This is a genomic window from Streptomyces sp. BRA346, from assembly GCF_052851135.1.
The window spans coordinates 57,672-114,862 of record NZ_JAIWIH010000018.1 but is presented as its reverse complement, the minus strand read 5'-3'; the positions used below and the strand labels follow the sequence as shown (position 1 = coordinate 114,862).

General features: G+C 70.6%; 49 protein-coding genes and 1 riboswitch (2 of these 50 cut by a window edge). Of the genes, 31 read left to right on the top strand and 18 right to left on the bottom strand.

Annotated features, from left to right (window positions below; all coding sequences use genetic code 11):
• Positions 1-1,610 carry the 5' portion of a rhamnogalacturonan lyase gene (locus LCH29_RS21715; protein WP_446463404.1) on the bottom strand. The gene continues 343 nt to the left of window position 1, outside the view, so 1,610 of the gene's 1,953 nt are visible here — the first part of the coding sequence; its start codon is at positions 1,608-1,610; its stop codon lies off the left edge, out of view.
• Positions 1,611-1,749: 139 nt separating this feature from the next.
• On the opposite strand from LCH29_RS21715, the gene glgP reads away from it, so the two are divergent.
• The 3 genes from glgP to LCH29_RS21700 all read left to right on the top strand — a co-directional run bounded on the left by glgP (position 1,750) and on the right by LCH29_RS21700 (position 5,822).
• Entirely contained in the window at positions 1,750-4,479 is a 2,730-nt protein-coding gene (glgP, locus tag LCH29_RS21710) for an alpha-glucan family phosphorylase (RefSeq protein WP_446463403.1), read from the top strand.
• A 124-nt stretch (positions 4,480-4,603) separates the two neighbouring features.
• Positions 4,604-5,179: a hypothetical protein gene (locus LCH29_RS21705; RefSeq protein WP_446463402.1), complete on the top strand. Its 576-nt coding sequence runs from the start codon at positions 4,604-4,606 to the stop codon at positions 5,177-5,179.
• A gap of 106 nt (positions 5,180-5,285) precedes the next feature.
• A complete protein-coding gene (locus tag LCH29_RS21700) occupies positions 5,286-5,822 on the top strand; it encodes a suppressor of fused domain protein (protein ID WP_446463401.1) in 537 nt (178 codons plus the stop codon).
• Positions 5,823-5,883: 61 nt separating this feature from the next.
• On the opposite strand, the gene LCH29_RS21695 is transcribed toward LCH29_RS21700, so the two are convergent.
• The 3 genes from LCH29_RS21695 to LCH29_RS21685 all read right to left on the bottom strand — a co-directional run bounded on the left by LCH29_RS21695 (position 5,884) and on the right by LCH29_RS21685 (position 11,861).
• Complete coding sequence (locus tag LCH29_RS21695; protein ID WP_446463400.1) at positions 5,884-7,551, bottom strand: M4 family metallopeptidase; 1,668 nt, start codon at positions 7,549-7,551, stop codon at positions 5,884-5,886.
• A gap of 152 nt (positions 7,552-7,703) precedes the next feature.
• A complete protein-coding gene (locus tag LCH29_RS21690) occupies positions 7,704-9,344 on the bottom strand; it encodes a M4 family metallopeptidase (protein ID WP_446463446.1) in 1,641 nt (546 codons plus the stop codon).
• 291 nt (positions 9,345-9,635) lie between these two features.
• Positions 9,636-11,861 carry a M4 family metallopeptidase gene (locus LCH29_RS21685; protein WP_446463445.1) on the bottom strand — a complete coding sequence of 742 codons (2,226 nt, stop codon included), beginning with the start codon at positions 11,859-11,861 and terminating at the stop codon, positions 9,636-9,638.
• Positions 11,862-12,335: 474 nt separating this feature from the next.
• Between LCH29_RS21685 and LCH29_RS21680 the strand changes: the two genes are divergently transcribed.
• A complete protein-coding gene (locus LCH29_RS21680; protein WP_446463399.1) occupies positions 12,336-12,860 on the top strand; it encodes a DinB family protein in 525 nt (174 codons plus the stop codon).
• Between the two features lie 21 nt (positions 12,861-12,881).
• On the opposite strand, the gene LCH29_RS21675 is transcribed toward LCH29_RS21680, so the two are convergent.
• From LCH29_RS21675 to glgX, 3 genes are all read right to left on the bottom strand, one after another.
• Positions 12,882-14,741 carry an ABC transporter ATP-binding protein gene (locus LCH29_RS21675; protein WP_446463398.1) on the bottom strand — a complete coding sequence of 620 codons (1,860 nt, stop codon included), beginning with the start codon at positions 14,739-14,741 and terminating at the stop codon, positions 12,882-12,884.
• The gene (locus tag LCH29_RS21670; protein WP_446463397.1) at positions 14,738-16,552 is read right to left on the bottom strand and encodes an ABC transporter ATP-binding protein; all 1,815 of its coding nucleotides are present in this window, start codon (positions 16,550-16,552) and stop codon (positions 14,738-14,740) included. Before LCH29_RS21670 ends, LCH29_RS21675 begins: the two co-directional genes overlap by 4 nt.
• 288 nt (positions 16,553-16,840) lie before the next feature.
• Positions 16,841-19,057, bottom strand: coding sequence for a glycogen debranching protein GlgX (gene glgX / locus LCH29_RS21665; RefSeq protein ID WP_446463444.1), 2,217 nt, complete (start codon positions 19,055-19,057; stop codon positions 16,841-16,843).
• 552 nt (positions 19,058-19,609) lie between these two features.
• On the opposite strand from glgX, the gene LCH29_RS21660 reads away from it, so the two are divergent.
• From LCH29_RS21660 to LCH29_RS21640, 5 genes are all read left to right on the top strand, one after another.
• Positions 19,610-20,833: a L,D-transpeptidase gene (locus LCH29_RS21660; protein ID WP_446463443.1), complete on the top strand. Its 1,224-nt coding sequence runs from the start codon at positions 19,610-19,612 to the stop codon at positions 20,831-20,833.
• 44 nt (positions 20,834-20,877) lie between these two features.
• Entirely contained in the window at positions 20,878-21,645 is a 768-nt protein-coding gene (locus LCH29_RS21655) for an enoyl-CoA hydratase/isomerase family protein (RefSeq protein ID WP_009714891.1), read from the top strand.
• Between the two features lie 256 nt (positions 21,646-21,901).
• A complete protein-coding gene (locus tag LCH29_RS21650; protein WP_123102261.1) occupies positions 21,902-22,408 on the top strand; it encodes an ATP-binding protein in 507 nt (168 codons plus the stop codon).
• Positions 22,409-22,782: 374 nt separating this feature from the next.
• Positions 22,783-23,400 carry an N-acetylmuramoyl-L-alanine amidase gene (locus LCH29_RS21645; RefSeq protein WP_446463396.1) on the top strand — a complete coding sequence of 206 codons (618 nt, stop codon included), beginning with the start codon at positions 22,783-22,785 and terminating at the stop codon, positions 23,398-23,400.
• A 77-nt stretch (positions 23,401-23,477) separates the two neighbouring features.
• Positions 23,478-23,693 (top strand): EF-hand domain-containing protein, encoded by a 216-nt coding sequence (locus LCH29_RS21640; RefSeq protein WP_009714888.1) that lies wholly within the window; start codon positions 23,478-23,480, stop codon positions 23,691-23,693.
• Between the two features lie 43 nt (positions 23,694-23,736).
• On the opposite strand, the gene LCH29_RS21635 is transcribed toward LCH29_RS21640, so the two are convergent.
• The 3 genes from LCH29_RS21635 to LCH29_RS21625 form a co-directional block, all read right to left on the bottom strand.
• The gene (locus LCH29_RS21635; protein ID WP_446463395.1) at positions 23,737-24,045 is read right to left on the bottom strand and encodes a hypothetical protein; all 309 of its coding nucleotides are present in this window, start codon (positions 24,043-24,045) and stop codon (positions 23,737-23,739) included.
• Positions 24,046-24,103: 58 nt separating this feature from the next.
• Positions 24,104-24,730, bottom strand: a complete 627-nt coding sequence (locus LCH29_RS21630; protein ID WP_446463394.1) for a glycoside hydrolase family 25 protein — start codon at positions 24,728-24,730, stop codon at positions 24,104-24,106.
• Positions 24,731-24,904: 174 nt separating this feature from the next.
• Complete coding sequence (locus tag LCH29_RS21625; protein WP_446463393.1) at positions 24,905-26,107, bottom strand: aromatic acid exporter family protein; 1,203 nt, start codon at positions 26,105-26,107, stop codon at positions 24,905-24,907.
• Between the two features lie 321 nt (positions 26,108-26,428).
• Between LCH29_RS21625 and LCH29_RS21620 the strand changes: the two genes are divergently transcribed.
• The 5 genes from LCH29_RS21620 to LCH29_RS21600 all read left to right on the top strand — a co-directional run bounded on the left by LCH29_RS21620 (position 26,429) and on the right by LCH29_RS21600 (position 30,117).
• Complete coding sequence (locus LCH29_RS21620) at positions 26,429-27,121, top strand: PrsW family glutamic-type intramembrane protease (protein ID WP_446463392.1); 693 nt, start codon at positions 26,429-26,431, stop codon at positions 27,119-27,121.
• The gene (locus tag LCH29_RS21615) at positions 27,031-28,398 is read left to right on the top strand and encodes an RNase A-like domain-containing protein (RefSeq protein WP_446463391.1); all 1,368 of its coding nucleotides are present in this window, start codon (positions 27,031-27,033) and stop codon (positions 28,396-28,398) included. Before LCH29_RS21620 ends, LCH29_RS21615 begins: the two co-directional genes overlap by 91 nt.
• A 25-nt stretch (positions 28,399-28,423) precedes the next feature.
• Positions 28,424-29,113 carry a contact-dependent growth inhibition system immunity protein gene (locus LCH29_RS21610; protein WP_446463390.1) on the top strand — a complete coding sequence of 230 codons (690 nt, stop codon included), beginning with the start codon at positions 28,424-28,426 and terminating at the stop codon, positions 29,111-29,113.
• An 80-nt stretch (positions 29,114-29,193) separates the two neighbouring features.
• Positions 29,194-29,760: a Uma2 family endonuclease gene (locus tag LCH29_RS21605; protein ID WP_446463389.1), complete on the top strand. Its 567-nt coding sequence runs from the start codon at positions 29,194-29,196 to the stop codon at positions 29,758-29,760.
• A gap of 48 nt (positions 29,761-29,808) precedes the next feature.
• A complete protein-coding gene (locus LCH29_RS21600) occupies positions 29,809-30,117 on the top strand; it encodes a hypothetical protein (RefSeq protein WP_446463388.1) in 309 nt (102 codons plus the stop codon).
• A 336-nt stretch (positions 30,118-30,453) separates the two neighbouring features.
• On the opposite strand, the gene LCH29_RS21595 is transcribed toward LCH29_RS21600, so the two are convergent.
• The 4 genes from LCH29_RS21595 to gcvT all read right to left on the bottom strand — a co-directional run bounded on the left by LCH29_RS21595 (position 30,454) and on the right by gcvT (position 34,887).
• Complete coding sequence (locus LCH29_RS21595) at positions 30,454-31,836, bottom strand: L-serine ammonia-lyase (RefSeq protein ID WP_446463387.1); 1,383 nt, start codon at positions 31,834-31,836, stop codon at positions 30,454-30,456.
• A 104-nt stretch (positions 31,837-31,940) separates the two neighbouring features.
• Positions 31,941-33,206, bottom strand: a complete 1,266-nt coding sequence (gene glyA / locus LCH29_RS21590) for a serine hydroxymethyltransferase (RefSeq protein WP_123099661.1) — start codon at positions 33,204-33,206, stop codon at positions 31,941-31,943.
• A gap of 25 nt (positions 33,207-33,231) precedes the next feature.
• A complete protein-coding gene (gene gcvH, locus LCH29_RS21585; protein WP_446463386.1) occupies positions 33,232-33,612 on the bottom strand; it encodes a glycine cleavage system protein GcvH in 381 nt (126 codons plus the stop codon).
• A 147-nt stretch (positions 33,613-33,759) separates the two neighbouring features.
• Positions 33,760-34,887, bottom strand: a complete 1,128-nt coding sequence (gene gcvT, locus LCH29_RS21580; protein ID WP_446463385.1) for a glycine cleavage system aminomethyltransferase GcvT — start codon at positions 34,885-34,887, stop codon at positions 33,760-33,762.
• A gap of 195 nt (positions 34,888-35,082) precedes the next feature.
• Positions 35,083-35,191: riboswitch (glycine riboswitch) on the bottom strand.
• Positions 35,192-35,379: 188 nt separating this feature from the next.
• On the opposite strand from gcvT, the gene LCH29_RS21575 reads away from it, so the two are divergent.
• The 11 genes from LCH29_RS21575 to LCH29_RS21525 all read left to right on the top strand — a co-directional run bounded on the left by LCH29_RS21575 (position 35,380) and on the right by LCH29_RS21525 (position 46,483).
• Positions 35,380-36,075, top strand: a complete 696-nt coding sequence (locus tag LCH29_RS21575) for an AAA family ATPase (protein WP_446463384.1) — start codon at positions 35,380-35,382, stop codon at positions 36,073-36,075.
• Positions 36,076-36,322: 247 nt separating this feature from the next.
• Positions 36,323-37,120: an enhanced serine sensitivity protein SseB gene (locus tag LCH29_RS21570; protein ID WP_446463383.1), complete on the top strand. Its 798-nt coding sequence runs from the start codon at positions 36,323-36,325 to the stop codon at positions 37,118-37,120.
• 106 nt (positions 37,121-37,226) lie between these two features.
• Entirely contained in the window at positions 37,227-38,027 is an 801-nt protein-coding gene (locus LCH29_RS21565; protein WP_446463382.1) for an enhanced serine sensitivity protein SseB C-terminal domain-containing protein, read from the top strand.
• A gap of 307 nt (positions 38,028-38,334) precedes the next feature.
• The gene (locus tag LCH29_RS21560; RefSeq protein ID WP_446463381.1) at positions 38,335-39,339 is read left to right on the top strand and encodes an ABC transporter permease; all 1,005 of its coding nucleotides are present in this window, start codon (positions 38,335-38,337) and stop codon (positions 39,337-39,339) included.
• An 86-nt stretch (positions 39,340-39,425) separates the two neighbouring features.
• The gene (locus LCH29_RS21555; protein ID WP_446463380.1) at positions 39,426-41,186 is read left to right on the top strand and encodes an ABC transporter substrate-binding protein; all 1,761 of its coding nucleotides are present in this window, start codon (positions 39,426-39,428) and stop codon (positions 41,184-41,186) included.
• Between the two features lie 131 nt (positions 41,187-41,317).
• The gene (locus LCH29_RS21550; RefSeq protein ID WP_446463379.1) at positions 41,318-42,316 is read left to right on the top strand and encodes an ABC transporter permease; all 999 of its coding nucleotides are present in this window, start codon (positions 41,318-41,320) and stop codon (positions 42,314-42,316) included.
• Positions 42,313-43,422 (top strand): ABC transporter ATP-binding protein, encoded by a 1,110-nt coding sequence (locus LCH29_RS21545; RefSeq protein ID WP_446463378.1) that lies wholly within the window; start codon positions 42,313-42,315, stop codon positions 43,420-43,422. The genes LCH29_RS21550 and LCH29_RS21545 overlap by 4 nt, the downstream gene beginning before the upstream one ends.
• 20 nt (positions 43,423-43,442) lie before the next feature.
• Positions 43,443-44,513, top strand: coding sequence for an ABC transporter ATP-binding protein (locus LCH29_RS21540; protein WP_446463377.1), 1,071 nt, complete (start codon positions 43,443-43,445; stop codon positions 44,511-44,513).
• 41 nt (positions 44,514-44,554) lie between these two features.
• The gene (locus LCH29_RS21535; protein ID WP_446463376.1) at positions 44,555-45,214 is read left to right on the top strand and encodes a trimeric intracellular cation channel family protein; all 660 of its coding nucleotides are present in this window, start codon (positions 44,555-44,557) and stop codon (positions 45,212-45,214) included.
• 49 nt (positions 45,215-45,263) lie between these two features.
• Complete coding sequence (locus LCH29_RS21530; RefSeq protein ID WP_446463375.1) at positions 45,264-45,611, top strand: ArsR/SmtB family transcription factor; 348 nt, start codon at positions 45,264-45,266, stop codon at positions 45,609-45,611.
• Positions 45,608-46,483 (top strand): SRPBCC family protein, encoded by an 876-nt coding sequence (locus tag LCH29_RS21525; protein WP_446463374.1) that lies wholly within the window; start codon positions 45,608-45,610, stop codon positions 46,481-46,483. The genes LCH29_RS21530 and LCH29_RS21525 overlap by 4 nt, the downstream gene beginning before the upstream one ends.
• Before the next feature lie 500 nt (positions 46,484-46,983).
• Here LCH29_RS21525 and LCH29_RS21520 read toward each other — a convergent pair whose 3' ends face one another.
• The gene (locus LCH29_RS21520; RefSeq protein WP_446463442.1) at positions 46,984-47,838 is read right to left on the bottom strand and encodes an alpha/beta fold hydrolase; all 855 of its coding nucleotides are present in this window, start codon (positions 47,836-47,838) and stop codon (positions 46,984-46,986) included.
• A 120-nt stretch (positions 47,839-47,958) separates the two neighbouring features.
• Here LCH29_RS21520 and LCH29_RS21515 point away from each other — a divergent pair, with 120 nt between their 5' ends.
• A complete protein-coding gene (locus LCH29_RS21515) occupies positions 47,959-49,128 on the top strand; it encodes a cysteine desulfurase family protein (RefSeq protein WP_446463373.1) in 1,170 nt (389 codons plus the stop codon).
• A gap of 192 nt (positions 49,129-49,320) precedes the next feature.
• Complete coding sequence (locus tag LCH29_RS21510) at positions 49,321-50,673, top strand: hypothetical protein (protein WP_446463372.1); 1,353 nt, start codon at positions 49,321-49,323, stop codon at positions 50,671-50,673.
• An 18-nt stretch (positions 50,674-50,691) separates the two neighbouring features.
• Here LCH29_RS21510 and LCH29_RS21505 read toward each other — a convergent pair whose 3' ends face one another.
• Positions 50,692-51,360: an N-acetylmuramoyl-L-alanine amidase gene (locus LCH29_RS21505; RefSeq protein ID WP_446463371.1), complete on the bottom strand. Its 669-nt coding sequence runs from the start codon at positions 51,358-51,360 to the stop codon at positions 50,692-50,694.
• A gap of 159 nt (positions 51,361-51,519) precedes the next feature.
• Here LCH29_RS21505 and LCH29_RS21500 point away from each other — a divergent pair, with 159 nt between their 5' ends.
• The 4 genes from LCH29_RS21500 to LCH29_RS21485 all read left to right on the top strand — a co-directional run bounded on the left by LCH29_RS21500 (position 51,520) and on the right by LCH29_RS21485 (position 55,924).
• Positions 51,520-52,431 (top strand): TIGR03619 family F420-dependent LLM class oxidoreductase, encoded by a 912-nt coding sequence (locus tag LCH29_RS21500; RefSeq protein WP_446463370.1) that lies wholly within the window; start codon positions 51,520-51,522, stop codon positions 52,429-52,431.
• A 51-nt stretch (positions 52,432-52,482) separates the two neighbouring features.
• Entirely contained in the window at positions 52,483-53,637 is a 1,155-nt protein-coding gene (mnmA, locus tag LCH29_RS21495) for a tRNA 2-thiouridine(34) synthase MnmA (RefSeq protein WP_446463369.1), read from the top strand.
• 10 nt (positions 53,638-53,647) lie between these two features.
• On the top strand, positions 53,648-53,935 hold the full coding sequence (locus tag LCH29_RS21490) for a hypothetical protein (protein ID WP_446463368.1): 288 nt from the start codon (positions 53,648-53,650) through the stop codon (positions 53,933-53,935).
• Positions 53,936-54,199: 264 nt separating this feature from the next.
• Positions 54,200-55,924, top strand: a complete 1,725-nt coding sequence (locus tag LCH29_RS21485; RefSeq protein ID WP_446463441.1) for a glycine/sarcosine N-methyltransferase — start codon at positions 54,200-54,202, stop codon at positions 55,922-55,924.
• A 246-nt stretch (positions 55,925-56,170) separates the two neighbouring features.
• Here the strand turns inward: LCH29_RS21485 and LCH29_RS21480 are convergent, their stop codons facing one another.
• Together LCH29_RS21480 and LCH29_RS21475 are read right to left on the bottom strand one after the other, a co-directional pair.
• The gene (locus tag LCH29_RS21480; RefSeq protein ID WP_446463367.1) at positions 56,171-56,707 is read right to left on the bottom strand and encodes a Uma2 family endonuclease; all 537 of its coding nucleotides are present in this window, start codon (positions 56,705-56,707) and stop codon (positions 56,171-56,173) included.
• A 158-nt stretch (positions 56,708-56,865) separates the two neighbouring features.
• Positions 56,866-57,191: the end of a hypothetical protein gene (locus LCH29_RS21475; protein WP_446463366.1), read on the bottom strand. The gene runs 493 nt beyond the window's last position; the window shows 326 of its 819 coding nt (coding positions 494-819); its start codon lies beyond the right edge, outside the window; it ends in the stop codon at positions 56,866-56,868.

Sequence of the window (57,191 nt, the reverse complement as noted above, 5' to 3'; positions counted from 1 at the left end):
TCGAGCAGCTCGCGCACCGGGTCGCCGTCCCACCAGGACAGGAAGTTCATGGACGACGGCTTGCGGCCCTTGGCGGCACCGGAGGCCGAGCGGATCTGGTCGTCCTTCGCGGACCACATCTCGGCGCCGTCGTTGCCCGCCCAGATGTCACCGGCCACTCCGCGCCCGTTGTCGCCGTTGGCCGGGGTCGTCCAGAGCACCTGGCCGGTCTTGGCGTCGGCGAGGTACGAGGACGGCTTGGACGAGTCCTCGTCCACCTTGAAGTACTCCAGGCCCGCCCGGGACGGGTCGAGGTCGCCGAGGTGGGCGGCGTCGCCGTGGCCGTTCTTCGTCGTCCACAGCCCGGAGCCGTTGTCGTCCACGGCCATCGAGCCGTAGACGATCTCGTCCTTGCTGTCGCCGTCCACGTCGCCGATGGCCAGCGCGTGGTTGCCCTGGCCGTCGTAGCCCTTGCCGCTGTTGGTGGAGCTGTTCGTGTCGAACGTCCACTTGCGGGTCAGCTTGCCGCCCTTGAAGTCCCAGGCGGCGATGACGGTGCGGGTGTAGTAGCCGCGCGCCGAGACCAGGGAGGGCGTGGAGCCGTTCAGGTACGCCGTCCCGGCCAGGAAGCGGTCCACCCGGTTGCCGTACGCATCGCCCCACGAGGAGACCGTGCCGCGCGCCGGGACGTAGTCCACGGTGTCCAGCGCGGCGCCGGTGCTGCCGTTGAACATCGTCAGGAACTCGGGCCCGCTCAGCACGTAGCCGCTCGAGTTGCGGTGGTCGGCGGAGGCACTGCCGATCGTCTTGCCCGCGCCGTCGACCGTGCCGTCCGCGGTCTTCATCGCGACCTCGGCCTTGCCGTCGCCGTCGTAGTCGTACACCTGGAACTGGGTGTAGTGCGCGCCGGAGCGGATGTTGCGGCCCAGGTCGATGCGCCACAGCCGCTTGCCCTCGACGGTGTAGCCGTCCACGATCGTGTTGCCGGTGACGCCGGACTGCGAGTTGTCCTTCGCGTTCGTCGGCTGCCACTTGAGCACGAGGTCGAGGTCGCCGTCGCCGTCCAGGTCGCCGACCGAGGCGTCGTTGGCCTCGTACGTGTAATCCGAACCGGCGGCCGGGGGCGAGATCGGGACATCGAGGTAGCCCGAGCGGAACTGAAGGGCGGCGGACGAGGCGGGCTGCTCGGTGCCGTTCACCACCGCACGCACCGTGTACGTGTCCGAGGCCGCCGCGCCCTTGTCCAGGTAGTTGGTCGACCCCGTGATGGGGGACGCGTTGACCCTGGTGGAGCCGCGGTAGACGTTGAAGGCGACATTGGCCGGGTCGGTGGCGAGCCAGCGCCAGCTGACCAGGTTGTCGCTGCCGGAGCGGACGCTGACCAGGCCCCGGTCCAGCTTCTCCAGCTGGGCGGCCGCGGCCTTCGCCTTGGTGGTCGCGCCCTTCGCCGCCGTCGACCCCTCGGCCTCGGCCGCCGTCTCGGCCGCTCCCGAGATGCTCGCCAGACCGGTGACGGACAGCGCGCCCACCGCGAGCGCCGCGACCAGCGTCCGGGGGCGGCCGAGCCGCTCGCGGGCGGCGTGTCTGGGTGGGTGACCGGGTGCGGGCTGCGATCTGTCCCGGATACGCACGGGGCCTCCAAGGCATGGGGGGAAGTGAACGCCTCCTAGTCGTCGCTCTGGCCGGAAAGGTTGCCGCCTCCGGACCGAACTTCACGGGGCTCGGGCGAAACAGCCGAAACGGGGCGCGTCGGCCGCTACCGTCGAAGGCGTGAAGGCCATCCGTCGCTTCAGCGTCCGTCCCGTGCTCCCGGAACCCCTACGACCGCTCCACCGGCTGGCGCGCAATCTGCGCTGGTCGTGGCATCCCGAGACCCGCGAGCTGTTCGAGGCCGTGGACCCCGAGCGCTGGCGGGAGTCCGGCGGCGACCCGGTGCGGCTGCTGAGCGCCGTACCCGTCGCCCGGCTGGCGGAACTCGCCGCGGACCGCGGCTTCCTGCGGCGGCTCGGGGCGGTCGCCGACGATCTGGACGACTATCTGACCGGCCCCCGCTGGTACCAGGGCCGCACCGCGGCCGCGCCCGACCGGACGGACCGGTCGGACGACGCGGACCCGGCCGAGGACGCGGCCCGTTCGGGCGACGCGGCCCCGGCGGACGGGGCGGTCCCGGACCGTACGGACGGGGGCGCGGGGCCCGGAGGGACGCCCGCCCTCCCCGCCGCCATCGCCTACTTCTCGCCCGAGTTCGGCATCACCGCCGCCCTGCCCCAGTACTCCGGCGGCCTCGGCATCCTCGCCGGTGACCACCTCAAGGCCGCCAGCGACCTCGGCGTCCCCCTCATCGGCGTCGGGCTGCTCTACCGCCACGGCTACTTCCGGCAGTCGCTCTCCCGCGAGGGCTGGCAGCAGGAGCAGTACCCCGTCCTCGACCCCAACGAGCTGCCGCTCACCCTGCTCCACGAGCACACGCCCGGCGCGGGCATGGGCAAGCCCGCCAGGGTCACCCTCGCCCTCCCCGGCGGCCGTCCGCTGCACGCGCAGATCTGGCAGGCCCAGGTCGGCCGGGTGCCGCTGCTGCTCCTCGACTCGGACGTCGAGGGCAACGGCCCCGGCGAGCGCGACGTCACCGACCGGCTCTACGGCGGCGGCAGCGAACACCGGCTGCTCCAGGAGATGCTGCTCGGCATCGGCGGCGTGCGCGCGGTGCGGGCCTACTGCCGTATCACCGGGCACACCGAGCCCGAGGTGTTCCACACCAACGAGGGACACGCCGGGTTCCTCGGCCTGGAGCGCATCCGCGAGCTCATGGCCGAGGCCGGTCCGGGCGTGAACTTCGACGCCGCCCACGAGACGGTGCGCGCCGGGACCGTCTTCACCACCCACACCCCGGTCCCCGCCGGGATCGACCGGTTCGACCGCGACCTCGTAGCCCGCCACTTCGGGGACGACGGCGAACTGCCCGGCATCGGCGTCGAGCGCATCCTCGCGCTCGGCCGGGAAACCTCCCCCGGCGGCGACCCCGGCGTCTTCAACATGGCCGTCATGGGGCTGCGGCTGGCCCAGCGCGCCAACGGGGTCTCCACCCTCCACGGCCGGGTCAGCCGCGAGATGTTCGCCGGGCTCTGGCCCGGCTTCGACGCCGAGGAGGTGCCCATCACCTCCGTCACCAACGGCGTCCACGCACCCACCTGGCGCGCCCCCGAGGTCACCCGGCTCGGCGCCCGCCAGTTCGGCCACCTCCCCGCCGGTGAACTGTGGGAACTGCGCCGCACCCTGCGCAAGCAGCTCGTCGCCGAGGTGCGCCGGCGGCTGTACGCATCCTGGCGGCAGCGCGGCGCGGGCACCGCCGAACTGGGCTGGATCGACTCCGTCCTCGACCCCGACGTCCTCACCATCGGCTTCGCCCGCCGCGTCCCCTCGTACAAGCGGCTCACCCTCATGCTGCGCGACCGCGACCGGCTCACCGAGCTGCTGCTGCACCCCGAGCGGCCCGTCCAGATCGTCGTCGCGGGCAAGGCGCACCCGGCCGACGACGGCGGCAAGCGCCTCGTCCAGGAGCTCGTCCGGTTCGCCGACGACGCCCGGGTGCGGCACCGCCTCGTCTTCCTGCCCGACTACGGCATGGGCATGGCCCAGAAGCTCTACCCCGGCTGCGACGTCTGGCTCAACAACCCGCTGCGCCCGCTGGAGGCGTGCGGCACCAGCGGCATGAAGGCCGCCCTCAACGGCTGCCTCAACCTCTCCGTCCTCGACGGCTGGTGGGACGAGTGGTACGAGCCCGACTTCGGCTGGGCCATCCCCACCGCCGACGGCTCCGCCGTGGACGAGGACCGCCGCGACGACCTGGAAGCGGCCGCCCTCTACGAGCTGCTGGAGAACCGGGTCGCACCGCAGTTCTACGAGCGCGGCCCCGACGGACTCCCCGGCCACTGGATCGACATGGTGCGCCAGACCCTCACCACCCTCGCCCCCAAGGTGCTCGCGGGACGCATGGTGCGGGAGTACGTCGAGCGGCTCTACGCCCCGGCCGCCCGCGCCCACCGCGCGCTGGACCCCGCCACATCCCGTGACCTGTCCGCCTGGAAGGCCCGGGTCCGCGCGGCCTGGCCGCAGGTGGCCGTCGACCACGTGGAAACCCGGATCACCCCGCCCGCCCCCGGCGGCGCCGCCGAACTCGGCTCCGCCCTCTCCCTCCGCGTCGAGGTCCGCCTCGGCGGCCTCGACCCCGCGGACGTCGAGGTCCAGGCCGTCGCGGGCCGCGTGGACGAGTCCGACCAGCTCACGGACACCGCCCACATCCCCCTCAAGCCCACCGCGGGCCCCGACGACCAGGGCCGCCACCTCTACGAAGGCCCCCTCGCCCTCGACCGCACGGGCCCCTTCGGCTACACCGTCCGCATCCTCCCCACCCACCCCCTCCTGGCCTCCCCGGCCGAACTCGGCCTCACCGCCCTCCCGTCGGAATCCACCTCCGAGGCGGCGGGAGTCCTGATGCGCTGATCTGCTCCGCTGAACGGACGACGAACAGTGCGGGATGTTTCGGCCATGGCCGCCCGATGTCCGTTGTGGGCTCGTACATTCACCCCCCAACACATGCGTCCGACGGGGGAAAGGCATGGGGTGGATGGAACAGCTGCTGGCTCCGGAGAACTTGCTGGCGCTCCTCGGTGTCGTCGTCACGCTCGGAGGACTGTCGTACGAGCGGCTGATCCCGGGGCGGAAGCGCATCGGGTACCGCGTGCAGATGGACACGCTGATAGACGACAGCGCCGAGGACGGGCAGATGCACCAGCGGCTGCGGATGCTGGAGAACACCCCGGATCTCGCCGGGGCCTCCCTGGTGCTGCTGCGCATCGAGAACGACGGCTTCCGCAGCATCGACGCGGACGACTACATCACCGCGCCGTCCACGGAGCACCGCGGGCTCACCGCGACCTTCCCGAACCGCATCGTCCGGGACGTGGCGGTGACCGAGCCCAGCCACCCGGATCTGCTGCGCCATCTGCCGCAGCACGGCACCGCGGAGAGACCCGGGCTGATCTGCCAGGGCCATCGGCCGCCCGCGAACTCCCTGACCTCGAAGTTCCTCGACTATCTGGCGGGGGACACCGGGCGGAACATCATCGAGAAACACGGCCATCTGCCGTGTTCCGTCCCGGAGAACCAGGGGGCGTGCCAACTGGCCGCCGGGCACCGCTGAAGCCCCGCCGAACCCGAATGCACGTGCAAAAGGTCGTGCAACCGCACGGTCGCGCCGTATCGTCGTGCACATCGACACGCGACACGTGCGACGAAAGCGAAGAGGGATGACAGCGGACGACGGGTTCCTGGGCCACCTCGAACAGCACCTCGGGGAGATCCGGCACATCGCATCGGGCCACTACGACCTGGTCGAGTTCCATCAGCCGGACCCCGGGATCAGCACGGTGATCACCAATGGGCTGCGCTTCCAATCCCTCACCGCGACGCGCCCGCAGGAACTGGTGTGCAGTCTGTGGGAGGGGCAGCGGGACATCGCCCGCTACTTCGTCGACAGCATGGCCGGTGTGCTGCTGAAGCAGGGGCGCGGACTGGAGTACGGGGCGGTCGTGGTGAACGACCGGCCGGTCCTGGAGGGCACGGAGATGCACGGGGTGCTCGCGCATCCGAGCCCGTACTTCGGAAGCGACTTCGACCTGTTCCTCGACGCGTCGGGGGATCCCGTGGTGCAGATCATCACGCTGATGCCGGTGACGGCGCCCGAGGCCGCCCTGGTCGAGGCGGAGGACGCCGACGAGCTGTTCGAACGTTTCTGGGCGAAGCGCCCCAACCTGCTGGACGTCACCCGCCCCTCTGCCGTCTGAGGGGGCGGGTTCCGGCCGGGCGGGTCACGGGGCCCGCCCGGCCGGAGGCCATCTCAGGGCGTTACTTCACGTTGACGCCGCCCCAGGCGTTGTTGACCGCCTTGTACTCGGTGCTGTTCGCGCCGTACAGCTTCTTCGCTGCGTTGAGCGTCGCGGTGCGGGCCTTGGCGTAGTTGGTGGTCGAGGTCATGTACGTGGACAGGGCCTTGTACCAGATCTTCTCGGCCTTGGCGCGGCCGATGCCCTTGACGACCCGGCCGTCCTTGGTCGGGCTGTCGTACGTGACGCCACCGATCACCTTGCGGCCACTGCCCTCGGCCAGCAGGTAGAAGAAGTGGTTGGCGATGCCCGAGGTGAAGTGCGGGTCGTCCTCGCCGACGCCGCGCTTCCAGTAGTCGTAGGACAGGCCGTCCTTGCTGGGCTTGTCCATGTAGCGCAGCGGGGTGCCGTCGCCGTTGATGTCGATCTTCTCGCCGATGAGGTAGTCGCCCGGGTCCTTGGCGTTCTTGGCGTAGAACTCGACGGCGGTGCCGAAGATGTCGGAGGTGGCCTCGTTGAGACCGCCCGACTCGCCGCTGTACTCGAGGTTGGCGGTGGCCGAGGTGAGGCCGTGGCTCATCTCGTGGCCCGCGACGTCGAGCGAGGTGAGCGGCTTCTTGTCGCCCTCGCCGTCGCCGTAGGTCATGCAGAAGCAGTCGTCGTCCCAGAAGGCGTTGACGTACGCCTTGCCGTAGTGGACGCGGGAGTAGGCCGCCTTGCCGTTGTTCTTGATGCCGTTACGGCCGAGGACCTTCTTGTAGTAGTCCCAGGTCATGGCGGCGCCGTAGTGGGCGTCGACGGCGGCGGTCTGGGCGATGGTGGGCTTGCCGTTGCCCCACACGTTGTCGGCGTCGTAGAACGCCGACCCCTTGCCGCTCTCCTTGTGCTTGAGGTTGTACGTCTGGTGGCCACCGCGCGCGGTGTCCTTCAGCAGCCACTGGCTGCCGCTCTTGACCGACCCGACGGTGACCTTGCCGTTGTGCTGGCCGGTGCCGGTGCCGTTCTCGATGGCCTGGTACTCGTACAGCTTCTTGCCGGTGTCGGCGTCCGTGATGACGTGCAGCCGGTTCGGCGTGCCGTCCTTCTGGACGCCGCCGATGACGGTCTCGTACGCGAGGACGGGCTTGCCGGTGGCGGCCCAGATCACCTTGCGCGGGGCGCGCTCGGTGGCGGCGCCGGAGACGTCGGCGGCCTTCGCGGCGGCCAGGGCGGTCCGCTGGGCGCCGGCGGCGGCGAGGGAGGCGCGGGTGTCGGCGACCTTGATGTCCGCGTCGGTCGCCTTGGTGACGCCCTCCTTGGCGCCGCTCGGCGTCTCGTGGACGACCAGGTCGCCGCCGAGGACCGGCAGTCCGTCGTAGGTGCGCTCGTAGCGGAAGTGGGTGGAGCCGTCGGCGTCCTTGACGACATCACGGACGATCAGCTTCTCCTTGCCGCCGAGCCCGAGGGACTTGGCGGCGGAGACGGTGGTCGTCCCGGCCTCGCGCAGCAGCTCGGCGCGCGCCGAGGGCGAGAGGCTGACGGTCTGGGCGCCGGCGGAGCCGGACGTCGGAGTCGCCGCGCCCGCGGGGCCGGCGGTGGCACCGGCGGCGAGCAGGGAGGCGGCCAGGGTGGCCGCTCCGGCGGCGAGGGCGGTACGCGAGCGTCTGTGACGGGATATGCCAGATATGGCAGACGTCGAGCGTGAATCCACGCGTATCTCCTGTTGTCATGGGAAGTTGGCCGACGTATCGGTCAACCCGGCAAAGATGTGTCTTTGCTGTGAAGAAAACATACCGGTGCCCGGGGACAAACCCCGGGCACCGGCCGCATGTTGTGCGTTACGCATCGGTAACGCCATTGGGGCTACTTGACGTTGACCCCGGCCCAGGCGGCTTCCACGCCCTTGGACTCGGCGCTGTCCTTCCCATAGATGTCGTTCGCGGCCTTCAGGGTTGCCTCACGCGCCGCCTTGTAGTCCGTGGTGGACGTCATGTACGTGGTCAGGGCCTTGAACCAGATCTTCTCGGCCTTGTCCCGCCCGATGCCCTCGACCTTCTTGCCGTCCGAGGTCGGGCTGTCGTACTTGACGCCGCCGATCTCCTTCGCGCCGCTGCCCTCGGACAGCAGGTAGAAGAAGTGGTTGGCGACACCGGAGGAGTAGTGGACGTCGAGGTCGCCGACCTTCTCGGACCACTCGTCGGCGGACTGGCCGTCCTTGCTGGGCTTGTCCATGTAGCGCAGCGGGGTGCCGTCGCCGTTGATGTCGATCTTCTCGCCGATGAGGTAGTCACCTGCGTCGGTGGAGTTCTTGGCGTTGAACTCCACGGAGGTGCCGAAGATGTCCGAGGTGGCCTCGTTGAGGCCGCCGGACTCGCCGGTGTACTCCAGGCCCGCGGTCTTGGAGGTGACGCCGTGGGTCATCTCGTGCGCCGCGACGTCGAGGGCGGTCAGCGGGGCCTTGTTGCCCTCGCCGTCGCCGTACGTCATGCAGAAGCAGGAGTCTTCCCAGAAGGCGTTGACGTAGCTGTCGCCGTAGTGGACGCGGGACGTGGCGGCCTTGCCGTCGCCGCCGATGCCGTCGCGGCCGTGGACCTTCTTGTAGTAGTCCCAGGTCGCGGCGGCGCCGTAGTGGGCGTCCACGGCGGCGGTCTGCGGGTCGTCGCCCTTGCCGTTGCCCCAGGCGTCGTCCTCGTCGGTGAACGCCTTGCCCTCGCCCTCCTCCTTGTTCTCCAGGTTGACGGTCTTGTGGCCGCCGCGGTCGGCGTCGGTCAGGGTGAAGCCGCTGCCTTCCTTGGCGGTGCCCAGCTCCACCTTGCCGCTGTACTGGCTCTGGCCGCTGCCGGTTTCGATGCCCTGGCGCTCGTAGAGCTTCTTGCCGGTGGCCGCGTCGGTGATGACGTGCAGTTCGTTCGGGGTGCCGTCCTTCTGGACGCCGCCCACGACGGTTTCGTACGCGAGGACCGGCTTGCCGGTGGCGGCCCAGATCACCTTGTGCGGGGTCTGCGCCTTGGCGCCCTTGCTGTCGTCCGCCTGAGCGGCCTTCACCGCGGTCTTCGCGGCGCTGCTGGGTGCGGCCTCGGCCTGGGTGGTGGCGACCTTGACGGCGGCCTTCGTGGCCTTGTCGACGCCCCGAACCTTGCCGCCAGCGGCCTGGTGGACCACCAGGTCGCCGCCGAGGACGGGGAGTCCGTCGTAGGTGCGGTCGTAGCGGGTGTGGGTGGTGCCGTCGGCGTCCTTGATGACGTCCTTGACGACCAGCTTTTCCTTCGCGCCGAGGCCGAGGGTCTTCGCCGTCTCGGCCTTGGTGGCGTTCGCGTCGCGCAGCAGTTCCGCGCGGGCGGACGCGGTGAGCTTGGCGGGCTGGGCACCCGCCCTGGCGTCCGCGTCGGCCGGTGCGGCACCGGCCGATCCGGTGGTGAGGCCGGTGGCTAGCAGCGCCGCGGTGGCGACCGCGGCACCGGCGGCGATCGCCGAACGGCGCCTGCCGCCCCCGGATATGGGCATGCTGAAGGTCTTGCTCACGCTTACTCCCTCGTTGCTGTGGGGGGTCAGTGCCGGGCAGCGGGAAGCGCGGCGCGGCACTGAACAAGAGGTACTGGTGCGTAATGCGTGGGCAGACTGTCATACAAGCCGCGGACATGTCACGGGTTTCCCGGCGGGTCTGGCAGAAATTGTTCCTGGAGACATCGGGACATCGGGACATGGAGACATGGAGACGCCGCCAGGAGGAGTCGGGTCACCCCTGGCGGCGCCTGGTTCTCGGTGGGTTGGTGCGTTGGCGCGTCCGGCGTTACATCAGAAGGTCAACTTCCAGCCGTTGAGGGTGCCGGAGTCCTGCGAGTAGACGTCCTGGACCTTCAGGTTCCAGGTGCCCACCGCCGTCTCCGACGAGGCGTCCACGGTGAACGTGGCCTTCACGTCGTCCGCCGAGTCGAAGATGCTGGAGCTCTTGAGCCGGTAGGCCGTACCGTCCGGGGCGATCAGGTCGATCACCAGGTCACCGCGGTAGCTGTGGGTGATGTCCACCGTCACCTGGAGGGCGGAGGGGGCGTTCCCGGCCCGGCTCACGGTGATCGGTGAGGTGACGGCGTCGCCCCCGTCCGGAATGTCGACGTCCGTGGTGTTCTCGAAGACGTTGCCGCCGGTGGTGTTGACGGTCCAGGTGAACGACACCGTGGCCGTCTTGCCCGCCGCGTCGGTCACCGTCACGGTCACCGCGCTGGAGCCCTCGGTGGTCGGGGTGCCGGAGATCACGCCGGTGGCGGAGTCGATCGACAGGCCCGCCGGCAGCCCGGTGGCCGCGTAGCTCAGCGCGCCCGCGTTGGAGCTGGTGGCCTTGATCTGCACGCTGGTGGCCTGGCCGACGATGCTGGTCTGGTCGCCGGGCGGGGTGATGCTGACGCCGTCGACGATCCGGGCGCCGACGTTGACCCCGGCCCAGGCGTTCGCCACCGCGTTGTACTGGGCGCTGCCCTGGCCGTACAGCTCGCCCGCCGCCCACAGCGTCGCCTCGCGCGCGGCCGCGTAGTTGGTGTTGGACGTCATGCGCTGGCTGAGCGCCTTGAACCACACCTTCTCGGCGGCGCCCCGGCCGATGCCGGTGACCGGCAGCCCGTCGGAGGTCGGGCTGTTGTAGCTGACGCCGTTGATGACCTTGGCGCCGCTGCCCTCGGAGAGCAGGTAGAAGAAGTGGTTGGCGACACCGGACGAGTAGTGCACGTCCACGTTGCCGATGCCCGAGTACCAGCTGTCCTTGGACGCGCCGTCCTTGCTCGGCTTGTCCATGTAGCGCAGCGGGGTGCCGTTGCCGTTGATGTCGATCTTCTCGCCGACGAGGTAGTCGCCGACGTCGGACGCGTTGTCCGCGTAGAACTCGACCGCCGCGGCGAAGATGTCGGAGGTGGCCTCGTTGAGGCCGCCGGACTCGCCGCTGTAGACCAGCTTGGCGGTGGCCGCGGTGACGCCGTGGCTCATCTCGTGCGCCGCCACGTCGATCGAGGTCAGCGGCTTGGCGTTGCCCGAGCCGTCGCCGTAGGTCATGCAGAAGCAGGAGTCCTGCCAGAAGGCGTTGACGTAGCCGCTGCTGTAGTGGACCCGGGAGTACGCGCCCACGCCGTCGCCCCGGATGCCGCTGCGGCCGTGCACGTTCTTGTAGTAGTCCCACGTCTCGGCGGCGCCGTAGTGCGCGTCGACGCCGGCGGTGGCGGCGTCGGCGGTGGTGCCGCTGCCCCAGACGTCGTCGGCGTCGGTGAACAGGGTGCCGGTGCCCGAGGTGCCGCGGTTCAGGTTGTACGTCTTGTGGCTGCCGCGGCCGGTGTCGGTCAGGCTGTACGAGCCCGCGCTGCCCGAGGTGCCGAGGGCGACCTCCCCGCTGTACTGGCTTTTGCCCGTACCGTTCTTGACGCCCTGGTACTGGAACAGCTTCTTGCCCGTGGCCGCGTCGCTGATGACGTGCAGCTCGTTGGGCGTGCCGTCCTCCTGGAGGCCGCCCACGACGGTCTCGTACGCCAGCGTCGGCGTACCGGCCGCCGCCCAGACCACCTTGCGCGGCGCCCGCTCCGCCTCGGTCTTCCGCGACCCTTGCGCGTTCGCCGCCTTCACGGCGGCCTTCTCGGCGGTGGCGGGCCCGACGGCGGCGTCGGTCGTCGCGACCGCCAGCCGCGCCTTGGTCGACTTCGCGACCGTCTCCACCGCGCCGCCCTTGGCGCGCTCCACGACCAGGTCGCCGCCGAGGACGGGGAGTCCGGCGTAAGTGCGCTCGTAGCGGGTGTGGGTGGTGCCGTCGGCGTCCTTGATGACGTCCCTGACGACCAGCCTTTCCTTCGCGCCGAGGCCCAGCGTCTTCGCGGTGGCGGCCTTCGCGGAGGCGGTGTCGGCGGCGCGGATCAGCGCGGTACGGGCCGCGGGCGACAACTGCGCGGGCAGCGCCCCGGGCCGGGCCTTGGCGGCCATCGTGCCGCCCGCGGCCGCATCACCCGCGCGTGCGGTGGCGGGACCGGTCTGCACACCGACGACGATCATCGCGGCGGCGGCCACCAGGGCACCGGTCGCGGTGGCACGCCGGTGGGGTCTGTGGGGTCTGAGATGCCGTTGGGGGAAGGGTCTCACGCTGACTCCTTCTGCGCTGGCCGCGCGGTGGCGCGGCCGGGACGACCGGACGGCTGGTTCGCCGCCCGGGCAGGGCGTGGCGGAGCACGTGGTGCTGCGTGCATCCGGCGCCACCGGGTTCGCCCGCGCCGCAGATGAGCGACGAGGCGAGGCCGCGGCGCGACCGGGGGTGTGGGGGGTCGGGGGGTGGCCCGGGGTGGTGGTGAGCTGTGGAACCGCTGCACCCCGGTCGGGGGAAGAGTGCCACCCAAGGACTCGGTCTGTCAGGAGCGCGACAATAAGTTGACCGGAAAGTGTCCGTTGACACATGTGCTGTATCCGCATACCGGATGGGTAAGTTCAGTCCTGGCCATCCCGGATGTCCGCGCCGACTCCTACCCTCATCGCATGACAGACCCCGCGAACCCCATCGACGAGCCGCCGCACTCCCTCACCGACCCCCGCGAGATGCTCGACGCCTACCTCGACTACTACCGGGCCGTGGTGCTGCGGAAGCTCGACGGGCTCTCCGAGGACGAACTGCGCACCAGCCGGCTGCCCTCCGGTTGGACCCCACTGGAGCTGCTCCGCCACCTGACCTTCGTCGAACGGCGCTGGCTGCGCTGGGGGTTCCTGGGGGAACCGGTGGACGCCCCCTGGGGCGACCGCGGCCCCGACGACCGCTGGCAGGTGCCCGACGACCTCCCGGCCGCCGCGGTCCGGGAGCGGTTCGAGGAGCAGTGCGCCTGGTCACGGGCGGCCGTCGCGGGCATACCGCTGGATCGGCGAGCCCGCACCGGCGGCCGGTTCGCCACCGAGGCCGACGCGCCCGCCCTGGGCTGGATCCTCTTCCACCTGCTCCAGGAGTACGCCCGCCACGCCGGACAGCTCGACGTCGTACGGGAGTTGGCGGACGGCGCGGTCGGGGAGTGAGGTGAACGGGTGGCGCCCGCGTCAGACGAGGCTCTCGCGCCACGCCTGGTGCAGGGCCGCGAAGCGGCCCTCGCCTGCTATGAGCCTGTCGGGGGTGCCGTCCTCGACGATGCGGCCGTCGGCCATCACCAGGACCCGGTCGGCGATCTCCACCGTGGAGAGGCGGTGGGCGATGACGACGGCGGTGCGGCCGCGCAGCACCGTGTCCATGGCGCGCTGGACGGCGCGTTCGCCCGGGATGTCGAGGGAGGACGTGGCCTCGTCGAGGATGAGGACGGCGGGGTCGGCGAGGAGGGCGCGGGCGAAGGCGACCAGTTGGCGCTGGCCCGCGGAGATGCGGCCGCCGCGCTTGCGGACGTCGGTGTCGTAGCCGTCGGGCAGGGCGTCGATGAAGTCGTGGGCGCCGATCGCCTTGGCGGCCTGCTCGATGTCGGCGCGGGTGGCGTCGGGGCGGCCGATGGAGATGTTGTCGGCGACCGTGCCGGAGAACAGGAACGCCTCCTGGGTCACCATGACCACGCCGCGGCGCAGGTCGGGCGTGGCCAGGTCGCGCAGGTCGACGCCGTCGAGCAGGACCCGGCCGTCGGTGGGGTCGTAGAAACGGGCGAGCAGCTTGGCGAGGGTGGACTTGCCCGCGCCGGTCGCGCCGACCACGGCGACCGTCTGCCCGGCGGGCAGGGTGAGGTCGAAGCGGGGCAGCACCTCGCCGCCGGTGCGGTACGCGAAGCGCACCCCGTCGAAGACGACCTCGCGGCCGGAGGACCGGGAGGGGCGCGGCGGCAGTGGGTGGGGGTCGGACGGTTCGGGGACGGACGGGCGCTGGGCCAGCAGGCCCGCGATCTTTTCCAGGGAGGCGGCGGCGGACTGGTAGGAGTTGAGGAACATGCCCAGGCGGTCGATCGGGTCGTACAGCCTGCGCAGGTACAGCGCCGCCGCGGCCAGCACCCCGAGCGCCAGATCGCCCGCGGCGACCCGGTAGGCGCCCCACAGCACGATGACGGCGACCGCCGTGTTGGCGGTCAGCCGGGAGCCGACCACATAGCGGGCCATCTCCAGGATCGCGGTCCCGTTGACCTGCTGATGGTGGCCGTTCAGCTCGTCGAAGCGGGTGTTGTTGGCGCGCTCGCGGCGGAAGGCCTGCACCGGGCGGATGCCGTTCATGGTCTCGGTGAAGGCGACGATGACCGCGGCGGTGGCCGTCGACCGCTTGCGGTAGACCCGCATCGACCGGCGCTGGAAGGAGCGGATGAGCAGGTACAGCGGCCAGAAGGAGAGCACGGCCGCGGCGCCGAGCCCCCAGTCCAGGTACAGCAGGGTGAGGGCGATGTAGACGACGGACAGGGCGATGCCGAGCAGCTCGTCCAGGCCCTCGTTCAGCAGCTCCCGCAGCGATTCGACGTCGGTCGTGGCGCGGGAGATGAGCCGCCCCGAGGTGTACCGCTCGTGGAAGTCCACGCTGAGGGCCTGGGCGTGGCGGTAGATGCGGCCCCGCAGGTCCAGCAGAACGTCCTGGTTGATGCGGGCGGAGGCGCGGATGAACGCGAACTGGAGGGCGCCGGAGGCGAGCGCGCAGCCCAGGTACCCGGCGCCGACGGCGATGAGCGGGCCGTGGTCGCCGTCCCGGAAGGCGGGCACGGCGCGGTCGATGGCGAACGCCACGAGCAGCGGGCCCGCCTGCACCGCGGCCTGTTGCAGCAGCAGGAGGACGGCCGCGACGCAGACGCGGGCGCGGCGCGGGGCGAGCAGCGAGCGCAGCAGGGAGAGGGAGGCGCCCTTGGGCGCGGGCAGGACATCGCGATCGAAGGGGTCGCCCTCGGCGGTGCGCTCCTCCTCGACCGTGCGCGCCTTTTCGGCCGGGCGTTCCTCCTCGGCCGTCGTCATGGGCCCTCCTCCCCGTCGTTCTCCCCGTCGTGTCCCGACATCAGCGACCGGTACGCGGCGCTGTCCCGCAGCAGGTGGTGGTGGGTGCCGACGGCGGCGATACGGCCGTCCTCCAGCAGCGCCACCCGGTCGGCGAGCAGCACGGTCGACGGCCGGTGCGCGACGACCAGCGCGGTCGTGGTCGCGAGGACCTGCCGCAGCGCGGCCTCCACGCGCGCCTCGGTGTGCACGTCCAGCGCGGACAGCGGGTCGTCCAGCACCAGGAAGCGCGGGGCGCCGACGACGGCGCGGGCCAGCGCGAGCCGCTGCCGCTGCCCGCCGGACAGGCTCAGCCCCTGCTCGCCCACCTCGGTGTCGGGGCCCTGCGGCAGGGCGTGCACGAACTCGGCCTGGGCCACCTTCAGGGCGCGCGCCAGCGCCGCCCGGTCGGCGCCGTCCGCGCCCATCAGCACGTTCTCACCGGCCGTCGCCGAGAACAGCGTGGGCTCCTCGAAGGCGACGGCGACCAGCGCGCGCAACTCGTCGCGGGGGAGCGCGGTGATGTCCCGCCCGTCGAGGGTGATCCGCCCGCGCGTCACCTCCAGCAGCCGCGGTACGAGCGCGGTCAGCGTGGTCTTCCCGGAACCGGTCGCGCCGACGAGCGCCATGGTCTCGCCGGGCCGTATGTGCAGGTCCACCCCGCGCAGCACGGGCGGGGCGTCCGCGGGAGCGTCGTCGTACCGGAACTCCACCCCCTCGAACCGCATCCCGCCCTCGCCCCGCTGCCGGGACAGCACGGACGCGGGCCGGTCCGCCGCGTCCGCCGGGGTGGCGTCCATGACCTCGAAGAACCGGTCGGTGGCCGTCGCCGCGTCCTGGCTCAGCGCCAGCAGGAACCCCAGCGACTCCACCGGCCAGCGCAGCGCCAGGGCCGTGGACAGGAAGGCGACGAGCGTGCCCGCCGAGAGGTCGCCGTCGGCGACCTGGATGGTGCCGAGGATCAGGGCCGCGCCGATCGCCAGCTCCGGCAGGGTCATGATCAACGCCCAGATGGTCGCCAGCAGCCGCGCCTTGCGCAGCTCGGTGGCCCGCACCCGCTCCGACAGAGCCCGGAAGGCGCGGGCCTGGCTGCGGTGGCGGCCGAAGCCCTTGACGATACGGATGCCGAGCACGCCCTCCTCGACGACCGTCGTCAGATCCCCGGTCTGGTCCTGGACGGTGCGGGCCACGGTCGCGTAGCGCGTCTCGAACAGCGAGCAGAAGATCATCAGCGGTACGGCCGGGACCAGCAGCACCAGCCCCAGCGTCCACTGCTGCGCCAGCAGGATCGCGAAGCCGACCAGGATGGTGACCCCGTTGACCACCAGGAAGGTCAGCGGGAAGGCCAGGAACAGGCGCAGCAGCATCAGATCGGTCGTGGCGCGCGACAGCAGCTGGCCCGAGGCCCAGCGGTCGTGGAAGGAGACCGGCAGCCGCTGGAGATGGCGGTAGAGGGAGGCCCGCATCGAGGCCTCGACGGACGCCAGCGGCCGCGCCACCAGCCAGCGCCGCAGCCCGAACAGCCCGGCCTCGGCCAGCCCGAGGGCGAACAGCAGCGCACCGCCCAGCCACACCCCGCCCGGGTCGCGGTCGGCCACCGGCCCGTCCACCATCCACTTGAGGACGAGCGGGATGACCAGGCCCAGGCAGGAGGCCACGACCGCCACCCCCGCCGCCGAGAACAGCCGGACCCGCACCGGGCGCACATAGGGCCACAGCCGCAACAGGGAGCGCGTGGTGGAGCGGTGCCGCGGGGCGGCGCCGCCCTCCTGGGTACGGGGCGGTGTCGTCACCTGGCCTCCTATTTCACCTCTGGGGCGCAATACCGCCCACGCGATCGGGTGAAGTGCGTGTCGTGCGTTGCGAGAACCAAGCACGCACAACGCGCTGAGCGAGAGCCAAGCCAGCGCAAGTCAGTGCTTTCGGGCGACCGGGCAGGTTCCGTCCCGGCTGGTGTTGAGGGAGTAAGTCCTTTCAGGTCGCTGACCTGAGGGGCTTCCTGAGTCAGGAATCCCTCTGCTTCAGCGGGGGGCGGGTTCAAAGCCATCGGTGGCGAGACTACGGTCCGCCACTGACAGCGTTCACTCGGTTTTTTGGCGTAGGTCTTCGGCCCCGAGGGCGCGCAGCAGCAGAACCGATCGTTCCGGTAGCTCGATCGACGCGCCGGCCGCGTACCGCGTGCCCGGTGGCGCGTCCTGGTCCTCCCGCGCGGTGTCCAGGAGGAGCTCGTAGCCCGCGGCCCACGGCGGCCCGGGCAGCGTGAAGGACAGCGGCGCGGGGCCCGCGTGGAGCAGCGCCAGGAAGGTGTCATCGGTGACCGGCGCGCCGCGCGGATCCCGCTGCGGCAGGTCCCGGCCGGAGAGGTGGACGCCGAGGGCGGTCGTCGGCGCGTACCAGTCGGATTCGGTCATCTCCTCGCCGCGCGGCGTGAACCAGGCGAGGTCGCGCACGCCGTCCGGGGGCCGGGCGCTGCCGGAGAAGAACGCGGGCCGGCGCAGCACCGGGTGGGCGCGGCGCAGCCGGATCAGCCGGGCCGTGAGGTCGGTGAGCGCCTGCCAGCCGGGGTCGTCCAGCAGCGACCAGTCGACCCAGCCGGTGGCGTTGTCCTGGCAGTACGCGTTGTTGTTGCCGCCCTGGGTGCGGCCCATCTCGTCGCCCGCGACGAGCATCGGGACGCCGGTGGACAGCAGCAGGGTGGCGAGCAGCCCGCGCAGCCTGCGGCGGCGCAGGGCGCGGATGTCCGGGTCGTCGGTCTCGCCCTCGGCGCCGGAGTTCCAGGAGCGGTTGTCGTGGGTGCCGTCGCGGTTGCCCTCGCCGTTGTCCTCGTTGTGCTTGCGGTCGTAACTCACCAGGTCGCGCAGGGTGAAGCCGTCGTGCGCCGTGATGAAGTTGACCGAGGCGCACGGGCCGCGGCTGCCGTGTCCGTACAGGTCGCTGGAGCCGGAGAGCCGGTAGCCGAGGTCGCGCACATCGGGCAGCGCGCCGCGCCAGAAGTCCCGTACGGCATCCCGGTAGCGGTCGTTCCACTCGGCCCACGGCGGCGGGAACGCGCCCACCTGGTAGCCGCCGGAGCCCACGTCCCAGGGCTCGGCGATCAGCTTGACGCGCCGCAGCACGGGGTCCTGGGCGATCGCGGCGAGGAACGGGGAGAGCATGTCGACGCCGTGCGTCGCGGTGCGGGCCAGCGCGCTGGCCAGGTCGAAGCGGAAGCCGTCCACGCCCATGTCGGTGACCCAGTAGCGCAGCGAGTCGGTGATCAGCCGGAGGACGTGCGGCCGGACGGTCTGGAGGGTGTTGCCGCAGCCGGTGAAGTCGGCGTAGCGGCGCGGGTCCTGCTGGAGCCGGTAGTAGCCGCGGTTGTCGATACCGCGCAGCGAGAGGGTCGGCCCCAGCTCGCCCGCCTCGGCGGTGTGGTTGTAGACGACGTCGAGGATCACCTCGATCCCGGCCGTGTGCAGGGCGCGCACCATCTGCCGGAACTCGCCCACCTGCTGGCCCCGGGTGCCGGTGGCCGCGTACCCGGCGTGCGGCGCGAAGTAGCCGATGGAGTTGTAGCCCCAGTAGTTGCGCAGGCCCCGCCGCAGCAGATGGTCCTCGTGCGCGAACTGGTGCACCGGCAGCAGCTCCACCGCCGTCACCCCGAGCCGGGTGAGGTGCTCGACCGCGGCGGGGTGGGCGAGCCCGGCGTACGTGCCGCGCAGCTCGGGCGGGACGCCGGGGTGGCGCATGGTGAAGCCGCGCACATGGAGTTCGTAGATCACCGACTCGGCCCAGGGGGTCCCGGGGCGGCGGTCGTCGGCCCGCCCGTCCGGCGGCCCGCCCGGGGCGTCGTCGCCCACGACGACGCCCTTGGGGACGTACGGGGCCGAGTCGCGCTCGTCCCGCACGGTGTCGGCGACGTGCTGCTGCGGCCAGTCCCGCACATGGCCGTAGACCTCGGCGGGCAGCGGGCCGCCGTCCGGCGCGAAGTCGCCGTCCACGGCGCGCGCGTACGGGTCCAGCAGCAGCTTGGCCGGGTTCCAGCGGGCGCCGGTCCACGGGTCCCAGCGGCCGTGTACGCGGTAGCCGTACCGCCGCCCGGGCAGCACCCCGGGGACGAAGCCGTGCCACACCTCGTCGGTCTGCTCGGCCAGGGCGTGGCGCACCTCGGTGCCGTCGTCGTCGAACAGGCACAGCTCGACGGCCTCCGCACCGCCCGCCCACAGCGCGAAGTTGGTGCCGGGCAGCCCGTCGGGCCCCTGGCACACGCGCGCGCCGAGCGGCTGCGGGCTGCCCGGCCAGGCGGCGGGCCCGGTCACGGGTCCGGCGGTGGGCCCGGCCGCGGGTGCGCCGCCGCGCGGGGCGGGCAGCGGCGCGGGCGCGGCGGGGCGGCGGAGCGCCGGTCCGGCGGCGGGCGGCGCGGGTAAGCCGTCGGAGGGCTCCAGGGTGTGCTGCTCGACTGCTTTCGACACATGCGCCTCCGGCGGCTCGCACGGACCGGGCTCCGCACCTCCCGTCCGGAGCCCGACGGACCGGGCGGCACCGCCCCGCGGCGTCCCGACCGCGTCCGGCTGTGCCCCGTAGCCCTGTTGTGCCCGCAATCCCGCCGCCCCTCACGTTTCCGCGCCGCGGCGCGATCGCGGGGTGCGGGGGAGCGCCCGCCGCCGGTCACGCGGGCGATCACGCGGGCGATCACGGGGCCGGTCACGGGGACCGCTCCCACCTGGGACTGAACCGTAATCATCGCAAATGATCCCGCTGTCAGTGCGATGTGATTACCTATCGGCAGGCGCGCCTGTGCGCGTCGGGGTGCGTGTCGGAGCTGCCGCGGGGGGCTGCGGTTCCGCAGAGGGGAGAGAGCTGTGGTGAGGATGCAGCCGATATCGGGGGTGGCGACCGTGCGGGGCCGCAGGGGACTTCTCGCGTTGGTGCTCGGGGTGCTGCTGGCCCTGGTGACCGCGTGCGCCGGAGGCGGTGGTTCCGGCGACGACGGGAAGAAGGGCGGCGGCACCGAGGCCGCCAAGCCGCGGCCGTCCCGGGCCCGGGTCACGGTCGAGCCGGGGGACGCGGTGAAGGACGTCGCCACCAGCGGCGCGCTCAAGGTCACCGCCGCCAAGGGCACGCTGACCTCCGTCAAGGTCGAGGACGAGAAGGGCCGGGCGGTCGCCGGGAAGACGGCCGACGGCGGCGCGAGCTGGAAGCCGGACGGACGCCTGCGCGCCGGCACGACGTACACGGTGGACGCCCTCGCGAAGGACGCGGAGGGCCGCGCGGCGCGCAAGCACACCACCTTCACCACGCTGAAGCCCGAGGAGACCTTCGTCGGCGTCTACAGCCCCGAGGACGGCTCCGAGGTCGGCGTCGGCATGCCGGTCTCGCTCCGCTTCAACCGGGGGATCACCCACCCGGGCGCGGTCGAGAACGCCATCAAGGTCAGCGCCTCCCCGTCCGTGCCGATCGCGAGCCACTGGTTCGGCAACGACCGGCTGGACTTCCGCCCCGAGAAGTACTGGAAGCCCGGCACCAAGGTGACGCTGAAGCTGGACCTCGACGGCGTCGAGGGACGGCCGGGGGTGTACGGGGAGCAGGACAAGACCGTGAAGTTCACCATCGGCCGCAGCCAGATATCCGTCGTGGACGCCAAGGCGCACACGATGAAGATCAAGCGGGACGGCAAGACCCTCAAGACGATCCCGATCACCGCGGGCGCGCCCGGCAACGAGACGTACAACGGCACCATGGTCATCAGCGAGAAGCTCGCCGTGACCCGGATGGACGGCGCGACGGTCGGCTTCAAGGGCGAGTACGACATCAAGGACGTGCCGCACGCGATGCGGCTGTCGGACTCCGGCACCTTCCTCCACGGCAACTACTGGGCGGGCCGCTCCACCTTCGGCTCGGCCAATGTCAGCCACGGCTGCGTCGGCCTCTTCGACCAGCGCGGCGGAGGTGATCCGTCCACCCCGGCGGCGTGGTTCTTCGGCCAGTCGCTCATCGGTGACGTGGTCATCGTGAAGAACTCGGACGACGAAACGATCCAGCCCGGCAACGGGCTCAGCGACTGGAACATGTCCTGGGAGCAGTGGAAGGCGTAGCCGCACCGGGGCGCTGAGCCGGGGCGGCCACTAATCTGCGGCGTATGACTGTGAATCTTGAGGTCGCCGACGGTGTGGCCACCTTCCGCCTCGACCGTCCCCCGATGAACGCGCTCGACGTCGCCACCCAGGACCGGCTGCGGGAACTCGCCGCGGAGGTCACCCGCCGCGACGACGTACGGGCCGTGGTCGTCTGGGGCGGCGAGAAGGTGTTCGCGGCGGGCGCGGACATCAAGGAGATGCGGGACATGGACCACGCCGCGATGGTGGCCCGTTCCCGCGACCTCCAGGACGCCTTCACCGCCGTCGCCCGCATCCCCAAGCCCGTGGTCGCCGCCGTCACCGGTTACGCGCTCGGCGGCGGCTGCGAGCTGGCGCTGTGCGCCGACTTCCGGATCGCCGCCGAGAACGCCAAGCTCGGCCAGCCCGAGATCCTGCTCGGGCTGATCCCGGGCGCGGGCGGCACCCAGCGGCTGGCCCGGCTGGTGGGCCCGTCCCGGGCCAAGGACCTCATCTTCACGGGCCGTCAGGTGAAGGCCGACGAGGCCGTCGCCATCGGGCTGGTCGACCGGGTCGTACCGGCCGAGGAGGTGTACGAGCAGGCGCACGCCTGGGCGGCGCAGCTGGCCAAGGGCCCGGCGATGGCGCTGCGCGCCGCCAAGGAGTCGGTGGACGCGGGTCTGGAGACGGACCTCGACACCGGGCTCGCCATCGAACGCAACTGGTTCGCCGGACTGTTCGCCACCGAGGACCGGGAGATCGGAATGCGGAGCTTCGTCGAGGACGGCCCGGGCAAGGCCCGTTTCTCTTGACATAGCCCTTTCGCCCGGGCCGGGTATGCCCCGTGCGAGCGAATTTCTTCGGCCGCCGGGCGGCCGCCCGATGGCCGGTTCCGGTACGCTGGGTGATCAGCTGTACGCGCGGTGACATCGCTGGTCAGGTGGGGTGTTTTGACTCCCTGCGCTGCCAATGGGATAGATGGGATCGGTTTGTGGAGCCTGGGGCTCCGGTGTTCGGAATCCCCTGGTTCCGCCCCGGACGGCCTTTCGGGCGGCCATCATGGGGGGCATGGCGGGCTTGGAGGGAATGGAGCAGCCGCAGCAGCGCACTGGTACGGCTGCGGTCCGGCGGCTGCCGTCCGCCGAGGAGGATCCGGCTCTCAGGGCGCTCGAACTGTTCGGGAATCCTGCGGACGAAGAGGTGCGGCTGCCGTCCCGGCCCGAATCCGCGGCCACCGCCCGCCGGTTGACCGAATTCGTGGTGCTGCGCGACTGGGGGCTCGCCTGCCAGCTCGCCGAGTACGCGGTGCTGCTCGTCTCGGAGCTGGTGGGCAACGCCGTACGGCACACCGGCGCCCGCACCTTCGGGTTGCGGATGCTGCGCCGCCGCGGCTGGATCCGGGTCGAGGTGCGCGATCCGTCGCGCGGGCTGCCGTGTCTGCTGCCGGTGGGGGCGCTCGACACCAGCGGGCGCGGCCTCATGCTGGTGGATCAGCTCTCCCAGCGGTGGGGTGTGGACCTGCTGCCGTGCGGCAAGACGACGTGGTTCGAGATGCGGGTCACGGAGAGCGCGTGAGCGGCGTACGTCGTAGGGAGTGACCAAGGGCAGAGGTCCCGACCGTCCTCGTGTGACGGTCCGGGGACCTCTGTCCGCCCCGCCGCGGAGCGGAAGGGGTGTGGCTCCGCGGCATTCGGGGAACGACCGGGCCCGGGTCAATGGGGGTCGCGGTCCTGACTATTGCAGACCCGGTAGATCACCACCAACTCAATCCAAGGTGAGCTCTGACACCTACCTTGTTAATGGCGGGTATAAGTGTGAGTTTCCTTTGTTGTTCATCTTATGCCTGTCGGTTCTTGGCATGGCCCTGCCGACGCTTCACCATGGAATCCGCGCTACGCGCGTCACATCCCGTCAGATCCCTGTATTGGCACTGCATTCGGGAGCCCCCCATGGAAGCGCACGGCCCTGCCCCCACCCGACGCACCCTCCTCCGATCCGGCGCCGGTCTCGGCGCCGCCGCCCTCGCATTCGCCGCCACCACCGCCACCGCCCACGCCGGTGACAGACGCCTCCGCCGCGCCGCCGCCTATCCCCCCACCCACTGGATCCCGGCCTCCACCTCCAACTACCGTGTCTCCAGCCGCCCCACGGCGTATCCGATCGAGGTCGTCGTCATCCATGTGACGCAGGAGACCTTCCAGGACGCGGTGAAGATCTTCCAGGACCCGGCCCGGCAGGTCTCCACCCACTACATGGTCGCCTCGGCCGACGGCTACATCGGGCAGTTCGTCCGCGAGAAGGACGTTGCCTGGCACGCGGGCAACAAGGACTACAACAACCGCAGCATCGGCATCGAACACGAGGGCTGGGTGGACGACCCCTCCTGGTTCACCGACGAGATGTACGCCTCGTCCGCCGCCCTCACCGCCGCCGTCTGCGACCGCTTCGCCATCCCCAAGGACCGCGACCACATCATCGCCCACAGCGAGGTCCCCGGCTCCGACCACACCGACCCCGGTCCGCTGTGGGACTGGGACCGCTATATGGAGCTGGTCAACCAGGGCTGAACGGACGCTCGCCTGACCTCTGGCCAGGGGCCGCTAATCTGTGCGGGTCAGACTCACGCACGAAAGGGGCGGAACAGGTGGCGGACATCGAGGCGGCGCGCAAAGCGTTCGAGCGGTACGACCTCAACGGGGACGGGCTGATCACGGCGGCCGAGTACAAGAGCGTGATGGCGCAGCTGGGGGACCCGTATGTCACGGAGCCCGTCGCCCAGGCCGTGATCAACGCCCACGACGGCAACGGCGACGGTCAGCTCAACTTCGACGAGTTCTGGGCCGCGCAGAACAAGGGTTGACCCACCGGGTTCGGCCGGGCCGCACGGCGGCGCCGGCGGCGCGTCAGCGCCAGCCGCGCCGCTGTGCGCTCGCCCGCCGCCGGCGGTCGTTGCACAGCAGGCAGCGGCCGTACCCGGGCGGCAGCGGATCGTCCGGATCCCCGTACAGCGGGTCGACCGCCCCGCGCGGATGCTGGGAGCATCCGGTCGTCCCGTGCTCGGCGGTCAGCGCACCGGCCGCGGCGAGCGCCCGGCGCAGGGCATCGGTGAGCTGCTCGGTCTCTTGGTCCGACGGCGCGGCGTCGAGCGAGAAGGCGATGTCGGACGCGGTCGTGAGCGCGCTGCGGAGTTCGCGGAGGTCTGCGTAGCTCATGCCGGAAAGCGTAGGCGCTCCCACCGACAATGCCCCCGGCCAGCCCGGACGGCGGCCCTCACGCCTCGCTCTGCGTGCGCTCCTGCTCGTCGTCGTCGCCGTCCACGAGGTCCTCGACCGCGTTCGCCACCCGGGTGACCGTGGCCCAGGTCTTCAGGGACGCCTTGCTGGAGAAGTCCGCCACGTTCTTGTCCACCGGCCGGTCGGTGTACTGGTGGATCCGCCACTTCGCCTTGATCCGCGGCTTGCCCGCCGAAACGTAGTCGGCGATCCACAGCCCGTCTCCCGCGTAGGAGGTGGTGTCGTGGTTGAGCCAGAAATTCCGGTTGCAGTACAGCATCACGCGGTGCGTGGGCCGCAGCTTCTTGACCTCCCGGATGAACCGGTCCTTCTCCGCGTTGCTGGCATACGTCCCCGAGCCCGTGGTCTCCCAGTCCACGGCCAGCAGATCGTGCTTCTGGGAGGCGCACTTGTCGACGAAGTACCGGGCCTGCGCGGCGATGTTCCCGGGCCACAGGAAGTGGTAGAAGCCGACGACACACCCCGCCTTCCGCGCCTTGGCCGCCTGGGAGGACTGCTTCGGGTTGATGTACGACCGACCCTCGGTGGCCTTGATGAAGACAAAGGCCAGTCCGTCCGTGTCGAAGCTGGACTGGTGCGAACTCACGTCGATGCCGTGCAGCATGGTTCCTGCCTAGGGGAGAAGGTGAGAAGGGGGAACGGGCGTCTCCCTTGTCATGCCCGGTCCAGAACCCTACGCAACGCTGTGGGGGTCACGCAGGGTATTTGCACGTGCGACTGATTTGGCCGGGAAATGTGATTTTCTCCCCTGCCGTCATGCTATGCCGTTGCCCCGGACTCACCCTTGCACATGAGTCTGGAGAACGTCGCAGGTGTACTGGAACTCCTCCGTCAGCCGCGTGGCCTCGATCACCAGCACCCCGTACGGCCGGGTGGGGTCGCCCAGCGGCAGACCGTCGCTCTCCGCCTGCTCGGTGACGGTCCGGCGCTGCTCCTGCATGTCCTCGGCCAGCTCGCACAACTGCGCGGCCTGGTCCCGCAGATGCGTCTCGTCCAGCTGGGCCAGCACCCGCACGATCTCCTCCAGCGAGCCGAGAAAGGTGCCGTGGCACCGCAGAAACTGCCGGTAGCTGTCGTCCCGCTCCTCCTCGCGCCACCGCTCCAGGCTCCTGGTGAGCGACGCCAGTTGATGCGCGGCCCGCTCCAACGCGTCCAGCACGGCACGGTAGTTCGCGAACGAGGTGCGCCCCCGGTGCTGCGGCAGCAGCCGCCGCGGATTGAACGGAACGCTCTCCTCCGCGGTCCGCAGGCCCGACCTCGCCTGAGTGACCAGCGCCTGGGCGTGGTTGGACCGGGAGCGCCAGTGCCGTGCGTGCTCCTCGGCGAACTCCCCGTCGCGCATCGCCGGTCCCATGTCCGCGAGCAGCGACTCCAGCGCCCCGGCCAGGGCCCGGATCCCGTACTCCGCGCTCCGGTACCGCAGCGGCGGCACGAGCACCACGTTCACCAGCAGCCCGAGCGAACACCCGATGAGGACGAGCAGCACGATCTGCCCCAGCTGGGTCGCCCGCTCCGCATTGCTCGTCGCGGAGGCATAGGTGGAGAACGCGAAGAACGCCGCCGTCGCGACCTGCGACCGCTGCGCCCCCAGCGCCCTCCACTGCCCGATCGTCAGCGCGATGGCGGCGACCAGCACGAACGTCAACGGATCCGGCCCCGCCAGAAACCCCAGCGCCGCTTGGACCGCCACCCCCGTCACCACCGCGGCGACATAGCGCAGGGACTGCGCGATCGACTGGTACACCGTCACGTTCATGATGAGGACGGCGGAGAAGGGCGCGAACGCGGGCGACTGCGCGTGCAGCAGATCCGCCGCGATGAACCAGGCGAGGGTGGCCGCGAGGGTGCTCTTGCCGATCAGCAGCAGCGTGTGCCGCTCGGGCCCGTGCTGTATCGCCGCCCGATGCCCCCACGTCCACACCCGCCCCCGCCTCGTCCGTTCCTCGTCATGCCCACCGCGTGTGCTCCTCTGGCCGTCCATTCGCCTATGGGTTCCCCCGCGGCGTGATCTCTCACCTGGTCGGACGTCCCGGTCTACGGGCACTCGCGTCCCCCTCGCGGGAAAAGTCCCTTGTCGCGCACATGCCCGACCTCTAGCCTCGCCATCCGGATCGGACATCCGTTGGGGGGCTGGGCGTGGCGCTGCTCATGGTGGCGGCGACCGTGTACGGCGTGGCGCAGCTGCTGGTGCTGTCCGCGCCGACCCGGTCGTTGCGCATATCCACGGTGCTCGTGGGCATCGCCGTCGGCGTCTACGGGTGCGGGGTGGCGGCGGCGCTGCTGGAGCTGGCGTACACGCGCGGTGTCGCCGAGACCAGGGTCGCTGACCAACGTCGTGCGGACCGCCGGCTACACGGTCGACCCGGTCATCGAAGAGCTGGTGAAGCTCGCGCCCCTGCTGCTCATGGCGTGGAACGTCAGGATCCGCCGTCAGTGGGGCCTGACGGACCACGTCGTCCTCGGCGCGGCTCTCGGAGCCGGGTTCGGGCTGCTCGAAGCCGTGGCGCGGTACGGGCTGGACGCGGCCCGGGCGATCCCGCACCCGGCCGGTGGCTGGGCCATCCCGGACAGCCTCCGGGCGCCGTACATCCCGGGCCCCGAGCAGGTCCTCTCCGCCTGGTTCCCCGCCCCGCAGGGCGCGTTGGAGCTCGGTGACCGCGCTCCCGGTGTGGGCGCCAGCCCCCACCTGGTCTACACGGCCCTCGCGGCGCTCGGCGTCGGGGTGCTGCTGCGTGCGAAGGGCTGGGTACGGGCCCTCGGTGTCCTGCCGCCGGTGGCCGCGTGCGTGCTGCACATGCTGACCAACTACGCCGCCGCCCACCCGGCCGATCGGGGCGCCGCGTCGCGGTCGACGCGTTCGAGGGTGCGCTGTGGGCCGTCCCGCTGGTGTGCCTGGCGGTCGCCATGGCCGCCGACCTGCGGCAGGTGCGGCGCGGGAAGGCCTACGTGCCGGACGTCCTGCTGCCCGCGGAGCGGGCCGGGCGGTCGGGCCTGAGCGCGCTCGCGGCGTACGGGGCCTGGTGCGTGCCCTGGTCCGCGCTGATCGCCTTACGTTTCGCCCGGCTGCGGCGGTCGCTGCTCTACGGGATGGCGCGCGGCGGTCCGCCGTATCCCGGCGCGGAATCACTGCACCGTACGGTCGCCTGGTCCGCCGCCCAGATCGACGCCTCGGACCGCGAACCCGCCTGGCGTGGCGTCGGCTTACGCTCCGTGACACGCGCCGCGCGCGGCCTGCGGGACCGACGGCGCACCTGGTACGTCCTCATCTCCCTCGCCCTGACCCTCCCGACCCTGGCCTTCCTGGCGATCGGCTCCTTCCCCGCCGGGGCCGACGTACAGCGGTACTTCGCCTCGGGCAACGGCCCGTACCTCCTGATCGGCGTCGGCGCCGCGGGCCTGCTCTGGACGGCCTGGCACCTCGCCCGCCTCCTCCACACCTGGCGGTCGACCCGCGCCTTCCCCCACGGCGAGGTGCTGACCCTCATCCGCCTCCGCCTCTGGACCGCGGCGGGCGGCTGCGTCATGGGCACGCTGCTGTTGCTGCGCCTGGCGGACGGCACGGCCCCCTCCGCCCCCGTGATCCGCGCCCTCCACCTCCTCGACGCGCTCCACGACTTCGCCACCTACCTGGGCTTCGCCCTCCTCCTGCTGTCCCTCCTGGCCCTCCTCCCACCCGGCGGCGGCCTCGGCCTGGCCCTGGCAACCGGCGCCCGGGCAGGCGCCTTCACCCTCACCCGCGAGGCGGCCGTCCACGCGGCGGTCTACGGCACGCTGGGCGTCGTCCTGATGGGCGTTGCCGGAGCCGGGTCGGGAGGAAATCCTGACGGCTGGAACGCCTGGCCTCGGGAAAAACGTAAGGGTAGGACGAGGCAGGAACACCGCGCCGACATCAAGGGGGATGAGGGGAAGAATGGGTCTCACACCATCGAACGCCATGTGGAGAAGACGACTCGTGACATGCGGAGTCGACTGAGGTCGCAGCCGAACATTGAGGCCGACTCCCGCTTCGTCGACGAGAAATCGGCTCAGCGCTTTGTGGACGAGGTCTTGGCTCGACAGCAGGGCAGGATCACAGAGTGGCTCAACGGCTCGAAACCGAGGCTCGCACTACCCGAGACGGTCTTCAGGGAGAACACAGGGCTGACGCTCACCAGGGAGAGCTATCTGAGAGGAGACGCCCCGAGTTGGGTGAACAAGGTGAAGGTTATTCTCAAGCGTGACCCATCGGCAGCATCAGGGTATCGGGTGCTGACGTCCTACCCCGTTCCCTGAACGCTTCCTCCCGAAAGGGATCTCCATGCCCCACTCTCCCGCGCCGGGCCACCGATTCCACGAGATTCAAAACCTGCTCCGCGCGTACACTCACGCGGACTATGCGTTTACCGACACTCCGGCCAGACCGGGTCCCGCCTTGGAAGGGTATCTGCGTGTCATCTCGCGGTTCCCGCAGCGCGGTGACCGTGTCCTCCAAGAGCTCGATGACCTTCTCAGCGTCGGTTTGTTCTCCCCTGAGATTGCCGATGAGGTGGACCTGATGCCTCAAGTGCGCCCCACGGAGGGGAGGGGGGTCGAGGAATCTCTGAGTATCGCACGGGATCACATCCGGGCTTCCCAGCAGAAGCCCAGTGACTATTCCGCACAGGCTCCGCAAATGGGTTGGGAGTGGGAAGAGTGTTTTCCTGAGCTCAATCAGCTCATCGGCGGCTACTTCCACCAGGACTTCTCGTACGAATACTCGTCGTATCGCGAGGCCCTGGAGGACTACCTGCGCGGAAATCCCCAGGATGACCTGAGGCAGGCACGCGAGGAGATCCCCCAGTTGCTGGCCATGGCGGAAAGCGACCGGGAGCTCCGCCGGGCGGTCGCGGCGCTGGGCATGGGTGTCAGCCCTCCGGACGGAGTGCCGCTGAGACAGTGGCTCATTGACATCGCGCACGTCATCGAGCGGCATCTGGGAGGCCAACCCCTCTGGGGCGAGGATCACTGACTTCGGAATGGGGGTGCCCGCCCCGGTAGGCTGACCCCCGATGACGGCAGGCCCGTCGCGCAGGTTCATGGAGGTGAGTCATGACCGCCGAGATGGTCGCTCCCGCGTGGATGCACGAGCAGATCACGGCCGAGCAGTACGACTCCTGGTCCGAGGAGCAGTGCGCGGGTGTCGAGATCGTGGACGGGATGGTCGTCGTGAGCCCCAGCGCGTCCAAGCGGCACAACCGCCTGGCCCGTATCCTCGCGAACGCCCTGGAGGCCGCGTCGGGGCCCGGCTGGAACGCCGACACGGACTTCGACGTCCGGCTTCAGGACGTTCCGCTCACCAATCGCCGTCCCGACGTGGTCGTGTACCGAGCTGAGACGATCGACGTCACGCCCACCCGCCCCGAGCATGTGCTGCTGGTCGCCGAGGTCGTGTCGCCGGGTTCGGAGACCACCGACCGGATCGTCAAGGTCGACCAGTACGCGAAAGCCGGGATCGCCTTCTATTGGCGGATCGAGCAGGCCGCCACCGGCGTACCGCTGGTGTACACCTACGTCCTCGACCCCGCGAGCAGGGCCTATCGCGAGGGAGACGTGTTCACTGGCGTGGTGAAGGTCGCGGCTCCGTTCCCGGTGGAAGTCGACCTCGGCCAGATCTGAGCCCCGCCGAGCCCGGGAAGCCGCTGGTCACCGGCCGCGGCTAGGTTCATGATTTCGTCGCTCCCGCTGACCGCGCACACCGGCCCGTCCCTGACGTTCGGCATCGGCGCCCTCCGCGCGGGGATGGCCTCCGTGCTGTACGGGCTGGGGCTGACCTTCGACGTGCGGGGGATGACCACCCATCAGGGCGCGCGGATGCGGGCGCGGGTCCAGCGGGCGCGGCTGAGCAAGGGTGTGCCGGCCGAGCCCGTGTATCCGGTGTCGCCGGAAGTGCGGTTGCGGATGTCGGGCGGGGGCATAGCCCTCGCGGGGATCGCTCTGTGCGCCGCCGGTATCGCGCTGCTGCACTTGGGGTGACGCCCGGCCGGTCCGTCCTGCCGGGCGGGTGCCCGAGGGATACAGTCCGGCCGGGGACCGGGCCGGGGTCATGGGCGCACGAACGGCCGCCCGTCCACCAGCAGCCACTCGGCCGACAGGCCGAACGTCGGCTCGCGGCTCCGTACGCCGGATCGAAGAGCTGCTCGGGTGGCCGACGCCGTGCGACAGAACGGTCAGCTTGCCCAGCCGACCCCCGAAGCTCGTGGAGACCGCGAGACCCACCGGCGTGGCCAGGCGAACAGCTCCCCTATCCCGCCCCGGAACGCGGACGACTCGGTCGAGGTGACGAGGAGCCGCGTCCGGAAGTCGTCACGGTCAGCACTCGATGACGTTGACCGCGAGGCCGCCGCGCGCCGTCTCCTTGTACTTGACCTTCATGTCGGCGCCGGTGTCCTTCATGGTCTTGATGACCTTGTCGAGGGAGACATGGTGGCGGCCGTCGCCGCGCAGCGCCATCCGTGCGGCGGTGACGGCCTTGACCGCGGCCATGCCGTTGCGCTCGATGCAGGGGATCTGCACGAGCCCGCCGACGGGGTCGCAGGTGAGGCCGAGGTTGTGTTCCATGCCGATCTCGGCGGCGTTCTCGACTTGTTCCGGGCTGCCGCCCAGCACCTCGGCGAGGCCCCCGGCGGCCATGGAGCAGGCGGAGCCGACCTCGCCCTGGCAGCCGACCTCGGCGCCGGAGATGGAGGCGTTCTCCTTGAACAGCATGCCGATGGCACCGGCCGCGAGGAGGAAGCGGATGATGCCTTCCTCGTCGGCGCCGGGGACGAAGCGGGTGTAGTAGTGCAGGACGGCCGGGATGATTCCGGCGGCGCCGTTCGTGGGGGCGGTGACGACGCGGCCACCGGCCGCGTTCTCCTCGTTGACCGCCATGGCGTAGAGGGTCACCCACTCCATCGCGCGGGCGGCCGCGTCGCCTTCGGAGCGCAGGGCGCGGGCGGCGTTGGCGGCGCGGCGGCGGACCTTCAGACCGCCGGGCAGGATGCCCTCCTGGGACAGGCCGCGGGAGACGCAGGACTCCATGACCCGCCAGATCTCCAGCAGACCCGCGCGGATCTCCTCCTCGGTGCGCCACGCCTTCTCGTTCTCCAGCATCAGCGCGGAGATGGACAGGCCGGTCTCGCGGGAGAGCCGCAGGAGTTCGTCGCCGGTGCGGAAGGAGTACTTCAGGACGGTGTCGTCGAGCTTGATGCGGTCTTCGCCGACGGCGTCCTCGTCGACCACGAAGCCGCCGCCGACCGAGTAGTAGGTCTTCTCCAGCAGCGGATGGCCGGACTCGTCGTACGCGAAGAGGGTCATGCCGTTGGCGTGGTACGGCAGGGAGCGGCGGCGGTGCAGGATCAGCTCGTCGGACTCGTCGAAGTCGATCTCGTGACCGCCCTCGATCTCGGCGGCGAGCAGCCGCAGCCGCTTGGAGCTGCGGATGCGCTCGACCTCGCCGTCGGCGGCCTCGACGTCGACGGTGCGCGGGGAGTGGCCCTCCAGGCCGAGCAGCACGGCCTTGGGGGTGCCGTGGCCGTGGCCGGTGGCGCCGAGTGAGCCGAACAGCTCCGCCCGCACCGCCGCGGTGGGGGCCAGCAGCCCTTCGTTCTTCAGCCGCAGGACGAACAACCGTGCCGCCCGCATCGGGCCGACGGTGTGCGAGCTGGACGGGCCGATGCCGATCGAGAAGAGATCGAATACGGAGATGGCCACCGGGGACTCCTTCGTCTGCACGCGGGGCGCGTGCGGGTGGTGCGGTGCGGGGGGCGCGCCGGGGCGCGCCCCCCGGGGTCCGGGCCCCAGGGGCCGGACCCGGGTTACTTCGACAGGTGCGGGTACAGCGGGTGCTTGTCGGCGAGGGCGGTGACCCGCGCCTTCAGCGCCTCGGCGTCGTAGGAGGGCTTGAGCGCCTCGGCGATGATGTCCGAGACCTCGCGGAAGTCCTCGGCGGTGAAGCCGCGGGTGGCGAGCGCCGGGGTGCCGATGCGCAGACCCGAGGTGACCATCGGGGGCCGCGGGTCGTTCGGGATGGCGTTGCGGTTGACCGTGATGCCGACCTCGTGGAGGCGGTCCTCGGCCTGCTTGCCGTCCAGCTCGGAGTTGCGCAGGTCGACCAGGACGAGGTGCACGTCCGTGCCGCCGGAGAGGACGGAGACGCCGACCTCGGTCACGTCGGCCTGGGTGAGCCGCTCGGCGAGGATCTTGGCGCCCTCGACCGTGCGCTCCTGGCGCTCCTTGAAGGCGGAGCCGGCGGCGACCTTGAAGGACACGGCCTTGGCCGCGATGACGTGCTCCAGCGGGCCGCCCTGCTGACCGGGGAAAACCGCGGAGTTGATCTTCTTGGCGAGCTCGGCGGTGGACAGGATGACGCCGCCGCGCGGGCCGCCCAGGGTCTTGTGGGTGGTGGTGGTCACGACGTGGGCGTGCGGTACGGGGGAGGGGTGGAGCCCGGCCGCCACCAGGCCCGCGAAGTGGGCCATGTCGACCATCAGGTACGCGCCGACCTCGTCCGCGATGCGGCGGAAGGCGGCGAAGTCCAGCTGGCGCGGGTACGCCGACCAGCCCGCGATGACCAGCTTGGGGCGGTGCTCCTTGGCCAGGCGCTCGACCTCGTCCATGTCGACCAGACCGGTCTCGGCGTCCACGTGGTAGGGCACCACGTTGTAGAGCTTGCCGGAGAAGTTGATCTTCATGCCGTGGGTGAGGTGGCCGCCGTGCGCCAGGTTCAGCCCGAGGATGGTGTCGCCGGGCTGGAGCAGCGCGAACATCGCGGCGGCGTTCGCCTGGGCGCCGGAGTGCGGCTGGACGTTGGCGGCCTCGGCGCCGAAGAGCTCCTTGATGCGGTCGATGGCGATCTGCTCGACCACGTCGACGTGCTCACAGCCGCCGTAGTAGCGGCGGCCGGGGTAGCCCTCGGCGTACTTGTTGGTCAGGACCGAGCCCTGGGCCTCCATGACGGCGGCCGGAGCGAAGTTCTCCGAGGCGATCATTTCGAGGGTGGACTGCTGGCGGTGGAGTTCGGCGTCGACAGCAGCGGCGACGTCCGGGTCGAGCTCGTGAAGGGAGCTGTTCAGAAGCGACATCAGGGTCCCGATCGAGTAAGGAGGGTCAGTTGTTGGAGAAGGAGGCGTATTCCTCGGCGGAGAGCAGGTCGCCCGGCTCGTCCGTCACCTTCACCTTGAACAGCCAGCCGCCCTCGAAGGGGGCGGAATTCACCAGCGCCGGGTCGTTCACGACGTCCTCGTTGATCTCGGTGACCTCACCGGAGACCGGCGCGTACAGGTCGCTGACCGACTTCGTGGACTCCAGCTCACCGCAGGTGTCACCGGCGGCGACGGTGGAGCCGACATCCGGGAGCTGGACGTACACGACATCGCCGAGCGCGTTGGCCGCGTATTCGGTGATGCCGATCGTCGACACGCCGTCCTGGTCGGCGGCCGACAGCCACTCGTGCTCCTTGCTGTAGCGCAGCTGCTGGGGGTTGCTCATGGTCCGATTCTCCTGGATAGAGGGGTGTGCTTGGGAAACGGGTCTTCAGTGGTGAGACAGACGGGTCACGGGAGGTTTCGGCGCGCGCGGTCATAGAAGGGGAGGCTTTCCCGTGCGCGGGGCCGGAAGACGCCGGAAACGGAGGTTTCAGCGTTCGCGGCGGTAGAAGGGGAGCGCGACCACCTCGTACGGCTCCCGGGTACCGCGGATGTCCACCGACACTCCCGGGCTGCCGGGCGCGGCGTGCTCCGCGTCGACGTACGCCATGGCGATCGGCTTCCCCAGCGTCGGGGACGGGGCGCCCGAGGTGACCCGGCCGATCTCCGACCCGTCGGGGCCCAGCACGGCGTATCCGGCGCGCGGCACCCGGCGGCCCTCGGCGACCAGTCCGGTCAGCGTGCGCGGCGGCCGGGCCTCGGCCTCGCGCGCCGCGGCCTCCAGCGCACCGCGGCCGACGAAGTCGCCGGGCTTGGCGAACTTCACCACCCGGCCGAGCCCCGCGTCGAAGGGGGTCGTGTCGGTGCCCAGCTCGTGCCCGTACAGCGGCATCCCCGCCTCAAGACGCAGCGTGTCCCGGCAGGACAGCCCGCACGGCACCAGGCCCGCCGGGGCGCCCGCCTCGGTCAGCGCCTGCCAGACCCGCTCGGCGTCGTCCGGCGCGACGAACAGCTCGAAGCCGTCCTCACCGGTGTAGCCGGTGCGGGCGATCAGGGCGGGCACGCCCGCGACGGTGCCCGGCAGCCCCGCGTAGTACTTCAGCCCGTCCAGGTCGGCGTCGGTCAGGCCCTTCAGGATCCCGGGGGACTGCGGGCCCTGGACGGCGAGCAGTGCGTACGCGTCGCGGTCGTCCCGTACGGCGGCGTCGAAGCCGGTGGCGCGCTCGGTCAGCGCGTCCAGCACCACCTGGGCGTTCGAGGCGTTGGCCACGACCAGGAACTCCTGCTCGGCGAGCCGGTAGACGATCAGGTCGTCGAGGATGCCGCCCTCGCTGTCGCAGATCATGGTGTAGCGGGCGCGGCCCACGGCGAGCGCCGAGAGATGGCCGACCAGGGCGTGGTCGAGGGCGTCGGCGGCCTGCGGCCCGGTGAGAGCGATCTCACCCATGTGGGACAGGTCGAAGAGCCCGGCGCGGGTGCGCACCGCGGTGTGCTCGTCGCGCTCGCTCCCGTACCGCAGCGGCATGTCCCAGCCCGCGAAGTCGGTCATGGTGGCGCCGAGCGCACGGTGGACCGCGTCCAGCGCGGTGCGGCGGGGCGTGGGCGGGGCGTCGGTCATGGTGCGGCTCCCAGGGTCGTGGTCACGACGATGACGTGCGGGTGGGGCGGATGGGACGACAAGGACGGCACAGCGTCCTCCCCATCTGTCATCGGAACCTGAGAGGTTCGCCGTGACCATTCCCGCGCGGCGGGACTGGCCGGGCTTGCACCTTGGGTGGGGCCACAGACGGCGTGGCCCGCTTTTCAGATCTGCCTCATCCGTGCGGTATCGGGGCCTGAGAGATTCAAGGGAGGGCTTGCTCCTTCGGCGCCTCGGAACAGTCGGCGGAGCCGGTGACCGAGGACTCTCCCGCGCGGATTCGAGCGGCCGGTATGCAGTTGGCGTATGCGGTTGGCGCGGCCATCATCGCACGTCCGCTCCGGAAGGGAACCCCAGATCTTGGCGCTGTTCTGTGAGCGGGGTCGCGCCGGGGCCTCCTTGATGGCCATTACCTTTTCTTGACACTCTCGGGGTACGGAGCCGCTTGACCGACCTTGGAGGACGATCACGGTGCACGGGCAGGGAACATACGCGACCACCCGAGGACCCCTGCCCGCGCGGCAGGAGCGGACGCCGCAGGAGCGGACGGCGTCGGGCGGCACGGTCAGACCGGATCGCCATGCGGCCGTCCACGATCTGCGCGGCGGGGTGGGGGCGGAGCTGCGCTACCCGGCGCGTGACCTGATCATCGCCTCGGGGCTGCCCGGCAGCGGCAAGTCGACCCTGATCAGCCGGGTCGTCCCCGGGTGCGACCCGGGCGGCAGGCCCGTGGTGCGGGTGGACTCGCAGAACACCCGGGAGACTTGGGAAAGACGCATGCCCCGCTGGCTGCCGTACGCCGTCTACCGGCCGCTCGTCCGCTGCGCCCACTACGTGGGGCTGCGCCGGGCGGTCCGCTCGGGCGCCAGCGTCGTCGTCCATGACTGCGGATCCCAGCCCTGGGTGCGCCGCTGGCTGGCCCGGGACGCCCGGCGCACCGGCCGCGGGCTGCATCTGGTGCTGCTGGACGTGGACCCCGCGGTCGCCCTGGAGGGCCAGGCCGCCCGCGGCCGGGGGGTCTCCGGCTTCGCCTTCGGGCGGCACCGGCGGGCGATGGGCCGGCTGGTGACGCGGGTGGAGGGCGGGCTGCCGCCCGAGGGCTGCACCTCCGCCGTTCTGCTGGACCGGGCAGCCGCGAGCCGGTTGCGGGGCATCTCCTTCGAGTGACATGCGAGTCGGGCACCAGTAGGAAACGAGCCACCGGAAGGTGACCGAACGTAACGGCACCTTTCGGTGGCCCGCCCTCACCGCGCCCTCACCGCGCCCTCACCGCGACCCCGGCGCGCTCCCGATGTGCCCCCGCGTGCCCCCGGCGTGAGGAAGTGCTGTGGAGATGCCCGGGCGCCCCATGGCCTTTCGCCGCGCAGCCGTTAGGGTGCTGGTGCAGGTCGGACGAGATGGCGGTTGGACGAAGATGAGTATCCCGGAGCACCAGGGCATAACCCCCGCTCACGGAGGATTTCCCGACGGCGCTTATCCCGCGTTTCCCGGCAATGAGCTGGAAGAGGTGCTCGCCGCCTCGATCGGGGTCGCGGGTGCCGGAGCGCGGATCGTCGAGACGCTCGCCCGCAGCCATGTCTGGATCCCGCTGCCGAACGGCGGCGGCCCCGACAGCCACAGCCTCGACCTGCCCACCGTGGAGATCGAGGGCCAGGCGTTCGTGCCGGTCTTCAGCTCCGAGCAGCAGTTCCTCCAGATCGTGGGCGCCCATATGTCGTTCACGGTCGCCCCGGCCGTGGAGTTCGCCCGCGGGCTGCCGCCGCAGCTCGGCATCGTGGTGAACCCGGACGGGCCGGTCGGCGTCCCGCTGCCGCCGTCCGCGGTCGAGGAGCTGTGCAAGGCCGGGCGCAGCGCGCTGGACGGCCCGGCGCGCGGGGGCCGGGTGCGGCTGTTCGAGCCCGACTGGCAGGAGGAGCCGGTCGACTTCCTGGCCGCCGCCGGGATCGAGTTCGCGAGGGAGCCCGGGGTACGCACCGCGCGGCGCGCCCTGGCCAGCGTCGAGGGTGATCAGCCTGCGCTCTTCGTCGGTGTCCAGCTGGACGCGCCGGACCCGGAGGGACAGGCCCTCGCGGTGGAGGCGCTCGGCCGGGCGCTCGGCGCGGTGCCGGTGCCGTGGACCGTTCAGCTCGTCGCGCTGGACGTCGCGCAGGGTGATCCCGTGGCCACGTGGATGCTGGAGCGCGTACGGCCGTTCTACGACCGTGACCTGTGACGCACTCCGGGGACGGCCACGGGGGACCGTAAGCTGGTTGGATGACCAGTCGGGGCGGCGCGCGTCCCGGTGAGTGCGGGCAAGGCCGAGAGAGGGGCGGACCCAGGTGAGCGCGGGCGCGGATTGGGGGGCGGCTGCCGGGCAGGTCGAGCGGATGCTGGAGCAGGTCGCTCCCGGCCGGTACGACGCCTACGAGGCGCTGCTGCGCGCCCTCTCCGAGGGTCAGGTCTGGATGCTGCTGTGGCACGGTGCGCCCGGCGATCCCGACGCCCAGTACGGCAACATGGACATGGACGGCCACGGTTACGCACCGTGTGTGACGTCCGCTCAGGAACTCGCCGCCAGTGGCTGGAATCGTGCGCATGAGGTGGTGGACGCGCGCCGGATCGCCGACTCCCTCTACCGCGACCACTACGGCCTGTGGCTCAACCCGCACGCCCCCGGCGGCGGCGTCGGCATTCCCTGGCTCGACCTGCGGCGGATCGCGGGCGGGCTGGACCGGCTGCCCGCCGGTCCGCTGCGGGTGACCGATCCGGTCATCGAAATCCCGCAGTTCTATGCCCTGTTGGGGCAGAACGCGCATCGCACCGTCGCGGTGCGCTCGCTGCGCCGGGCCTGGGTGCAGCCCGCGCTGGGCGCCCCGTACCTGGCCATTGGGCTCGATCTGTACGACAACGGCCAGCAGGCCGTGGAGTCCGTGCGGCTGATGATGCAGCAGTCCGTCGGCGTGGTGCCGGAGGGGCTGCCGGTCTCCACGGTCGAGCTGTCGGACGAGCACGATCCGGTGGCGATGTGGATGCGCGCCAACGCCCGGCCGTTTTTCGACCGCGACGCCTACAACGCCGCGCCCGCGCCGCCGCCCCCGTCGTACGGCTATGGCTATCCGCCGCCCCGGCACGCGTACTGAGCGCGTACGGGCCGTTGCGCTGAGTCCGCTTACCTGAACCGCCCACCGCGAACTTCCCGCGGTGGGCGTTTGTTACTGATGCGTTTTCGGGTCACAACTGTCCGTATACCGGAACCGCTTACTGCACATCACGGTTAGGCATCCATTGCCCGTGGGTACTGGCGGGTGATCACAAACGCGATGAAGACTCCCGCTCCAAGGGGCGCGGTTCCGTAAAACGACCCCTTTCGCTCACCTTGTGAACTTAAGCCGCCACAGCGGCGAGTCGTGGGCCGGTCACCACCGGTCGAGAGGGGTCCCCACCACGATGACGGCACCATTGCACGGCACGAGCACCGACGCAGAGCCGGTGGCGACTGCCGATGTGGCGGCGAATGTGGTCAAGGCGTCGGTCGAGGGAAGATCGCTGCGACAGATCGCCTGGAGACGCCTCAAACGCGACAAGTTGGCGCTTGCGGGCGGAGCCGTGGTCGTCTTTCTCGTGCTAGTGGCGATCTTCGCGCCGCTGATCGTGAGCCTGCTGGGCCACCCGCCCAACGAGTTCCACCAGGAGGAGATCGACCCCCTCTTCGGTACCCCCAAGGGCAGCCTGGGCGGCATCAGTTCGGACTTCCTCTTCGGTGTCGAGCCCTCCAACGGCCGCGACGTGTTCAGCCGCGTGGTCTACGGCGCGCGCATCTCGCTGCTGGTGGCCTTCCTCGCGGCCCTGGTCGCCGTCGTCCTCGGCACTGTTTTCGGCATCATCGCCGGATATTTCGGTGGCTGGGTGGACTCGGTGATCAGCCGGGTGATGGACATGCTGCTGGCCTTCCCGCAGCTGCTGTTCATCATCTCCCTGGTCTCGGTGCTCCCTAACGACCTGCTGGGCCTGACCGGCAGCGGGGTGCGCATCGCGGTGCTGGTCTCGGTCATCGGCTTCTTCGGCTGGCCGTACGTCGGCCGCATCGTGCGCGGCCAGACGCTGTCGCTGCGCGAGAAGGAGTACGTGGAGGCCGCGCGCAGCCTCGGCGCCGGCCGCCGCTACATCCTCTTCCGGGAGCTGCTGCCCAACCTGGTGGCGCCGATCACCGTCTACGCGACGCTGATGATCCCCACCAACATCCTCACCGAGGCGGCGCTCAGCTTCCTGGGGGCGGGCGTGAAACCGCCGACCGCGTCCTGGGGGCAGATGCTCTCCAAAGCGGTGGGCACCTACGAGGACGATCCCATGTTCATGATCATCCCGGGTGCGGCGATCTTCGTGACCGTGCTGGCCTTCAACCTGTTCGGCGACGGCGTCCGCGACGCCCTCGACCCCAAGGGCACCCGATGAGGCGCCCCGGCCGCGGATGCCAGGCGGCTCCCCGAAGCTTTCCCCGCGCCATGCCACGTACCGCTATCCCGGAGGTTGCAGGAACCATGAAACCCCTACGTTCGTCGAGAAGCAGGCGGATCGTCGGCGCGACGGCTGTCGTCTGCGCCCTGCTGGCCACCGCGGCGTGCGGCGGCGGCAGCGACGACAAATCCTCCGGTGCCGGATTCAACGCGGGGGCGAAGGGCGTCGCCAACAAGTCCACCAAGAAGGGCGGCACCCTGAAGTTCATCAACAAGCAGAACTTCGACTCGCTCGACCCGCAGCGCCAGTACTACGGCTTCGCCTGGGACTTCGCCCGGTTCTACTCGCGTCAACTCATCACCTACGCGCCGAAGCCGGGCGAGGCGTCCAACGAACTGGTCCCCGACCTGGCCACCTCCACCGCCAAGATCAGCGACGGCGGCAAGACGTACACCTACACCTTGCGCGACGGGATCACCTGGGAGGACGGCTCGGCCATCACCTCCAAGGACGTCAAGTACGGCATCGAGCGCATCTGGGCCAAGGACGTGATCTCCGGCGGCCCCGACTATCTGCGCCAGGCCCTCGACCCCAAGGGCGAGTACCCGGGCCCGTACAAGGACAAGTCCAAGGACAAGCTCGGGCTGAAGGCGATCGAGACGCCGGACGACAAGACCATCACCTTCCGTCTCGCCCAGCCCAACGGTGACTTCGAGCAGATGCTCGCCATGCCCACCGGCTCCCCGGTGAAGCGCGAGAAGGACACCGGCGCCCAGTACACCAACCGGCCGTTCTCCTCCGGGCCGTACAAGCTCAAGTCGTACACCCCGGGCAAGAGCCTGGCCCTGGTGCGCAACGCCAAGTGGAAGAAGTCGTCCGACCCGGTCCGCGCCGCCCTGCCGGACCAGGTCACGGTCACCTTCAACTCCAACCTCGAAGCCATCGACAAGCTGCTGGTCAAGGGAGACTACGACGTCTTCCTCAGCGCCACCGGCATGGGCCAGTCCGGCCGGGCCGCCGCGCTCAAGGAGCACAAGGGCAACGTCGACAACATCGAGACGAACTTCGTCCGGTACGTCGACCTCGTCACCAAGGTGAAGCCGTTCGACAACATCCACTGCCGCAAGGCGGTCTTCTACGCGACCGACTACACCCAGCTCCAGACCACCCGCGGCGGCCCGCAGGCCGGTGGTGACCTCGCCACCAACATGCTCCCCAAGAGCGTCAAGGGCTCGGACGACTACGACCCGTACGGCGTCATGAAGCGCAAGGGCAAGCCGGACACGGCCAAGGCCAAGGACGAGCTGAAGCAGTGCGGCAAGCCGAACGGGTTCTCCGCCAAGATCGTCTCCCGTAACGACCAGCCGAACGAGACGGCGGCCGCCGAGGCGCTCCAGGAGTCGCTGGCCAAGGTCGGCATCAAGCTCGACATCAACGAGATCGAGGGCGGCTCGTCCGCGAGCATCACCGGCTCCCCGTCCGTGATGCACAAGCGCGGCTACGGGATGAGCATGACCGGCTGGGGCCCCGACTTCCCGACCGGCCAGGGCTTCTCCCGCCCGCTGTACGACGGCCGCTTCATCCAGCAGACCGGTAACTACAACGTCACCGAGACCAACGACAAGGCGATCAACAAGGACTTCGACGACGCGCTCAAGGAGACCGACCCCGCCAAGGCCGGCCAGATCTACGCGGACATGAACCACAAGGTCGCCGACCTGGCCGTGTCGATGCCGTTCCTGTACGAGAAGAACATCACCTGGCGCAGCTCGCGGCTGACCAACGCCTACTCGTCCTCGGCCTACAACGGCCGGTACGACTACGTGTCCCTCGGGGTCAAGTGACGGCCGGCCGCCGGCCACCCCACCCCCACCGTCGCTTCATCCGATAGGCCCGAAGGGCAGGTGATGGCCACGCGTGGCGGTGCCGGAACCCCGCACCCCGGGGTTCCGGCACCGCCACCGGGCCGCGCACAGTGCTTGCTTACGTCATCCGGCGCTTGTTCGCCGTCGTCATGATGCTGCTGGTCGTCACCCTGACGACCTTCGCCATCTTCTTCGTGATCCCGAAGTGGGCCGGTTCCGACCCCGCGCTGCTGTTCGTCGGCAAACAGGCCGACCCCGCGGCCATCGAGGGCATCAGGACGAAGCTGGGGCTCAGCGATCCGCTCCTGGTGCAGTTCTGGCACTTCGTCGAGGGCCTGTTCGCAGGCCGCGACTACGCCAACGGCTCCGATGTCACCCACTGCGCGAGGCCCTGCTTCGGCTACTCCTTCCGCACCGAGCAGGCGGTGTGGCCGCAGCTGACCGACGCCATGCCGGTCACCCTCTCGCTCGCCGCGGGCGCGTGTGTGCTGTGGCTGGTCGGCGGCATCGCCACCGGTGTCGTCTCCGCGCTGCGCCGGGGCACCCTGTGGGACCGCTCGGCGATGACCGCCGCGCTCGCCGGTGTCTCGCTGCCGATCTACTTCACCGGTCTGCTCTCGCTGGCGATCTTCAGTTACCAGCTGAAGTGGGTCGACGTGGACTACAAGGGGCTCGGCGACGACCCCGCCAAGTGGTTCGAGAGCCTGATCCTGCCGTGGATCACGCTGGCCTTCCTCTACGCCGCCATGTACGCCCGGCTCACCCGCGCCACCATGCTGGAGATCATGGGCGAGGACTACATCCGCACCGCCCGCGCCAAGGGGCTGCGGGAGCGGACGGTCATCGGGCGGCACGCGATGCGCTCCACCTGGACCCCCATCCTCACCCTGCTCGGCCTGGACCTGGGCGCGCTGCTCGGCGGCGCGGTGCTCACCGAGAGCACGTACAACCTGCCCGGCCTCGGGCGGCTCGCGGTGAACGCGATCAGCGACAAGGACCTTCCGCTCATCCTGGGCGTCACCCTGATCGCCGCGTTGTGCATCGTGGTCGCCAACCTCGTCGTGGACCTCCTGTACGCCGTCATCGACCCACGAGTGAGGCTCGGATGACCGACATCGACAAGCCCGCAACCGCCGCCGTGGGGGAGGTGGCCGCGGCCGGTTCGCCCGCCCCGACGGCCTTCCTCGAAGTGCGCGACCTGCGGGTCCACTTCCCGACCGACGACGGCCTGGTGAAGTCCGTGGACGGGCTCAGCTTCCGGCTGGAGAAGGGCAAGACCCTCGGCATCGTCGGCGAGTCCGGCTCCGGAAAGTCCGTCACCTCGCTCGGCATCATGGGGCTGCACACCGCCGGGCAGTACGGCCGCCGCAAGGCCCGGATCTCCGGGGAGATCTGGCTGAACGGGCAGGAGCTGCTGGGCGCCGACCCCGACGAGGTGCGCAAGCTGCGCGGCCGCGAGATGTCGATGATCTTCCAGGACCCGCTGTCGGCGCTCCATCCGTACTACACGATCGGCCGCCAGATCACCGAGGCGTACCAGGTCCACCACGAGGTCACCAAGGAGGTCGCCCGCAAGCGCGCGGTCGAGATGCTCGACCGGGTGGGCATCCCGCAGCCGGACAAGCGGGTGGACAGCTATCCGCACGAGTTCTCCGGCGGGATGCGCCAGCGCGCGATGATCGCGATGGCGCTGGTCAACAACCCCGAGCTGCTGATCGCCGACGAGCCGACCACCGCGCTCGACGTCACCGTGCAGGCCCAGATCCTCGACCTCATCCGGGACCTCCAGAAGGAGTTCGGCTCCGCGGTCATCGTCATCACCCACGACCTCGGCGTGGTCGCCGAACTCGCCGACGACCTGCTGGTGATGTACGCGGGCCGGTGCGTCGAGCGCGGACCCGCCGAGAAGGTGTTCTACGAGCCCCAGCACCCGTACACCTGGGGGCTGCTCGGCTCGATGCCCCGCATCGACCGCGACCAGACCGACCGGCTCATCCCGGTCAAGGGCTCCCCGCCCAGCCTGATCAACGTGCCGTCCGGCTGCGCCTTCCACCCGCGCTGCCCGTACGCCGATGTTCCCGAGGGCGGCATCACCCGTATCGAGCGGCCGGAGCTGCGCGGGGTGCCGGGCGGCGGCGGTCACTTCTCCGCCTGTCACATGGCGCAGGAGGACCGTACGCGGATCTGGACCGAAGAGATTGCGCCGAAGCTGTGACCGACACGAAGGATCCGACAATGACGGTCCCGGAGCAGGCGACCACCACGCCCGAGCCCCTGCTCACGGTGTCCGGACTGGTCAAGCACTTCCCCATCAAGAAGGGGCTGTTGCAGCGGCAGACCGGCGCGGTGCAGGCGGTCGACGGCCTCGACTTCGACGTGCGCCAGGGGGAGACCCTGGGCGTGGTCGGCGAGTCGGGCTGCGGCAAGTCCACCATGGGACGGCTGATCACCCGGCTGCTCGAACCCACCTCCGGGAAGATCGAGTTCGAGGGCAAGGACATCACGCACCTGGGCACCGCCGCGATGCGTCCGATGCGCCGCGACGTCCAGATGATCTTCCAGGATCCGTACTCCTCGCTGAACCCCCGGCACACGGTCGGCGCGATCGTCAGCGCGCCCTTCCGGCTCCAGGGCGTCACCCCTGAGGGCGGCATCAAGGCGGAGGTGCAGCGGCTGCTGGCGCTGGTCGGCCTCAACCCCGAGCACTACAACCGCTATCCGCACGAGTTCTCCGGCGGCCAGCGGCAGCGCATCGGCATCGCCCGGGCGCTCGCCCTCAAGCCCAAGCTGGTCGTGGCCGACGAGCCGGTCTCCGCGCTGGACGTCTCGATCCAGGCCCAGGTGGTCAACCTGCTGGACGACCTCCAGGACGAGCTGGGGCTCACGTACGTGATCATCGCGCACGACCTGTCCGTCATCCGGCACGTCTCGGACCGGATCGCGGTGATGTACCTCGGGAAGATCGTCGAGCTGGCCGACCGCCGGGCCCTGTACGAGACCCCCATGCACCCGTACACCACGGCGCTGCTCTCCGCGGTGCCGGTGCCGGACCCCCGGCGGCGCGCCCGGCGCGAGCGGATCCTGCTCAAGGGCGACGTGCCCTCGCCGATCTCGCCGCCGTCCGGCTGCCGCTTCCACACCCGGTGCTGGAAGACGACCGAGGTGTGCAAGCGGGAGGAACCGCCGCTGGTGGCGCTCGCCACCGGGCATCAGGTGGCCTGCCACCACCCCGAGAACGCTCCTGGCCACGCACCCGGTCAGGTCGCCGGACCGGTGCGGAGCGCGACGAAGAAGACCGAGAGCTGAGACGGGGCGGGCACGGCGGCCCCGTCGTTTAACAATGTCGGGTGCTCTTCGAACTGGTCACCCCGTCCGTCCAGCACGCGTTCGAGGTCGTCGGGATCTTCGTCTTCGCGATCTCGGGCGCGCTGCTCGCGGTGCGCAAGAACTTCGATGTCTTCGGCATGGCGGTGCTCGCCGAGGCCACCGCGCTGGGCGGCGGGGTGTTCCGGGACCTGGTGATCGGCGCGGTGCCGCCCGCCGCCTTCGTCGACCTCTCCTACTTCTTCACCCCGCTCGTCGCCACCGTGCTCGTCTTCTTCCTGCATCCGCAGGTCGAGCGGATCACGGCGGCGGTGGGCGTCTTCGACGCGGCCGGGCTGGGGCTGTTCTGCGTCGAGGGCACCGTGAAGGCGTATCAGCACGGACTCGGCCTCACCGCGTCCGTCACCCTCGGCATGGCGACCGCGGTCGGCGGCGGTGTGCTGCGCGACGTCCTCGCCCATGAGGTGCCGTCGCTGCTGCGCTGGGACCGGGACCTGTACGCCGTCCCCGCCATCGTGGGCTCGTCCATAGCGGCGCTGCTCCTCCACTTCGACGCGCTGTCCGGGGCCACCAGCGCGCTCGCGGCCGTGGTGGCGTTCACCGTCCGGCTGCTGGCGATGAAGTACGGATGGCGGGCGCCGCGGGCGTGGAACCGGCGCAGCACGGCGACGGAGGAGATATGAGCCGTGTATTCCCTTGCGGCTATATACCCCACGGGCTATATTCACGCTCATGCCCATACCGTTCGACGTGCTCGCGGAGCCGAGCAGACGGCAGATCCTGGACCTCCTCCTGGAGCGCCCCCGCCTGGTCGGCGAGCTGACCGACCGGCTCGGGCTGACCCAGCCCGGCACCTCCAAGCACCTGCGGGTGCTGCGCGAGGCCGGGTTGGTGCGGGTGCGCCGGGACGCCCAGCGGCGGTGGTACGAGCTGTGCCCCGAACCGCTGGCCGAGATCGACGCCTGGCTCGCCCCCTACCGGCGGCTGTGGACCGACCGCCTCGACGCGCTCGAACGGCACCTCGCCACCATGCCCGAAGTCCCTGACGTCACTGACGGATCTGACGGAGAAGCGCCATGAAGGACACCCTCAGCCAGACCGGCGGCGGCCGCTCCGCCCTCCGCCTGGAGCGGCGGATCGCCCACGCCCCGGAGAAGGTCTGGCAGGCCCTGACCGACCCGGCCCAGCTGGCCCACTGGTTCCCCTCCGAGGTCCGGGTGGACCTCAAGGTCGGCGGCCGGATGGGCTTCGTCTTCCCCGGCCGGGAGGCCCCCGACATGGAGGGCGTGGTCACCGAGCTGGACCCGCCCCATGTCTTCGCCTTCACCTGGGGCGACGACCAGCTCCGCTGGGAGCTGCACCCCGACGGCGAGGGCTGTCTGCTGATCCTCACCCACACCTTCGGTGACCGCTTCGGCGCCGCGAGCTTCGCCTCCGGTTGGCACGCCTGCATCACCGCCCTCGCCGCGCTGCTTGAGGGCGAGAAGGCGGCCCCGGGCGACATGGCCGAGCTGCACGAGTCGTACGTCGAGGCGTTCGGCCTGGCCGAGGGCGCGGTGGAGACCACCGAGGACGGCGGCTGGCGGCTGCGCTTCGAGCGCCAGCTCGTCCGCCCCGCCGAGACGGTGTGGCAGGCCCTGGCCGGACAGACCGGCGCGGCGGGCCTCACGGTCGGCGGCTCCGTCCCCTTCGGATTCCGCACGGACGGCGTCCCGGCGGGCCCGATCACCGAGGCCGAGGCACCCCGGACGCTCGCCTACGACTGGGAGCGCGCCGGACACCCCGCAGGCCAGGTCCGCTGGGAACTGGCCCAGGGCACGGGCCACGGCGCCCGCCTCATCCTCATCCAGACCGGCCCGCCGGACACGGAGGCGGAGCGAACCCAATCCCTCACCGCCTGGCGCCGCCACATCGCCCTCCTGGCCGCCAAGCTGCTGCGCATGCGCGGCTGACCACTCGACTTCCAGCCCGCCCGGCGTCCGCGGGCCGGGGCCCAGCGCCCAGCCCTCCGATGTCCGTGGGCCGGGACCCAGCACCCAGCCTGTCCGGCGTTGGTGGGCCTGCGGCCCAGCGCTCAGCCTGTCCCGTTGGTGGGCCTGGGGCCCAGCGCCCAGCCTGTCCGGTGTTCGTGGGCCGGAGCCCAGTACACCGCCCGTCCGGCGTTCGGGGGCCGGAGCCCAGTACACCGCCCGTCCGGCGTTCGGGGACCGAGGCCCAGCTCCCAGCCCGTCCGGTGTTCGTGGGCCGGGGCCCAATATCCAGCCCGTCCGGCGTTTGAGGACCGGGGTCCGGGGCGGAGCCCCGGCGGGGGTACGGGGGCGGAGCCCCCGAAGCGGGGGTCCGGGGCGTAGCCCCTGGCCGGGTCCGGGCGGAGCCCCGCCGCGCGGCGGAGCCGCACATCGGATGCTGCGGGAAGGGGCGGGGTGGGGGCTGGCCCGCCGCAGGCGCAACCTCACCCCTCCGCGAGGAACCCCGCCACCGCCCCCATCAGCTCCGCAGGCGCATCCTCCTGCACCAAATGCCCCGCGCCCTCGATCAACCGCACCCGCGCCCCCGGAATCCGCGCCGCCAGCTCATCCGCATGCGAGACCGGAATCCACGCATCCTCCGTGCCCCAACAGATCAGCACCGGCCCCGGCACCGAAACCTCCCCATACCGCCCCTCCACCTCATCGATGAACCGCTGATCGTTCTGCGCGATCTGCCGGTAGAACGCGGGCTGCCCCTCCTCCCCGCACCACGGCTCGACCAGCCGCTCCCACACCGCAGGATGCAGCCCCGGCCCGCTCGCCGAGCCCACGTACTCCCGCACCAGCGCCCGGTGCAGCGCGGGCGGCAGCTGCTCGAAGACCTCGGGGTGGCCGCCGAAGAGCTGATACCCGGCGGAGCCGAAGGGCGGGAGGGCGACGGGGTCGACCAGGGCCAGCCGCCGGTAGCGCGCCCCGTGCAGCAGATGCGCCCGCAGCGCGACACACCCACCGAAGTCATGTGCGACGACGGCCGGTTCCGCCCCGGCTCCGGTCAGCCCCCAGTGGTCGAGCAGCTCGCCGAAGACCCGCCCCTGAGCCGCGAGCGAGACGTCTTGGCCGGCCCCCTTCTCCGACGCCCCATAGCCCGGCATGTCCCAGACGAAGACCCGGTACCGGTCGGCGAGGCCGCGGGCGAAGGACCGCCAGACGTACGAGGAGAACGGCGTGCCGTGCAGCAGCACGACCGGCGGAGCATCCGCCGCCCCCAGCACAGCCCAGCGAACCTCCCCGGAGGCGCTGCGAAACGTACGGTCCAGTTCCCAGTCAGAAGCTGTCATCAGTGCTGTCATGAGTAAAACTCTAGACACTCCTTACCGAAGAAAAAAAGGGTCCGCGCGCACTCCGCGCCCACGCGCCCGGTACGGCTCGGCCCCACGGCTCGTAGAATCGAGCCCACCATGGTTTATCTCGACCACGCCGCCACCACCCCGATGCTTCCGGAGGCGGTGCAGGCGATGACCGCCCAGCTCGCCGTCACCGGCAACGCCTCCTCGCTGCACGCCGCCGGCCGGCGCGCCCGCCGTACCGTCGAGGAGTCCCGCGAATCCCTCGCCGAGTCGCTGGGTGCGCGCCCCAGCGAGGTCGTCTTCACCTCGGGCGGGACCGAGGCCGACAACCTCGCCGTCAAGGGGCTCTACTGGTCCCGCCGCGATGCCGACCCGGCCCGCACCCGGGTGCTCGCCAGCCCCGTCGAGCACCACGCCGTGCTCGACGCGGTCGACTGGCTCGCCGAGCACGAGGGCGCGCGGGTCGAATGGCTGCCGGTCGACGCGTACGGGCGCGTCCACCCCGAGGCGCTGCGCGAGGCGATCGCCCGCGACCCCGCGGACGTCGCGCTCGCGACCGTCATGTGGGCCAACAACGAGATCGGCACCATCCAGCCGGTGCGCGAACTCGCCGACGTGGCCGCGGAGTTCGCCGTCCCGCTGCATGCCGACGCGGTCCAGGCGGTCGGCCAGCTCGACGTGGACTTCACCGCCTCGGGTCTGTCCGCCATGACCGTCAGCGGCCACAAGATAGGCGGCCCGTACGGCATCGGCGCGCTGCTGCTGGGCCGCGAATGCGCCCCCGTGCCCGTCCTGCACGGCGGTGGCCAGGAGCGTCAGGTGCGCTCCGGCACCCTCGACGTCCCCGCCATAGCGTCCTTCGCCGTGGCCGGTGCGCACGCCACCGCGCACCGCGAGGAGTTCGCGCGCGAGATCGGCGCCCTGCGCGACGCGCTCATCACCGCCGTCCGCACCGCCGTCCCCGACGCGGTGCTCGGCGGCGACCCCGATCCGGCCGGGCGCCTCCCGGCGAACGCCCACTTCTCCTTCCCCGGCTGCGAGGGCGACTCGCTGCTCCTGCTGCTGGACGCGCGCGGCATCGAGTGCTCGACGGGTTCGGCCTGCACCGCCGGGGTCGCCCAGCCCAGCCATGTCGTGCTGGCCACCGGTACCGACGCGGACCTGGCGCGCGGCACCCTGCGTTTCTCGCTGGGGCATACGTCGACCAAGGCCGATATCGAGGCGGTGGCGGAGGCGATCGGCCCGGCCGTGGAACGAGCACGCAGCGCGGGGCTCAGCTGATCGGCGGCACTCAGTCAACCGAATAGTAACCGAAGAATTCTCGGTGTTCTCCCGGCCATTTCAAATAACCGACGGAACATCAAGCTCCGCTTGAAATCGCGAAGAGCGGTCGGCAAAGATCTACCCCGTCAACGGGCCCGGCATGCACGAAAAAGTGCACGGGCCTCTCAAACGGGGAAAACGGGAGAATCGATGTCGCAGCGTTCGGGCCGACTGGCCATGGCGGCCCTGGTGGCGGGCGGTCTCGTGCTGCTTTCCGCATGTGGGGACAGCGACGACGGGGGTAAGGACGGCGGATCGTCCTCCCAGGGCGCCCAGGCGAAGACGCTGGGCAAGGTCAGCATGCCGAAAGTCACCAAGGACACCAATTCCATGGGTATGTGGGTGACCGGCGAGAATTTTGTGAAGGGCGATCTCGACAAGATCGTCGGATATTCCCCGGACGGTGCCAAAACCGACTGGACGATAGAACTCGACGGGGAAATCTGCTGGGCCTCGCCGCACACCACCGAGGACGGCCGCACCGCGGTGCTGTTCAAGGACGGCAAGGGCAGTGACGCCGAATGCACCCAGGTCGGTCTGGTCGACCTGAACAAGGGCGAGCTGGTCTGGCAGAAGGAGGGGACGGACACCGAGGGCAACGACGGCATCGACTTCGACGAGGTCACGATCAGCGGGAACACCATCGCCGCCGGAGGCACCGGCGGCGGCGGTGCCTGGTCGCTCGAGGGCAAGCCGCTGTGGAAGCCGGAGTACGTCGCGGACTGCGACGACGACGGCTACGCGGGCGGCGACGACAAGCTCGTCGCGCTGCGCGTATGCAGCAGCGTGGAGTCCAGCACCGACAAGCTGGAGATCCAGACCGTGGATCCGACCACGCGGAAGGTGCTGTCGTCCTACACGCTCGACGGGGAGTTCGAGCGCGCCCACGTCCTGTCCACCGCGCCCCTCGTCGTGGCCGCCGACACCGGAGACTCCGACGGCGGCTCGGGGGTCACCGACATCCTGACCATCGACGACAGCGCCAAGCAGGGCAAGCTCGTCAACTCGATCGACGTCCTGGCCAAGGGCTTCCAGCCCGACTGCCCCGCGGTCAACGTGGAGGGCTGCAAGGACCTGGCCCTCGACAAGAAGAGCAGCACGGTCTACCTCTCCTCCGAGGTGGACGTGGACAACGGCGGGCCCGGCGAGAAGATCACCGGCGTGAACTTCAAGACCGGCAAGCAGACCGGCCGGACGAAGATGGCCGAGAGCAGGTCGCTGACCCCCCTCAGCACCGAGAAGGACGGCACGCTGATCGCCTACCAGGGCAGCATGTACAGCGAGGCGGGCGGGGTCGTGCGCATCGACCCCAAGACCTTCGAGATCACGCAGATCCAGAAGAACCCCGACGCCATGAAGAAGGTGGAGTCGGACATGGAAATCTACGGCGACGCCCGGATGCTCTTCACCGACAAGAAGCTCTACATGGGCAGCGACATGGCCACGCGGCCCACCAGCGACAGCAAGGGCCGCCCGCTCGCCGTGGTCTTCGGCACCGCGTAAGCGGCCGCGCCATCGCGCTCACTTCGCGATCCGCACCGCCCGCACCAGCTCCAGATAGCGGTCCCAGTCCCAGTGGCGGCCGGGGTCGGTGTGGTCGGTGCCCGGCACCTCCGAGTGGGCCACGATGTGCTCGCGGTCCCTCGCCATCCCGTAGCGCTCGCAGATCGCCGCGGTCAGCCGGGCCGAGGACCGGTACATGGTGTCCGTGAAGTCCTGGGGCCGGGTGACGAACCCCTCGTGCTCGATGCCGATGCTGCGCTCGTTGTACGAGCGGTTGCCCGCGTGGAACGCCACGTCCAGCTCGCGGACCGTCTGCGCTATATGCCCGTCGCGGCGCACCACATAGTGCGCCGCGGCGCGGTGTCCGGGGTCCCGGAAGACCTTCAGCGCGTCCTGGTAGGACCCCTGCACGACATGGATCACCACCCGGTCCACCGCGTAGTCGTACGGCCGGTCGGCGCGCCGGTAGTTGGCCCCGGAGGCGGCCACCCAGTCCGCGCCCGGGTGGTCGACGGCGCCCTCCTCGCGCGGCTGCTCCACCCCCGGCACGCGCCACCACAACCGGCGCAGCTCGTCCCGCGCGGCGTATCCGCCGATTCCGGCCGCGCCCAGCCCGGCCGCGGTGCCTCCCAGCAGCAGGGTGCGCCGGCTCACATGGCGGCGCACGCCGCCGCTGGTTTCGCTCACGCAGGCTCAACGCGCGGGCCCCTGCGCGCGGTTCCGCCGCAGCGGATCATGGCGCGAACCGTATGTCGACGGGTAGCTGAATATTGAACTAACGGCGAGGATGCCCGGCAGCCCAAGGACAACGGGGCCCGAGAACCACGAGCCATGAGGAGCCGCCGTATGCGCATCGGGTTCACCCTTCCCCAGTTCGGTGAGCTGGCCCACCATCCGCAGCACGCCGCACGGTTCGCCCGCGAGGCCGAAGCGCTCGGCGCGGACAGCCTGTGGGTCGGCGACCGGCTGCTCGCCCCGGTCGACCCGAAGGTCGGCTATGCCGGTACGGATGTGATCCCACCGGAATTCCGGTCCGCCCTGGACCCGTTCGCCCTGCTGGCCACCGCCGCGGCGGCCACCGAACGCGTCGAACTCGGCACCAATGTCATCAATGCGCCCTGGTACGCCCCCGCGCTGCTCGCCCGCTCCTTCACCAGCATCGACCTGCTGAGTGCGGGGAGGCTGCTGGTCGGCCTCGGCACCGGCTGGTCGCCCGAGGAGTACGAGACGACGGGCATCCCCATGGCCGAGCGCGGCAACCGCCTCGACGAGTGCCTGGACGTCCTCACCGCCTGGTGGACGCAGAACCCGGTCGAGCACCACGGCACCCACTGGACCGTGCCCGCCAGCCACATCGACCTCAAGCCCGCCGCCCGCCCCCACCCGCCGGTCTACCTGGGCGCCTTCGCCCCCGCGGCCATGGCCCGGGTCGCCCGCCGCGCCGACGGCTGGCTGCCCATCGCGCCCGTCGGCAGCAAGTACGCCGGGACCGACTTCATCGCGACCCTCGCCCAGGGCCTGGCCGGACTGCGGGAGACGGTCGAACGGGAGGGGCGGGATCCGGCCCGCTTCGACGCGATCCTCCGCGTCAACCCCGACGCCGACGCCTCGGTCGAGGACATCGCGGCCACGGTCGTACGGGCGGAGCGGGAGGCGGGCGTCGGGCACTGCTTCGTCGAGCTGTCCTATCTCGCCAAGGATGTCGATCAGGCCCTTGACCTGGCCCGGCGCGTGCTGGATCGGGCCCGCGCGAGCTGAGCGGCCAACCCGTTATTCGTTCCCCGCCGAGCGAATTATGCTGGCTGGGTTATGACTGACTTCCCCGGTGCGCCCACAGGTCCCCGCGACGGCCGTCGCCTGCGCGTCCTCGCCGCCATGTCCGGCGGCGTGGACTCGGCGGTCGCCGCCGCGCGGGCGGCCGAGGCGGGCCACGATGTGACCGGCGTCCACCTCGCGCTCTCCGCCAACCCGCAGTCCTTCCGCACCGGCGCCCGCGGCTGCTGCACGATCGAGGACTCGCGCGACGCCCGCCGGGCCGCCGACGTGATCGGCATTCCGTTCTACGTCTGGGACCTGGCCGAGCGGTTCCGCGAGGACGTCGTCGAGGACTTCATCGCCGAGTACGAGGCGGGCCGCACCCCCAACCCCTGCCTGCGCTGCAACGAGAAGATCAAGTTCGCCGCGCTGCTGGACAAGGCGCTCGCGCTCGGCTTCGACGCCGTGTGCACCGGGCACTACGCCACGGTCGTCCGCGGCGACGACGGCGTTCTGGAGCTGCACCGCGCCAGCGACATGGCCAAGGACCAGTCGTACGTCCTCGGGGTCCTGGACGAGCGGCAGCTCGCCCACGCCATGTTCCCCCTCGGCGACACGCTGACCACCAAGGACGAGATCCGCGCCGAGGCCGAGCGGCGGGGCCTCGCCGTCGCCAAGAAGCCCGACAGCCATGACATCTGCTTCATCGCGGACGGCGACACCCAGGGCTTCCTCTCCCGCCACCTCGGCACCGCCGAGGGCGACATCGTGGACGAAGACGGCCAGAAGCTCGGCACCCACGAGGGCGCGTACGGCTTCACCATCGGCCAGCGCAAGGGGCTGCGCATCGGCCACCCGGCGGCCGACGGCAAGCCGCGGTACGTGCTGGACATCTCCCCGGTGAACAACACGGTCACCGTCGGCCCCGCCGAAGCCCTGGACGTCTCGGCGCTCACCGCCATCAAGCCCCGCTGGTGCGGCGCCGCCCCCACCGGGCCCGGCACCTACACCGCCCAGCTCCGCGCCCACGGCGGCGAGACCGAGGTGACGGCCGAACCGGTCGGCGGCGAGCTGCGGGTTTCCTTCGCCGAGCCGGTCCGCGGAGTGGCCCCCGGCCAGGCGATCGTGCTCTACGACGGCACCCGCGTCGTGGGCTCGGCGACCATCGCGGCGACGGAGCGCTCCCGCCCGGTCGCCCGGCAGGCATAACGCCGGAGTCGTGTCCGTTCCGCACTGTTTTGGCGCCCAGATACGCCGTACGGCGGTGGTGGTGCTCAGCACCGACCGGCTCAGCATCTCCGGCTCACCCGGCCCGCTCGTCGAGGACCTGGGCAAGGGGCGCCACTACCGGTATCGCTACAGTCGGCTGCGGCTGCTCGTCGAACGGGACCAGCGCTACTACCTGCTGCCCCTGGGCTGGCGCCACCGCACCGACCCCACCTACGTCATCGCCGACGACGACAGCGTGCGCGTCGAACTCTTCCCGGGTACGCAGTCCTCCCGCTGAGGGAGTGGGAGGCACTCCACGGTGCATAATGGGAAACTCGTTCCGCCATGAGCTACGGTTCGCCCTTTCCGGATGCTGGCGACCGGGCCGTGTCGGGGAGCCCGATGCGGGCACTCGCTTCCACCGATCCCGGCTGATGCCGCTGCGGATACGTCCGCCTTTAGCGCGAAGAAACACTAAAAACAGCATGAAACGGTGTATTCCGGATTGGCCAGTCTGTGTTGCTTTGTATTTACATACAATTTGGCGTCGCAGGTGGCATAGATCACGGGAGTTCGGGGAGGCGCACATCCGGACACGGGTGCCGTCGTCCGCTGTCTCAGCACCGGAGGTTTCGTTATTTCTGCGCGATCGGTCCAGAAATTCGGAGACAATCCATTCGAGGTCAGGGACACCGATCACTACACCGAGGAGTACGTACCAAGCTTCGTTGAAAAATGGGACTCACTGATCGACTGGGAAAAGCGAGCAGAAAGTGAGGGCACGTTCTTCATCGACCTCCTTCGGGAGCGTGGCGTAAAAAAGGTCCTCGATGTGGCCACGGGGACCGGCTTTCATTCCGTGCGGCTCCTGGAAGCCGGGTTCGAGACCGCGAGCGTCGATGGAAGCGCCGAGATGCTCGCCCAGGCGTTCGACAACGGGCTCAAGCACGGCGAGCACATCCTCCGCGTCGTCCAGGCCGACTGGCGTTGGCTCAACCGCGACGTTCACGGCCCGTACGACGCGATCGTCTGCCTCGGCAATTCCTTCACGCACCTCTTCTCGGAGCGTGACCGCCGCAAGGCCCTCGCCGAGTTCTACGCGATGCTCAAGCATGACGGCGTCCTGATCCTCGACCACCGCAACTACGACGCCATGCTCGATCAGGGCTACTCCAGCAAGCACGTGTTCTACTACTGCGGGGAGGATGTCGCCGTCGAGCCGGAGCACGTCGACGAGGGGCTGTGCCGTATGCGCTACAGCTTCCCCGACGAATCCGTCTACCACCTCAACATGTTTCCGCTGCGCAAGGACTACACGCGCAGGCTCATGGAAGAGGTCGGCTTCCAGCGGATCGAGACGTACGGCGACTTCCAGCACACCTACCGGGAGGAGCAGCCCGACTTCTTCATCCACGTCGCGGAGAAGGCGTACATCGCGACCGACGAGACGGCCGCGGAGTACTCCCCGGCCGTCGGTACCGCCCGCGACTACTACAACTCCACGGACGCCGACGAGTTCTACTGGCGCGTCTGGGGCGGCGAGGACATCCACATCGGCGTGTACGACCGGCCCGACGAGCCGATCGCCGAGGCCAGCAGGCGCACCGTCGCCCGCATGGCAGGCCGCCTCGACCTCACGCCGGACTCCCGCGTCCTCGACCTCGGAGCGGGCTTCGGCGGCTCCGCGCGCTATCTCGCCGAGACGTACGGCTGCCGCGTCACCGCCCTCAACCTCAGCGAGGTCGAGAACGAGCGGCACCGTGCGATCAACGCCGAGCGCGGGCTGAGCGAGATCATCGAGGTGCTGGACGGCTCCTTCGAGAAGATCCCGCTACCGGACAACAGCGTCGACGTCGTCTGGTCGCAGGACGCGTTCCTGCACAGCGGCAACCGCCGCCGCCCCCTGGAGGAGGCCGCCCGCGTCCTGCGCCCCGGCGGTCAGATCATCTTCACCGACCCCATGGCGGCGGACGGCTGCCCGTCCGACACCCTGCGGCCCATCCTGGACCGCATCCACCTCGACACCATGGGCTCCCCGGACTTCTACCGCCACGAACTGGCCCGCCTCGGCTTCACCGAGGTCGGCGGTGGCTTCGAGGAGCTACGCGAGCAACTGGTCACGCACTACGGCCGGGTCCTGGAGGAGACCCGCCGCCAGGAGGACCAGGGCCTGTCGGAACACATCAGCGCCGACTACCTCGCCCACATGAAGAAAGGTCTCACCAACTGGGTCGAGGGCGGTAAGAGCAACCATGTGACGTGGGGAATCTTCCACTTCACCCGGTAGCCCGATCCCTCCGGTAACCCGGTAACGGCCGGTGGCAGGCCCAGCCTGCCACCGGCCGCCTGGTTACTTCCGCTTATGGAGCTGGACTCCCAAAGCGATGAAAAACAGTATGGCGATTCCGATCGGCACCCAGAGAGGAACAATGCCAAGCCCCTTGTAGGCCAATACAGCCGTCATGGAGCTCCGAGTGCCCCCGGGATCCCGGTTGAATCCATGCCTGCCCCGTCACAGCCCGCCCATGATCCTTCAGTACGTGTAGAGGGACTTGGTGTCGAGCGTCGCGTCGATCGGATCACCGATCGGCACCGGCTCGCCGAAATCGGTCTCCAGCGATGCGCGGTAGTGGTTCCCGCTGGGCAGCGAGTAGAGCAGGCACTTCCCCTCGATGGGGTTGACGATCAGGTAGTACGGGATTCCCGCGAGGGCGTACTTCTTGACCTTCTTGTCGGTGTCGTTCTCGGGGTTGGACTCAGAGACGACCTCGGCCACGAGGATGATCTCGTCGGCGGGGAACTGCTTCAGCCGCGTACCCCGGTAGGAGGGGTGAGCGACGGCGAGGTCCGGGCGGAGGAGCGTCTTGCCGTGCCAGCCGTCGTAGACGGTGTCGACCTCGGTCATCACGAACCATTGGGACACGAGCTGGGAGGCAATGGTGAGAACCATGTTCCCGTGTGGGCTGCTGACCACGGTGCTGACGTAGACCTCTCCGTCGATCATCTCGGCGTGGTAGTCCGGGAATGCCGCGTCGAATTCCTCGAATCGCCGCATCTCTTCGGTCTGCACTGGGCTCTCCATCTGCGCTGTCATGGTGTGCCCGCCCCTCGTGATCGTGGCCTCTGCCAGGGTAGCTGTGGGTAGGCACCCCCGCACACGGTCGGAGCATCGCCAAGTACAGGTGTCATGCGGTCGTACCTCTTTCGGGCTGAAGCGTTGGTTCGTGGTCAAGCGGCGAGCGGCGCCGAGTCGTCCGCCGCTCCCCGGCAGTCGCGGCACCGTCCCGGCCGGGGCGCGCGGAAGACGCGGTCGCAGCCGTCGCAGTCCTGGAAGGGGAGGGGACGGGTCGGCGCCGGGGCGTCGGCAGGAGCGGGTGGCCGCAGGGCGGCCAGGCGGTACGCGAGCAGCCGCGCCGGACGGCGGTCGATGCGGTCGGGGAGCCCGGAGGTCAGCGCCTCGGCGATCTCGTGCGGACCGACGCCACGGTCGAGCCATTCCGCGACGGCCGGTGCCAGCGCGGCGGTCTCCCGCTCGGACAGCACGAGCCGCCGGT

Excerpts from the sequence above, each read along its gene's own strand:
- LCH29_RS21705 (WP_446463402.1), top strand. The coding sequence starts at position 4,604 with ATGGAACAGCTGCTGGCTCCGGAGAACTTGCTGGCGCTCCTCGGTGTC.
- LCH29_RS21700 (WP_446463401.1), top strand. The coding sequence starts at position 5,286 with ATGACAGCGGACGACGGGTTCCTGGGCCACCTCGAACAGCACCTCGGG.
- LCH29_RS21690 (WP_446463446.1), bottom strand. The coding sequence starts at position 9,344 with ATGCCCATATCCGGGGGCGGCAGGCGCCGTTCGGCGATCGCCGCCGGT.
- LCH29_RS21685 (WP_446463445.1), bottom strand. The coding sequence starts at position 11,861 with ATGATCGTCGTCGGTGTGCAGACCGGTCCCGCCACCGCACGCGCGGGT.
- LCH29_RS21680 (WP_446463399.1), top strand. The coding sequence starts at position 12,336 with ATGACAGACCCCGCGAACCCCATCGACGAGCCGCCGCACTCCCTCACC.
- LCH29_RS21675 (WP_446463398.1), bottom strand. The coding sequence starts at position 14,741 with ATGACGACGGCCGAGGAGGAACGCCCGGCCGAAAAGGCGCGCACGGTC.
- LCH29_RS21660 (WP_446463443.1), top strand. The coding sequence starts at position 19,610 with ATGCAGCCGATATCGGGGGTGGCGACCGTGCGGGGCCGCAGGGGACTT.
- LCH29_RS21655 (WP_009714891.1), top strand. The coding sequence starts at position 20,878 with ATGACTGTGAATCTTGAGGTCGCCGACGGTGTGGCCACCTTCCGCCTC.
- LCH29_RS21650 (WP_123102261.1), top strand. The coding sequence starts at position 21,902 with ATGGCGGGCTTGGAGGGAATGGAGCAGCCGCAGCAGCGCACTGGTACG.
- LCH29_RS21645 (WP_446463396.1), top strand. The coding sequence starts at position 22,783 with ATGGAAGCGCACGGCCCTGCCCCCACCCGACGCACCCTCCTCCGATCC.
- LCH29_RS21635 (WP_446463395.1), bottom strand. The coding sequence starts at position 24,045 with ATGAGCTACGCAGACCTCCGCGAACTCCGCAGCGCGCTCACGACCGCG.
- LCH29_RS21630 (WP_446463394.1), bottom strand. The coding sequence starts at position 24,730 with ATGCTGCACGGCATCGACGTGAGTTCGCACCAGTCCAGCTTCGACACG.
- LCH29_RS21625 (WP_446463393.1), bottom strand. The coding sequence starts at position 26,107 with ATGGACGGCCAGAGGAGCACACGCGGTGGGCATGACGAGGAACGGACG.
- LCH29_RS21615 (WP_446463391.1), top strand. The coding sequence starts at position 27,031 with ATGGCCGCCGACCTGCGGCAGGTGCGGCGCGGGAAGGCCTACGTGCCG.
- LCH29_RS21610 (WP_446463390.1), top strand. The coding sequence starts at position 28,424 with ATGCCCCACTCTCCCGCGCCGGGCCACCGATTCCACGAGATTCAAAAC.
- LCH29_RS21605 (WP_446463389.1), top strand. The coding sequence starts at position 29,194 with ATGACCGCCGAGATGGTCGCTCCCGCGTGGATGCACGAGCAGATCACG.
- LCH29_RS21600 (WP_446463388.1), top strand. The coding sequence starts at position 29,809 with ATGATTTCGTCGCTCCCGCTGACCGCGCACACCGGCCCGTCCCTGACG.
- glyA (WP_123099661.1), bottom strand. The coding sequence starts at position 33,206 with ATGTCGCTTCTGAACAGCTCCCTTCACGAGCTCGACCCGGACGTCGCC.
- gcvH (WP_446463386.1), bottom strand. The coding sequence starts at position 33,612 with ATGAGCAACCCCCAGCAGCTGCGCTACAGCAAGGAGCACGAGTGGCTG.
- gcvT (WP_446463385.1), bottom strand. The coding sequence starts at position 34,887 with ATGACCGACGCCCCGCCCACGCCCCGCCGCACCGCGCTGGACGCGGTC.
- LCH29_RS21570 (WP_446463383.1), top strand. The coding sequence starts at position 36,323 with ATGAGTATCCCGGAGCACCAGGGCATAACCCCCGCTCACGGAGGATTT.
- LCH29_RS21560 (WP_446463381.1), top strand. The coding sequence starts at position 38,335 with ATGACGGCACCATTGCACGGCACGAGCACCGACGCAGAGCCGGTGGCG.
- LCH29_RS21555 (WP_446463380.1), top strand. The coding sequence starts at position 39,426 with ATGAAACCCCTACGTTCGTCGAGAAGCAGGCGGATCGTCGGCGCGACG.
- LCH29_RS21545 (WP_446463378.1), top strand. The coding sequence starts at position 42,313 with ATGACCGACATCGACAAGCCCGCAACCGCCGCCGTGGGGGAGGTGGCC.
- LCH29_RS21540 (WP_446463377.1), top strand. The coding sequence starts at position 43,443 with ATGACGGTCCCGGAGCAGGCGACCACCACGCCCGAGCCCCTGCTCACG.
- LCH29_RS21530 (WP_446463375.1), top strand. The coding sequence starts at position 45,264 with ATGCCCATACCGTTCGACGTGCTCGCGGAGCCGAGCAGACGGCAGATC.
- LCH29_RS21525 (WP_446463374.1), top strand. The coding sequence starts at position 45,608 with ATGAAGGACACCCTCAGCCAGACCGGCGGCGGCCGCTCCGCCCTCCGC.
- LCH29_RS21520 (WP_446463442.1), bottom strand. The coding sequence starts at position 47,838 with ATGACAGCTTCTGACTGGGAACTGGACCGTACGTTTCGCAGCGCCTCC.
- LCH29_RS21515 (WP_446463373.1), top strand. The coding sequence starts at position 47,959 with ATGGTTTATCTCGACCACGCCGCCACCACCCCGATGCTTCCGGAGGCG.
- LCH29_RS21510 (WP_446463372.1), top strand. The coding sequence starts at position 49,321 with ATGTCGCAGCGTTCGGGCCGACTGGCCATGGCGGCCCTGGTGGCGGGC.
- LCH29_RS21500 (WP_446463370.1), top strand. The coding sequence starts at position 51,520 with ATGCGCATCGGGTTCACCCTTCCCCAGTTCGGTGAGCTGGCCCACCAT.
- mnmA (WP_446463369.1), top strand. The coding sequence starts at position 52,483 with ATGACTGACTTCCCCGGTGCGCCCACAGGTCCCCGCGACGGCCGTCGC.